This window comes from Corallococcus sp. AB032C, from assembly GCF_003668935.1.
GTDB lineage: Bacteria > Myxococcota > Myxococcia > Myxococcales > Myxococcaceae > Corallococcus > Corallococcus exiguus.
Genome location: NZ_RAWP01000064.1, coordinates 1 through 54,956 on the forward strand (window position 1 = coordinate 1; position 54,956 = coordinate 54,956).

Annotated in this window: 36 protein-coding genes and 2 pseudogenes; 10 read left to right on the forward strand and 28 right to left on the reverse strand. The window is 69.4% G+C overall.

All coding sequences use genetic code 11. The features are described from left to right. From D7X99_RS25525 to D7X99_RS25550, 6 genes are all read right to left on the reverse strand, one after another. On the reverse strand, positions 1-2,256 hold a 2,256-nt coding region (locus D7X99_RS25525), incomplete at its 3' end, for a hypothetical protein (RefSeq protein WP_121780051.1). A 3-nt stretch (positions 2,257-2,259) separates the two neighbouring features. Next, positions 2,260-6,975 carry an MG2 domain-containing protein gene (locus tag D7X99_RS25530; protein WP_121780052.1) on the reverse strand — a complete coding sequence of 1,572 codons (4,716 nt, stop codon included), beginning with the start codon at positions 6,973-6,975 and terminating at the stop codon, positions 2,260-2,262. Next, positions 6,972-8,570: a hypothetical protein gene (locus D7X99_RS25535; RefSeq protein WP_121780053.1), complete on the reverse strand. Its 1,599-nt coding sequence runs from the start codon at positions 8,568-8,570 to the stop codon at positions 6,972-6,974. Before D7X99_RS25535 ends, D7X99_RS25530 begins: the two co-directional genes overlap by 4 nt. After that, on the reverse strand, positions 8,567-9,199 hold the full coding sequence (locus D7X99_RS25540; RefSeq protein WP_121780054.1) for a DUF1175 family protein: 633 nt from the start codon (positions 9,197-9,199) through the stop codon (positions 8,567-8,569). Before D7X99_RS25540 ends, D7X99_RS25535 begins: the two co-directional genes overlap by 4 nt. A 30-nt stretch (positions 9,200-9,229) precedes the next feature. Continuing rightward, positions 9,230-10,138 carry a DUF2135 domain-containing protein gene (locus D7X99_RS25545; protein ID WP_121780055.1) on the reverse strand — a complete coding sequence of 303 codons (909 nt, stop codon included), beginning with the start codon at positions 10,136-10,138 and terminating at the stop codon, positions 9,230-9,232. 247 nt (positions 10,139-10,385) lie between these two features. Then, on the reverse strand, positions 10,386-10,793 hold the full coding sequence (locus D7X99_RS25550; protein ID WP_121780056.1) for a low molecular weight phosphatase family protein: 408 nt from the start codon (positions 10,791-10,793) through the stop codon (positions 10,386-10,388). 208 nt (positions 10,794-11,001) lie between these two features. Here D7X99_RS25550 and D7X99_RS25555 point away from each other — a divergent pair, with 208 nt between their 5' ends. Beyond that, on the forward strand, positions 11,002-11,925 hold the full coding sequence (locus D7X99_RS25555) for a TerC/Alx family metal homeostasis membrane protein (RefSeq protein ID WP_121780057.1): 924 nt from the start codon (positions 11,002-11,004) through the stop codon (positions 11,923-11,925). A gap of 3 nt (positions 11,926-11,928) precedes the next feature. Here D7X99_RS25555 and D7X99_RS25560 read toward each other — a convergent pair whose 3' ends face one another. Beyond that, a complete protein-coding gene (locus D7X99_RS25560; RefSeq protein WP_121780058.1) occupies positions 11,929-12,744 on the reverse strand; it encodes a hypothetical protein in 816 nt (271 codons plus the stop codon). 108 nt (positions 12,745-12,852) lie between these two features. Then, positions 12,853-15,117 carry a PAS domain-containing sensor histidine kinase gene (locus tag D7X99_RS25565; protein WP_121780083.1) on the reverse strand — a complete coding sequence of 755 codons (2,265 nt, stop codon included), beginning with the start codon at positions 15,115-15,117 and terminating at the stop codon, positions 12,853-12,855. A 396-nt stretch (positions 15,118-15,513) separates the two neighbouring features. Here D7X99_RS25565 and D7X99_RS43205 point away from each other — a divergent pair, with 396 nt between their 5' ends. Beyond that, complete coding sequence (locus D7X99_RS43205) at positions 15,514-16,221, forward strand: hypothetical protein (RefSeq protein ID WP_199756366.1); 708 nt, start codon at positions 15,514-15,516, stop codon at positions 16,219-16,221. 63 nt (positions 16,222-16,284) lie between these two features. On the opposite strand, the pseudogene D7X99_RS25570 reads toward D7X99_RS43205, so the two are convergent. The 3 genes and pseudogenes from D7X99_RS25570 to D7X99_RS25580 form a co-directional block, all read right to left on the reverse strand. Further along, a pseudogene (locus D7X99_RS25570) lies at positions 16,285-16,722 on the reverse strand (thermonuclease family protein); the annotation flags it as partial. Next, positions 16,719-18,413, reverse strand: coding sequence for a hypothetical protein (locus D7X99_RS25575; protein ID WP_368667797.1), 1,695 nt, complete (start codon positions 18,411-18,413; stop codon positions 16,719-16,721). The gene D7X99_RS25575 and the pseudogene D7X99_RS25570, both read right to left, overlap by 4 nt. A 12-nt stretch (positions 18,414-18,425) precedes the next feature. Continuing rightward, positions 18,426-20,450 carry a hypothetical protein gene (locus D7X99_RS25580; protein ID WP_171805323.1) on the reverse strand — a complete coding sequence of 675 codons (2,025 nt, stop codon included), beginning with the start codon at positions 20,448-20,450 and terminating at the stop codon, positions 18,426-18,428. 192 nt (positions 20,451-20,642) lie between these two features. Between D7X99_RS25580 and D7X99_RS25585 the strand changes: the two genes are divergently transcribed. Together D7X99_RS25585 and D7X99_RS25590 are read left to right on the forward strand one after the other, a co-directional pair. Beyond that, complete coding sequence (locus tag D7X99_RS25585; protein WP_121780061.1) at positions 20,643-21,416, forward strand: alpha/beta hydrolase; 774 nt, start codon at positions 20,643-20,645, stop codon at positions 21,414-21,416. 10 nt (positions 21,417-21,426) lie between these two features. Then, positions 21,427-22,005: a DUF2378 family protein gene (locus tag D7X99_RS25590; RefSeq protein WP_233613719.1), complete on the forward strand. Its 579-nt coding sequence runs from the start codon at positions 21,427-21,429 to the stop codon at positions 22,003-22,005. Positions 22,006-22,008: 3 nt separating this feature from the next. On the opposite strand, the gene D7X99_RS25595 is transcribed toward D7X99_RS25590, so the two are convergent. Beyond that, positions 22,009-23,169, reverse strand: a complete 1,161-nt coding sequence (locus tag D7X99_RS25595) for an acetyl-CoA carboxylase biotin carboxylase subunit family protein (RefSeq protein ID WP_121780063.1) — start codon at positions 23,167-23,169, stop codon at positions 22,009-22,011. Positions 23,170-23,298: 129 nt separating this feature from the next. Here D7X99_RS25595 and D7X99_RS42900 point away from each other — a divergent pair, with 129 nt between their 5' ends. Continuing rightward, positions 23,299-23,445: a hypothetical protein gene (locus D7X99_RS42900; protein WP_158616640.1), complete on the forward strand. Its 147-nt coding sequence runs from the start codon at positions 23,299-23,301 to the stop codon at positions 23,443-23,445. A 127-nt stretch (positions 23,446-23,572) separates the two neighbouring features. Here D7X99_RS42900 and D7X99_RS25600 read toward each other — a convergent pair whose 3' ends face one another. The 9 genes and pseudogenes from D7X99_RS25600 to ettA all read right to left on the reverse strand — a co-directional run bounded on the left by D7X99_RS25600 (position 23,573) and on the right by ettA (position 36,325). After that, positions 23,573-23,893 (reverse strand): hypothetical protein, encoded by a 321-nt coding sequence (locus D7X99_RS25600; protein ID WP_147476261.1) that lies wholly within the window; start codon positions 23,891-23,893, stop codon positions 23,573-23,575. 173 nt (positions 23,894-24,066) lie between these two features. Further along, positions 24,067-24,363, reverse strand: a complete 297-nt coding sequence (locus tag D7X99_RS25605) for a hypothetical protein (RefSeq protein ID WP_147476262.1) — start codon at positions 24,361-24,363, stop codon at positions 24,067-24,069. A 15-nt stretch (positions 24,364-24,378) separates the two neighbouring features. Next, complete coding sequence (locus D7X99_RS25610) at positions 24,379-31,164, reverse strand: RHS repeat-associated core domain-containing protein (protein WP_158627068.1); 6,786 nt, start codon at positions 31,162-31,164, stop codon at positions 24,379-24,381. Positions 31,165-31,353: 189 nt separating this feature from the next. After that, positions 31,354-32,133 carry a putative metal-binding motif-containing protein gene (locus D7X99_RS25615; RefSeq protein ID WP_233613721.1) on the reverse strand — a complete coding sequence of 260 codons (780 nt, stop codon included), beginning with the start codon at positions 32,131-32,133 and terminating at the stop codon, positions 31,354-31,356. Positions 32,134-32,223: 90 nt separating this feature from the next. Next, positions 32,224-32,460, reverse strand: a pseudogene (locus D7X99_RS44700) (hypothetical protein); the annotation flags it as partial. A 488-nt stretch (positions 32,461-32,948) separates the two neighbouring features. Then, positions 32,949-33,734, reverse strand: a complete 786-nt coding sequence (locus D7X99_RS25620; RefSeq protein WP_233613723.1) for a zinc metalloprotease — start codon at positions 33,732-33,734, stop codon at positions 32,949-32,951. Positions 33,735-33,910: 176 nt separating this feature from the next. Further along, entirely contained in the window at positions 33,911-34,207 is a 297-nt protein-coding gene (locus D7X99_RS42410) for a hypothetical protein (RefSeq protein ID WP_147476263.1), read from the reverse strand. Continuing rightward, complete coding sequence (locus D7X99_RS25625; RefSeq protein WP_121780069.1) at positions 34,198-34,518, reverse strand: hypothetical protein; 321 nt, start codon at positions 34,516-34,518, stop codon at positions 34,198-34,200. The genes D7X99_RS42410 and D7X99_RS25625 overlap by 10 nt, the downstream gene beginning before the upstream one ends. A 127-nt stretch (positions 34,519-34,645) precedes the next feature. Then, positions 34,646-36,325, reverse strand: a complete 1,680-nt coding sequence (ettA, locus tag D7X99_RS25630) for an energy-dependent translational throttle protein EttA (RefSeq protein ID WP_121780070.1) — start codon at positions 36,323-36,325, stop codon at positions 34,646-34,648. A gap of 187 nt (positions 36,326-36,512) precedes the next feature. On the opposite strand from ettA, the gene D7X99_RS25635 reads away from it, so the two are divergent. The 3 genes from D7X99_RS25635 (at position 36,513) to D7X99_RS25645 (ending at position 39,995) form a co-directional block, all read left to right on the forward strand. Further along, positions 36,513-37,454: an ABC transporter ATP-binding protein gene (locus D7X99_RS25635; protein WP_121780071.1), complete on the forward strand. Its 942-nt coding sequence runs from the start codon at positions 36,513-36,515 to the stop codon at positions 37,452-37,454. Between the two features lie 26 nt (positions 37,455-37,480). Continuing rightward, positions 37,481-38,242 (forward strand): ABC transporter permease, encoded by a 762-nt coding sequence (locus D7X99_RS25640; protein WP_121780072.1) that lies wholly within the window; start codon positions 37,481-37,483, stop codon positions 38,240-38,242. 130 nt (positions 38,243-38,372) lie between these two features. After that, positions 38,373-39,995 (forward strand): serine/threonine-protein kinase, encoded by a 1,623-nt coding sequence (locus D7X99_RS25645; protein WP_121780073.1) that lies wholly within the window; start codon positions 38,373-38,375, stop codon positions 39,993-39,995. Between the two features lie 54 nt (positions 39,996-40,049). Here the strand turns inward: D7X99_RS25645 and D7X99_RS25650 are convergent, their stop codons facing one another. The 4 genes from D7X99_RS25650 to treZ all read right to left on the reverse strand — a co-directional run bounded on the left by D7X99_RS25650 (position 40,050) and on the right by treZ (position 45,371). Next, positions 40,050-40,469, reverse strand: a complete 420-nt coding sequence (locus tag D7X99_RS25650) for a VOC family protein (protein ID WP_121780074.1) — start codon at positions 40,467-40,469, stop codon at positions 40,050-40,052. Between the two features lie 60 nt (positions 40,470-40,529). Continuing rightward, positions 40,530-41,960 (reverse strand): M20 family metallopeptidase, encoded by a 1,431-nt coding sequence (locus D7X99_RS25655; RefSeq protein WP_121780075.1) that lies wholly within the window; start codon positions 41,958-41,960, stop codon positions 40,530-40,532. Positions 41,961-42,113: 153 nt separating this feature from the next. Continuing rightward, positions 42,114-43,376 carry a discoidin domain-containing protein gene (locus D7X99_RS25660; protein ID WP_121780076.1) on the reverse strand — a complete coding sequence of 421 codons (1,263 nt, stop codon included), beginning with the start codon at positions 43,374-43,376 and terminating at the stop codon, positions 42,114-42,116. A 150-nt stretch (positions 43,377-43,526) separates the two neighbouring features. Then, positions 43,527-45,371 (reverse strand): malto-oligosyltrehalose trehalohydrolase, encoded by a 1,845-nt coding sequence (gene treZ / locus D7X99_RS25665; RefSeq protein ID WP_121780077.1) that lies wholly within the window; start codon positions 45,369-45,371, stop codon positions 43,527-43,529. Between the two features lie 214 nt (positions 45,372-45,585). On the opposite strand from treZ, the gene D7X99_RS25670 reads away from it, so the two are divergent. Next, positions 45,586-46,734 carry an AAA family ATPase gene (locus D7X99_RS25670; protein ID WP_121780078.1) on the forward strand — a complete coding sequence of 383 codons (1,149 nt, stop codon included), beginning with the start codon at positions 45,586-45,588 and terminating at the stop codon, positions 46,732-46,734. A 134-nt stretch (positions 46,735-46,868) separates the two neighbouring features. Next, positions 46,869-47,246 (forward strand): DUF5335 family protein, encoded by a 378-nt coding sequence (locus D7X99_RS25675; RefSeq protein WP_121780079.1) that lies wholly within the window; start codon positions 46,869-46,871, stop codon positions 47,244-47,246. 83 nt (positions 47,247-47,329) lie between these two features. On the opposite strand, the gene D7X99_RS25680 is transcribed toward D7X99_RS25675, so the two are convergent. From D7X99_RS25680 to D7X99_RS25690, 3 genes are all read right to left on the reverse strand, one after another. Then, positions 47,330-48,145 carry a matrixin family metalloprotease gene (locus D7X99_RS25680; protein ID WP_121780080.1) on the reverse strand — a complete coding sequence of 272 codons (816 nt, stop codon included), beginning with the start codon at positions 48,143-48,145 and terminating at the stop codon, positions 47,330-47,332. Between the two features lie 315 nt (positions 48,146-48,460). Next, positions 48,461-49,855 carry an MBL fold metallo-hydrolase gene (locus D7X99_RS25685; RefSeq protein ID WP_121780081.1) on the reverse strand — a complete coding sequence of 465 codons (1,395 nt, stop codon included), beginning with the start codon at positions 49,853-49,855 and terminating at the stop codon, positions 48,461-48,463. 292 nt (positions 49,856-50,147) lie between these two features. After that, positions 50,148-54,941: a DNA topoisomerase 3 gene (locus D7X99_RS25690; protein ID WP_169827402.1), complete on the reverse strand. Its 4,794-nt coding sequence runs from the start codon at positions 54,939-54,941 to the stop codon at positions 50,148-50,150. Positions 54,942-54,956 lie beyond the last annotated feature (15 nt).

Sequence of the window (54,956 nt, forward strand, 5' to 3'; positions counted from 1 at the left end):
GGGGGTGGGAGACCGGGTGTCCCAGGCTCCAAAGGCGCGCTCCAGGAGGGCGTCGCTGGAGAGGCCGGGACTGGCCTTGGCGGCTTCCACGTCCAGGCCCTCGCCGTGGCCTCGGCCCTGACCTTCGAAGAGGACCTGGGGTCCGTCGAAGGAGGCTCGCTGGGGGCAGGACGGGAGCTTCAAGCCGGCGCGCAGCGTGTCGCACGGGAGGGAGCGCGCGTCCTCGTAGGGCGCGGCGGGGGTGCCTTCGGTGCGCAGGTAGCGCACGCGGCCGGACTCGAAGCGCAGGGAGACGAGGTTCGTGCCCAGCAGGGCCTCCACCTCGGTCCGGGTGCGGGCTTCGCGCCACGGGGTGTCGCCGCCCTGCGAGAACGTGAGCCAGACGTCCCACTTCAAGGCTGGGAGCTGGAGGGCGCGGGTCTCTTCCGGGCGGATGCGCACGGTGCCTCGGAAGGCCTGGCAGTGGGTGGTGTCGCAGAGGGCGCGGCCGGGGTGGCGGGTGTCGGCGTGGCGCTCGTTGTGCGCGGCGACGCGGGCCAGCGCGACGCGGGCTTCGCCCTTGAGCGTGACGTCCTCGGCGGCGACGACTCCCGCGGTGTACTGCACGCGCGTGGTGCGGAAGACGAAGTCGGAGCCGCGCCGGGCCTTGAGGGCGCTGGGCGTGGTGGGCACGCCGGGTGGCGGGCGATACGGCGGAGGCGTGGACCAGGTGAAGACGCCCGCGTAGTCGCGGCCACCATCGGGGCCATCCGGGAAGCGTACGCGCCACGGACTGCCCAGGCAGACGGCGGGGCCCTTCGCGGTGAGCGCGTCCAGGCGCGAGAAGTCCGGTGGCGCGGCGCGTGGGGTGCCGTCATCGAGCGAGAAGCCGGCGCCCGAGCAGCGGGCCTCCACGGTCGCGGAGGGCAACAGGCCGAGCACCTGCACTCGCGCGGCCTCCAGTCCCGCCTGGCGGCGCACGCGGGTGAGGAGCGCGGGGAGCTCATCCACGAAGTGCCGGGGCATCTTGCCGGGCCGCACGATGACGGCGACGAGGTCCGCGTCCACGGCGGCGATCCATCCGAACTGCGGGCGGCTCGCGGCGTCGCGCACGGTGCCCGTCTTGGTGGCGACGCCCTTGAGGGCCTTCGACGTGGAGAGGCCGCTGAGCGTGCCTTCGTCCACGTTGCCGGTGAGGAGCGCGAGCACATCCGGCCGCGCCTCCGCGAGCAGCCGGTATGCCTGCGCCATGCCCCACGGAGACAGCCCATGCGCGGAGCGGAGCCCGATGGCCTCCGTCATGTCCGAGGGCAGACCGGTGAGCCCCACTGCGGACAGCACCGGGCCCCAGACACCAAAGGCCTTCGGCGCGAGGCCCGTGGCCTCCCAGTCCAGGAACCAGCCGTTGCACGAGCGCAGGAGCGCGAGCCGCGCATCCACCTTCGGAGGCAGGCCCGCGCCGCAAGCCCACTCCTGCACGCCCTGGCGCGGCGCGAGCAGTGGGGGCGCATCTTCGTTCGAGGCAAGAGCCGTCCCCGCCGCGTACAGGAACGGCTTGAGCGCGGAGCCATAGGGCACCGCGCGACGCACGTCGCCCTCCGAGAACAACACCTCTCCCGAGTGCCGGCTCACCACCACCGTGGCCGACTCGGGCGCGAGCAGCGCCACGTCGGCCAGCTCCTCCACCGTCAGGGGCGCTGCCCATCGCGCTCCGTCATGACACTGGCGCAGCCTGCGAGTCAGCGCGGCGGGAAACCCCGTGTGCTCACCCAGGATGCGCGCGAGTCCCTTCCTCGCCCGAGGCGTGTCCACCGCTGGCGCGCTCGCCACCTCCTTCGCCGCGCGCGACAGCGATTGATAGGGACCGTCACGCCACGCGGGCAGCTCACCGCTCACCGTCAGCGCGAAGGCTTCGTGGAAGAGCCGGTCCTCACTGGACGCGGGACAGGCCCACCACAGCAACTGGTGCGCCAGCTCATGCCGCAGCGCCGTGCGCGTCTTCGCGTCCAGCACGCCGGGCGTGTTCTGCCGCAGCTCCACCACGCCGGGCCGGCCCTGCGCGTTGCGCTCGGGAGTCAGCGACGTGCCCTTCTGAATCGTCACGGTGGCGGGGGCCCTCGTGGGAAGGCCACCCGCCTGCGCCGCGTACTGCGTCTCCAGCGACGTCCAGGCGGCCTGGGCCTCACGGCGCAGGTCCGCCTCTGGCGTCACATCCCCCCGCGTGACGAAGGTGGGCGAAGCCGACAACAGCACGGCGACGGCGACGGCCCACCCCATGGGCTACAGGTCACTCACGGACGTCTTCGAGGGCACCACCTTCAACACGTCCGACGCCGTGCGGCCCCGGATGCGCGCCGAGTACATGTCCTCGATGGTCGCGGGCGGCGCCGCGAACGTGCCCGCGAACTGCGCGCGCATCACGTAGCCCACCGTGCGCGGACTGTCGCTCCACCACGCCGGCTCCTCGAAGAAGAACGTCGCATGCGAGGGGTCCAACTGCCGGCGCTTGAGCGCCTCCGGAGCCAGCGGCAGCGAGTGCGGCGGACCGCGGAAGGACTTGTCCTCCTGGAGCGGAACGAAGCCCGCCGGCACCGCGTCCTCCACCACGTAGTACGCCGAGCGCGCCCGGTTCTCCCCGCGCGCGTCCAGCGTCAGCTCCACGTAGACCTCTTCGCCCTGCGTCACCTGCACGCCCGCGTCCAGCTTCACCTTCCCGCCCTCGCGCAGCACGTAGTACGCGCGCACCACGGACATCCCGTTCACGCGCGGCTGCACGTCCTTGAGCGGCGTCATCGCGGCGGCGCGCAGCGTGGCCACGCCGTCGAAGCCACCCACGTCCACCGTGCGAGTCCCCGCCGGCAGCGTGGCCACCAGGCCCATGCCGCGCGCCGAGAACTTCACCGGCGCCGAAGCGCCCTTCACCTCCGGCGGCGCCATGCCCTTGAACGCCTTCGCGTCGCGCTCCACCAGCCAGAGCGAGTGCAACAGCGCCGTGCTCCGGTCGAAGGTGGACAGGCCCGGCTCGCTCAGCATCTCCAGGATGCGCTTGCGCGCGCGCGTGACATCCAGCGACCCGAACGACGCCGCGTGCGCGGTGATGGCGGTGAGGCCCACGCGCCGCAGCGGGAAGCGGTAGAACGCCTCGGACATCTCCGCGTCGCTCCGGAGCCCCGCGAGCTTCGCGAAGCCCTCGCCGCTCTCCTTCACCAGCCCCTGGATGCGCCCCTGGAGGCCGGGCTCCTTCATCACGCCCGCCTTCTCCGCGGCCAGCACCGCGAGCGCCAACGGGTACAAATCCCCCGGCTTCGCGGCCTCCACCAGCGCGCGCACCCGAGCCGCCTGACGCGGACCCTGCAGGCGCGCGAGCACGTAGGCGCGCGTCGCGTCGTACTCCGTCGACAGGCCCTCCTGCGCCTCCAGCCACTTCGCGCTCTCCTGGATGCGCGCGTCGTCGCGGTCCACCAGCCCCGCTTCGGACGCGTACGCCAGGCCGTCCAGCGCGATGAGCGTGAGCGGCAGGCTGGGCTCGCTGTAGCCGCCGAACCAGGTGAAGCCACCGCCCTTCACCGCCAGCCCCAGGATGCGGGCCGTGCCCTGCACGGAGCGGCTGCGCGCCTCCGCCAGCAGCGCCTGCGAGTCCGTGTCGAGCTTGTCCAGCGCGCCCGCCTTCTGGAGCACCTGGTACACCGCCACGTTGGGCACCGTCGTGGAGACCAGCTGCTCCAGGCACCCGTACGGATACGTGAGCAGCTCGCGCACGTTGGAGAGCACCGCGTCCACCGTGGACGGCTGGAGCACCAGCTCCACGCGCGTCAACGCGGACGCCTCCGGGGCCTCCAGCGCCAGCGCGCCGCCGCCCCACGCGCTCACCTGCACCGCGTCCTCCACGGCGGCCGGGGCCACGTCGAAGCGCTTCAGGTCGCGCAGAGGATCCTTGCCGCCCACCACGTCCACGGAGAGCTCCGCGGGGCCCGTCTTCGACGCGTGCAGCGTCACCGGAACCACCTGCTCGCCGCCCTCGCCCAGCTCCACCTTGCGCTGGAGCGCGTCCGCCTGGAGCGCGCCGCCCGGCTGCAACCGCACGTCCAGCACCTGGCTGCCCTTGGACTTCGTCCCCGCGGCCAGCCGCACGGACGCGAGCGCCTCGTCGCCCTCGCGCAGGAACTGCGGCAGCGCCGCGTAGACGTTCAGCCCGCCGCGCGTGGCGAACTCCGCCGTGCCTTCACCGAAGCGGCCGGACGTGTCCGCCGCCACCGCCGTCACCACCCACAGCGTCTGGTTGGAGGGCAGCGTGAAGCGCACCGTCGCGCGCCCGTCCCGGTCCGTCACCACCGCGGGGTCCCAGTGCGCCGTGTCCTTCTCCAGGTCCTTCGCGCTGCGGGTGGGCGGCTTGATGGACGCGAACGCGTGGTCGGGCAGCCCCGCCATCTTGCGCGCCAGCTGCTCGCCGTAGCCGTAGCCCTGGAACTCCGCCGAGTAGAAGTTCGTCACGTTGTCGCGCGCCGGCGGATAGAAGAAGTCCAGCACGCCAGGGCGGAACTCGGACTGGATGGCGTAGACGGCCTTGTCCACCACGCCCACGGACAGCTGCGCGGACACGCCGTTGCCGTCGCTATCGGTGACGCGCACGTCGATGGCCTGCTCCGTGAGCGGCAGCGCCTCCGCGCGGCGAGGCTGCAGCGCCACCGTGAGCGTGCGCTCCTTGGGCACCACGCGGAACGCCACCGTGCGCTCCTCCCAGCGGCCCGTCGCCGTGGGGTACGCCACGGACGCGTACACCGCGCTGCCGAAGCGCTTCTCCACCGGGAAGGAGTGCACCAGCGTGCGGCCCTTCAACCGCACCACCGCGGTGCCGTACAGGTTCGCGCCCGTCAGCGTCACCCACACGGGCCCCACGTCCTTGCCGTCCTGGCCCCAGCCGTCCGGCATGAGCGCCACCAGCTTCGCGCTGTCCCCCGGCTCCAGCGTGCCGGACAGCGACGCGAGCGTGAGGTTGGGCACCTGCGCCACGGGCTCGTCCGCGCCGCCGATGACGAGCAGCGACTCCTCGCCCGTCCACTCCTCGCCCTTCTTGTCCTTCACCGTCACGCGAGCAAGCACCCGGCCCACGTCCGTGGTGGGCACCTTCTGGCGCGACGTGCCGTCCTGCTGCGTGGTGAAGGTCTGCGTGCCCAGCGTCTTCTCGCTGCCGTCCGCGCGGACCAGCACGAAGTCCACCTCGCCCGTGGTGACGCCGTAGCCCTTGCCGGACAGCGTGGTGGCGCGCACGGACAGCTGCGCGTCCGAGCCCTTCTGCACCACCGCGTCCGAGAACCGCGCCACGCCCAGCACCTCCACCTTCGACAGGAAGAAGGCGGCGGTGCCGGTGGCGAACGTCTCCTGATCATCCCGCGCGCGCACGGTGAGGCTGTAGCGGTACGGCAGCCGGTCCTCGCCCGCGCCGAGCGGGGGTACGGCGACCTCCACCTGGGCCTCGCCCTCCGCGTCGAACTCGCTCGCGGAGGACCACGGGTCGCCCGCGGCCTGGCGCTCCGCGATGGACGAGTACAGCCGCTCCGGCACGCTCAGCTTGCCCTCGCTGCTGGAGGCCGAGCCGTACGTCACCGCGCTGCCCTGGCCGCCGCGGCCGGAGTCGTCCACCCACGCGGGCGCGTCCAGCAGGCTGCGGTAGAGGAACACCTCGTACTTCGCGCCCTTGGGAACGCCGCCCGCGTAGCGGCGCGCGCGCACCGTCACGCTCACCGTCTGGCCGGGCACCACCGTCTCCGACGCGGGCTGCACCTCCAGGTAGAACGTGGGCTTCACGTAGTCCTGCACGCGCGCCTCGCCCTGGTGGGGGTGCTCGTCCAGGTCCGCCTCGATGCGCAGCACGCCCGTGCCCAGGTCGGCCGGCACCTTCAGCGTGCCGTTGAACGCGCCGAACTCATCCACCGCCGCGCGAGTGATGATTTCACGGCCCTCCTGCGACATCAGCTTCACGCGCACGTCGCGCTTCTTCGGCGTGAAGAGCCGCGCGAGGAACGTGTCCGGCTGACGGACGAGCCCGCGGAACTTCACCTCGTTGCCCGGCTTGTAGACGGGCCGGTCGCTGTAGATGAACACGTCCGGCGCCACCGCCAGCGTGGAGTAGAAGTCCGTGTCCACGATGGCCGTGTCCTTCCCGGACGTCACCGTCGCGATGATGCGCGGCTCCGTCACCGCCAGCGTCACCTCGCCCTTGTCGTCCGTGGTGCCCGCGGGGCCCTTGCCCGTGGGCAGGTACACCTGCACCTGCGCCTTCGCGCGCGGCTGCTGATCCCGTCCCGCCACACGCACCAGCACCTGGCCGTCGGTCTGCTTGAGCTGCACGGTGACGTCGCTGACGACGAGCACCACCTGCCCCTCCACCCGGCCCTGCACCAGCTGGAGCACATAGGTGCCCGCGGGCAGCGGCGCGAGCAGCACGCGGCGCTCCTGGAAGCCGCTGCTTCGGTCACCCGTGTCGAAGCCCGGCACGTTGAAGTCCCGGTTCTCGCCGCCCAGGTCCAGGTTGAGCCACTGGCTGCGCACCACGGAGAAGCCCGGCGGCGTGCCCACCAGCTTCTCCGGCCCCTCGGCCACCTTCGCCAGCGGCTCGCTGGACGAGGACTCTCCCGGCGGCGGCGGCAGCGACGTCCCCACCTCCTGGCGGAAGTCGGGCGACAGCGCCTCCATCAGCACGATGCCCGGCGAGCGCACCGCGTTGAGGCCGCGGCTCAGGCCACGGCCCGGGTTGAGCAACGTGGGCGGCGTCTCGTACGCGCGCCGCAGGTCGCCCTGCGCGCGGATGAACGCGTCCAGGTTCGCGGGCTGGAGCACGCGCAGCTCGACGGGGCCCTTGTCCTCGAAGGCGACGTCCACCGCCACCGGCTCACTGCTGCCGTAGGAGCGGGGGACGGTGATGTAGAGCGGCTTGGCCAGCGCCACGCCGGACAACAGGAGCGCGGCCAATGCCGCGAAACGCACGAAGGTCTTCATGTCCCGAACCCTTCCGACAGCATGACGTAGCCCTGCACGTTGCCGCGGAAGCCCAGGTACGGCAGGGCCTCCAGGTCGCGGCGGGCCGCTTCGATTTCAGGGGGCAGCGCCTTGGGCAGGGGCGACGAGCGGTCCACGCGCGCTTCGGACGTGTAGCCGTCCATGGCGAGCCCGCTGAACAGCCGTCCCATGTTGACGCCCAGCACCACCGTGGAGGGCGCGCGCAGCCCCGCCACCACGGGGCCCGCTGCGTTGAGCATGTTGGGCGCGCGGCCTTCGCACGCCTTCTGGAGCCGCTCCACCTCCTGCTGGCTCGTGGCCAGCACCACGTGCTTGCACAGCGTGGTGCTCACCATCGTCCGCGCGCCGCCGGAGAACAGCGCGCCGAGTCCCTCCTCGTCCTTCTCATCGCCCCACAGCAGGGCCAGTTCCGGCTCCATCGAGGAGCTGCCACGCGGCGTCCACGCCAGGGCCACCTGGCGCGTGCGCGTGCGGGGCTTGCCCTCGCCCTTCCAGAAGTCCTTGAGCTGCGCGGGCTCCAGCGACTCCGGCAGCGTGAGCTGGAACGCGAGCAGCACCGGCGTGTCCTCCGGCACCAGCTTGAGCAGGTCGTCGGAGAGGGGTTTGCCATCATAGGTGTGCCCGTCCGGGCTGAGCTTCCCGGCGATGCCCTTCGCCACCAGCCGGTCGCCGTCCACGCGCAGCTGCAGCCGCGTGTCCTCGCCCAGGCCCAGCACGTGGGTGAAGAGCTGCGCCTCGCGGCCGTAGGCGTCCGCATTGAAGCCCACCTCCACGTCCACGTCGCGCTCCGCCTCCAGCTCCGGCAGCGACAGGCAGAGCGCCTGGAGCACCACCACCGGGTGGCGCGACAGCACCAGCCGGTCCTTCGCGCGCGCGGCCCACACCGTCTGCTCGGCGACGAGCCAGCGCGACAGGTGGAAGCCGCCGTCGGGGGCCTTCTCCATGCCGAAGGGGCAGCGGTCCGCGACCATCTCCCCGCGCTTCGCCACGGAGTCCAGCGCGTCCCACGCCGCCTGCGACGTCTTGTTCGCCTTGGGGACGATGAGCGCGGGCGTGCCCACGCGCGCGTCGCCGGAGAACCACACCGTGCGGAACGGCGTGTCGAGCAGCTGCCCGACGACGACGTCCAGCACCGCGCCCTTGAAGGACGCATTGAGGTCGGTGCCGGTGGAGCCCAGGAACGCGGCCCAGCCGCTCGCGAAGCCCTGGCCCAGCGGCTTCTCCCACTGCGCCTTCAGCCACGCGTTGCGAGCCAGCGCGTCGCGCACCTTCGCGGGCGAGTGCACGTCCACCCAGATGGCGGGGAGCGCCGCGGCGCCGGGCACCTCCATCTTCGTGGAGGACGCCTCCGGCATGCCCTCCACGGTGGCGCCCGCGGACGGCGGACCCTTGGGCTCACCGGAGGAGAAGGCGGGGCCGGAGCCGCCGCCACCGCCGCTGCTCTTGCGGCCGATGACGAAGGCCCCCACGCCCACGCCCACGACAATGGCGCCGATGAGCGCGATGCGCACGGCGGACGAGGGGCCCTTGCCTCCGCCTCCAGCGGGGGGCGGCGGGCTCACGGGAGACGTCATGACATCCACTCCTTGAAGCGGAAGAAGCCGAGGAAGGAAGCGTTGGCCGGCACGGGGCGCCACTCCAGCGGCGCCTCGGTGGCGAGTGAGTCCAGGATGCCGGTGCGCACGCGCGCTCCAGCCTCACCGGGGTGGTAGACGACGCGCGCGGGTGCATGGGCCCGGTCCTCCGGGCGCACCACGAGCATCAGGTGGAAGACGGGGCCCGCGTCGTGCTCCTGGCGGAAGGCCACCACGTCCCCGGTGCGAAGCTGCTCGCGCGCGTCCACGCCCCGGCCCAGCGGAACGAAGCTGCGGCTGATCAGCGTCTCCGCGTCCGCGAAGTCGGAAGGTCCGCCGCGCGTGTCCTTCCACAGCGGAGAGGCGAGGCGCTCAGAAGCCACGCGCCGGTACGCCGTGCGGTACGCGTAGCGGATGAGGCCCGCGCAGTCGCGCTGCGCCGGCTGCCACGCGGCGTCCGGAGCCTTCACCTGCGCGAGCGCCACCTGCGCGACCTCCCGGCGGAGCAGCCGCGCGCGAGTCTCCTGAGCCACGGGCTCCGACGTGATGACCGCGCCTTCACTCGCGGGGGCCGTCCCGGAAGAAGCGGGAGCGGCGTTCAACAACAACGTGAGCATCAGGACGCGCATGGCGGGGCCGAGCCGGGAGCGCCGGTCGCTTCAGTAGCCTTCGTCCCCTTCGCCGCCACCGCCGTCACCACTCTTCTGGAGCTCCTTGACCGCCTCCTCCAGATTGGTGGGCCAGCCGTTCCCCTTGGGCTTCGGATCTGCGGACGGCACGTACACCTCCGCCTGCCCGTCCCCCAGGACGTTCACCCACGCGAGCACGCGCGTCGTGCCAGGCGTCGCCAGCGGGATGCGCACGCGGCGGCGGACCTCGCCCGGCGTGCCCTCGAAGAGCGCCAGGTTGAGCGTGGCCACCGTGTGCGCCTTGTCGCCGCTGGGCCAGTAGTTCGTCGCCACCAGGTACACGCCCGTCGGCGGCGCGCGGTGGATGTAGAGGTACGGGCCGTACGCCGGCTGGTCGAAGTCGCCGCCCTGCTCGTTGAGGAAGAACGTGCCGCCGGACGGGCTCTCCGTGTTCGCCCAGTACACGTGCGCCATGGACGTCACGTCCAGCGTGTCGCCCGCGCTGCTCGCGTCCGTGGGCTCGTAGATGTGCAGGTCCGTGTAGACGCCGTCCGTGTCGCTCGTGAGGATGGCCTTGAGCGGCACCGAGGGAACCTGCGCGTAGCTCGTCGCCTGCGCGCGCGCCGTGCCACCCTTGTTGGTGGCCATCACCGTCACCACGTTCTTGCCGCTGGCCGCGGGGAACTTGCGGCTGAAGCGCCCGCCTTGCGTGCGCATCAGGTAGCGGTCGCCGTTGATGGACACGACCACCGGATCCACCGAGGGGTCGCTCACCGTGCCTTCAATCTTCAGCATCCGGTCCACCGTCCACCCGCCGGACGGCGCGCTCAACACCACCTTGGGAACCGTGTCGCCCCGGCCAATGGGCACGCCCTGTTGGCGGGCGGAGACCGACGGCGCCGTCTGCGTGAGCAGCCCGGCGAGAAGGACGGAGAGCATGGTGGAGCCTGCGAACCTGAAGGTGAGCTGCGCGAACCGCGTGTCCGCGAAGGGACACAGCGTGCGGCAAGCCCCTACCCCTTTTCAAGCCACCCGGCCCCCACCGGCGCCAAGGCCCGGGAAGCCCCCCCGCCGCGACGCTGGACGTCGCGGCCTTCGCCTCCCTCCCTCGTGAGTCCGTCCGCCCGGCATTCGGGCCCGGACACCCACGGTCACGCGTCAGAAGGGCCCTGCCTGCCGCACCCGACTACGCCGGGCGCTCCCAGCCGTGGCGGTTCACGAAGTCCGACACCATGGCGGCCGTCGTGTCGCGGATCTTCTCCACGTCCGTCGCGGACTTGCCCACCGTGTCCTCCATGGGCCAGTCCTCGCGCTTCTGGTCCGTCACCGACGGCGCGTCCGGCAGCCCGCCCAGCGTCACCAGGATCTGCGCGCTGTTCGCCAGCTCCGGAGTCAGGCGCTGCGGCTTCGCGTCGCCCAGGTCCACGCCCATCTCCTTCATGGTCGCGAGCACCTCGGGATGCAGACGCTCGGCCGGCTGCGTTCCCGCTGAAATCGCGCGCGCCTTCGCCGGGTCCGCCAGCAGGTTGAAGAAGGCCGCCGCGATCTGCGAACGACCCGCGTTGTGCGTACAAGCGAAGATGACCGTGTTCATCGCACCGCCTTTGGAGTGTTGAGAATCATGATGTTCCTGGGCTTCCTGGGAAGTATCACATCCTGAGTGGGGAAGAGGACAACGCTCGCCCTCGCCCATCACGTCCCCCCGACAAGCGGTGTCATCACGACGGATATGGGTAGGATTTGACTCCGCGAGAACCCTTCTCTCGGTCGGAAGCCGGGGGGATGCCTAGGTTGGTGGGGTCATGCAAAGCACCCCTTCCTGGGCCTGGATCGTCTTCTGGGCGCTGCTCCTGGCGCTGCTGGTGGTGGACCTGCTGGCGCACCGGGGAGGGCGGGGCCAGTCGCGGCGCGCGGCGGTGCTGTGGAGCCTGGCGTGGGTGGGGCTGGGCCTGGGCTTCTGCGGCTTCGTGTGGGTGACGTTGGGCAGTGAGCGCGGCCACGAGTACCTGGCGGCGTGGCTCATCGAGAAGAGCCTGAGCCTGGACAACGTCTTCGTCTTCCTCGTCATCTTCCGCAGCCTGAGCGTGCCCCAGCGCTACCAGCACGAGGTGCTCTTCCTGGGCATCTTCGGCGCGCTGGTGTTCCGGGCCCTGTTCATCTTCGTGGGGGCGGCGGCGCTGCAGCGCTGGGGCTGGGTGTCGTACGTCTTCGGCGCCATCCTGCTCATCACCGCGTGGCGCGTCTTCCGCGAGGACCCGTCGAAGCAGGAGGACAACCGCGTCGTGGGCTGGCTGGCCAGGAAGCTGCCGGTGACGGACCAGGTGGAGGGGCCGCACTTCCTGGTGAAGCACCAGGGCCGCAGGCTGGCCACGCCGCTGCTGCTGGCGCTCGTGGGCCTGGAGGTGACGGACATCCTGTTCGCGGTGGACTCGGTGCCGGCGGCGTTCTCCGTCACCACCGACACGTTCATCCTCTACAGCTCCAACGCCTTCGCCATCCTGGGGCTGCGCGCGCTCTACCTCGTCATCGCCGGGGCCGTGGGGCAGCTGAAGTACCTGCACTACGGGCTGGCGGGGGTGCTGGCGTTCGCGGGCGTGAAGATGGTCGTGGAGACGTGGGTGCACATCCCGCCGCTCCTGTCGGTGGCCATCATCGTGACGGTGATTGGCGGGGCGGTGGGCGCGAGCCTGGCGCACCGCCGGTCCGTGCGCCAGGTGGAGGCCTGACGCTCAGGGCGTGGGCAGGCCCGCGGTGCCGCCGACCATCAGGGGCTTCGACAGGAGCTGGTCGAACGTGGGGTTCGCCGCCTTCGTGATGCGCGCCGCATGCTTCTTCAGGAGGGAGGCGTTGGCGTCCTTCACGTCCTTGCCCGAGGCGGCCTCCAACTGGGTGATGTACTTGCGCAGCCCGGCGCGGCGCTGCTCCAGTTGCAGCCGCTCCGCCTCGCTGAGCTTCGGGTCCTCCAGCTGCGGCGCAATCGCGGCGAGCTGCTCCTCCAGGAGCGCGATGTTCGCGGGGTCGGACGGCTGGGACACCGTCGACACGCCCGCGTCCGGCGCGGCCACGGGCTCCGGATACACGATGGCGGAGAGGCGGCCGAACTCCTGGGGCGACATGCCTCGCGCCTCCAGGTTCAGCAGGAAGGAGGCCTGGGCCTTGCCCAGCATGCGCATGGAGGCGCCCGCGGCCCGGAGCTTCGCGCTGCGGGTTCCGCCGGTGAGCTCCTTGCCGTACTTCTCGACGTACTCCAGGGACTCCTTCTGGAGCACGTCGTAGGCGGGCAGGGTCGCCTCCCGCACCGCGAGGTAGGACTCCAGCCGCGCCTCGTCCAGCTTCAGCACCTTGCCCGCGTCAGGCGGCTGGAAGGGGAAGCGAGCGTTGAGCTCCGCGGTCTTCAGGGCGCGCTCCTGGGACTTCATCAGCGTGGCCACGCCGGCGCCGTCCATCTGGCGGTCCGCCCAGTAGCCCGTCGCGACCAGGCCTCCACCCACGAGGAGCAACCCGCCGACACCCAACCCCAGCCCGAGGATCCACTTCTTGTTCATGGCGCCGCTCCGCTCTCCTTCCGGAAGGCGGGGCCCGCCCGCCGCCGGAGCCCCTTTGCTACCCGGGCCGTCCCTGGAGGGCAAGCGCGCCCGGGAAGAGCGGCCCTTTCAGTCCCGGGCGGGCGGCCGGCGAGGCAGCTGCACGAGGAAGGTGGTGCCGTCCCGGTCGGAGGAACGCACGCGCAGCCGGCCGCCATGCGCATCCACGATGTGCTTCACGATGAACAGCCCCAGCCCCAGCCCGTGGGAATTGCGGTGGCCGTCCTGGGCCTCCGCGCGCTTGAGGGGTTCGAACAGGTGCGGCATCAGGTGCTGGGGAATGGGGCGCCCCTGGTTCTTCACCGCGAGCGTCACCGCCCCCGGCTGGCCGCGCAGCCACACGCGCACCGGGCAGTGGGCATCTCCATAGGCGAGCGCGTTGTTCACCAGGTTGGTGATGACCTGCGCCAGCCGGTCCGGGTCGCACCACAGCCGGGCGCCTCCCCGCCCGGCCACCTCCAGGCGCCGGTCCGGGTGGGCCTGCTGCACCTCGTCCACCACCTGGCGCACCAGGTCCAGGAGGTCCACCTCGCGCGGGTCCATGGGGATGCCGCCGCCCAGCCGGGCCTGGGTGAAGTCCAGCACGTCGCGCAGCATGCGGTGCGCGCGATCGGCGCTGGAGAGGATGCGGGCCACGGCCTTCTGGTCGCGCGGGTCGGGGTCCTCGCGCCGGGCCAGCGTCGTGGCGGCCATGGTGATGGCGGAGATGGGGTTGCGCAGGTCGTGGCCGACGATGCCGATGAGCAGCTGTTCGAACTCCGCGCGGCGCTTCGCGTCGGCTTCCGCCTCATGCCTGCCGGTGACGTCCTGCATGGCGCCCACCATGCGCACCGGGCGGCCCTGGAGGTCCTTCACCACGCGGCCCCGGTCCTCGACGAAGGCCCACGTCCCATCGCCCCGGCGCATCCGGTACTCGGCCACCCAGTGGCCCTCGTGGCTGTCGAGCGCCGCCCGCAGCTCCCGCGTCACCCGCTCGCGCTCGTCGGGGTGCAGGCTGGCCGTCCACCACGCCGTGTCCATGACGGGCGGCCCCCGGGACGTGTCCAGCCGGAGGACGCGGGGCGCCGATTCGCTCCAGTGGATTTCATCCGTCACCAGGTCCCAGTCCCAGATGATGTCGCGGGTGGCCAGGGTGGCCAGCCGGTAGCGCGTCTCCGACGCACGCAGCTCCTGCTCCGCCCGGCGCCGCTCGGTGATGTCCAGCGACACGCCCGACACGCTCACCACGCGCCCGCCCACGTCGAACACCGGCAGGAGGCGGACCTCGAACCAGACGCCCATCAGGTACAGCTCCGTGGACAGCCGCTCCCCGGCCAGCGCGCGCAGGATGACCTCCAGCACATCCCGCCGGTCCCGGAACACGTCGAAGACGGAGCGCCCGTGCATCACCCGGGAGGGCACGGACGTGGACGTCACGCCCTCGCCCTCGAAGAGGGTGAACACGCCCTGCGCGTCGAAGGCCCACAACACGACGGGCAGCTGCGTGAGCACGCGGTGGAGCTGCTCGCGGGCCTCGTCGCGCTCCTGGCGCAGCGTGCGCGTGGAGGTGATGTCCGTGGACACGCCACACAGGGCCCACGACTCGCCCTGCACGACGCCGGGCAGGGGGAACTTCATCGTGTGGTAGAGGTGCGGCCCGTCGGGTTGGAGCACCTCCTCGTCGAAGACGAGTGGCGTCTTCGCCGCCAGCACCCGGCGGTCGTTGTAGCGGAAGCGCTCCGCCGTCTCCCGGGGGAAGAGGTCCAGGTCCGAGCGCCCCAGCACCGACTCGCGCTCGTGGCCAGAGATGGTCTCGAAGGGGCGGTTGATGAAGAGGTACCGCCCGCTGGCGTCCTTCGCGTAGATGGCGGCCGGGGCGTGGTCGAGGATCTCCTGCAGCCGCCGTTCGCGGGAGTTCAGCGCCTGTTCGTGCTCATGGACGTAGTGGGCCACGGCTTCCGTCAGGCTCCGGTCCAGCGCGCGCCACAGCGTGCGCAGCTCGTCCGTGCCGAGCGGCCGGTGGGACACATCCAGCACCTCGAGGATGGCCTCGCGCAAGAGGCCGTACTCCTCCACCAGCGTCTCCACGCGAGCGCCGGCCTGGAAACGCCGCAGCCCGAGTTCCCGGGCATGGGCCCAGACCGCCCCCGTGGACCACGTCTCCACGGCGCCCTCGCGGAGGACGAGCACCAGCGCGTCCACCAGCTTGATCATCCCCTCCAGCCGGTCCTGGAGCTCCGAGGGTCTGCCCGGGGGATGAGACCCCAGCCGTGCGCTCCAGCGCCGGAGGATGTCCTCGCGCCGCGCCTCCACCAGGTCCGCGAGCGAGTCCGTCGTGGAGGCAAAGGGGTTCATGGCGACGCCCCGGAGGCACCGGTCGGACAAGGCAGGCCGCCTGCTGTGGGAAGAGTGAATGTCACCGTACCCCTGCTCCCGGGACGTGGCTGGAGTGGAGGGAAGATAGACATCCCGCGTCACGAAATGGATGGGGCCCGCGGGACGGGGTGGGGTGGGTTGCCCACCTCTGGGATTGAACCCGGGGACATGGCGGGCGGCCATGGGAGGCCTCCGTGAACCGCTGGGCGCCGTCAGGGTCCTGGGGGAGACTGACTCCCAAGAACACGGGAGGCAGCAGGTCATGGCATTCGCGGAACGCAGGACCGGCGGGCAGGGTGCGCACACGCTGGCGACGGGGCGGTTGCCCCCGAGGACGTGGACCCGAGTACACGTCCAGAGGGGCGAGGGCCGGTCATGAGCACGACCCAGGCGGTGGATCCACTGGAGTCGCTGGCCCGGGGCCCCGTGCGCAGCGTCTGGGAGGTGCTGGAGGCGATGAGCATCCTCATGCGCCGCCGCAACGAGGGCTTGCCGCTGAACCTGCCGCTGGTGTCGCTGTTCCTGTGCAGCGGGCGTGAAATCACGGGGCTCGTCCGGGAGTACGGCGAGTTCCGCCAGGGCCGCGGCGTGCTGCTCATCACCTCCGGGGGCTACGGCTCGCGCGGGGAGAACCTGGACGTGACGTTCGTCCCGGACGGCGTCATCGAGGCGCTCACGCTGCACGACGCCACGGTGCTGGACACGCCCGCGAAGTCGATGCCCGAGTCCTCGCCCATGCACCTGCGCCGCCACCTGCCCGCGCTGGCCGACAAGCTGTCCACCGCCTGGGGCGCGAAGGTGACGGCGGAGTTCGGCACGGCCGCGGAGCTGGAGCAGGAGGCCCACATCCAGCCCCTGGCGTGGCTCGTCGAGCGCACCGGCGAAGTGCTGGCCAAGCTGGCCACGACACCCGACGTGGGCGACGTGCTCCGGGAGCGGGTGCGCAGGGTGCGGCTGTCCGTGGGGGACGACTTCGGGGCGAGGCTCTCGGATGGCACGCTGGCCCTCACCACGTCGCGCCGCCCGGCTGCCTGGCCGCTGGAGTCGGAGCTGGCCCGGGCGGTGATGGACACCTTGCCGTAGGGTGGACGCTGGCGGGCGCCGGCCCCGGGGACACGGCGCCGGGCAGCGGCCCCACAGGCCCCGGCGTGCGCGCCGGGCCTCCAGCTCCAGGGCTTCGAACTCGCCGCGCCGAGAGGTTCCGGCCGGCGGGATGAACAGCGTGCACGCATAGCCCCGTTGCACGAGCAGCGCGTTCACGTCCTGGCCGTCCACGGACACGTAGGCGAGCCGCCGCCCGTAGCGGTCCGTGCACGCCTCCGCGTCCCGCAGCCGCACCGTGCGGCCCTCCACGAGCGAGCGGTTGAACTCCGTGGCCTCCTCGCCGAAGCAGTCGTCGTGCCCCTTCGTCGTCTCCGGGGTGTCGGCCAGCAGGTAGCGGATCCGCTCGCCGTCCTGGAGCACCACCGTGTCCCCGTCGATGACCTTCGTCACCACGCCCGTGCTCGGACCGCACTCCCCTTCCCCGCCACCACAGGCGGACAGGACGGCGAGCAGCATCCACCCCACGACAAGCGTCCTCATCGCGCGCACGTGCGGTTCTCCCGCCCCGGGGTGCCCCGGTCGCCCGTGCCGTAGGTCACGCCGTCGGGCGTGGGACAGAAGGCCCCGGCCGCGTCGTTGCCGGCGGCGTCCCGCACACGAGCATCCAGCTGCGACGACACGCCGGGGCTCGCGGCGCTCGTGAAGGCCACCGAGTCCAGGACGGTGCCCTGCGCCGACAGCTTGAGGCCATGGGCCCCCGCGCTGTTGCCCAGGCCGAACGCGAACGTGCCGAGCACCGAGGGCAGCCCGCCATTGAGTGAGGCATCGTCGCTGCGCGCGAGGACCGCGAAGCCTCCTGCCTTCATCGACAGGCACAGTGGGGACTCCAGGACGGAGCTGCCCGACTCGTTGGCGAGCGTCACCCCGTTGAGGTCCACCTCGCGCAGCGCGAGCACCTCCACCCATTCCCCCTGCGCATCCGGGACGGCGGCGGGGTCGGCCATGAACTCGGTGAGCACCAGGGAGCCCACGGTGGGAGCTCGGAGCGCACGGGTCTGCCCCGTGGTCCGGTCGATACAGCCCGCCTGAGCCGTGCCCGCGTCCGTTGCTGTGCACACGCGATTGGTCCGTCCCGGCGTGCCCAGGTTGCCCTTGTCACCGTAGGCCTCCGTGGCCGCGCACCAGGACGCCGTGACGTCGTTGCCCTTCGCATCGGCGGTGAGCGGCGCGGACACCTGGGTGGCCACGCCGTCCTGGGCCGGGCCATACAGCGCGCTGTCGATGAGCACGCTCCCCGCGCGCACGGCGACCACGCCGCCCGCGTTGCGCAGGTCCACTGAGAACGTTGCCAGCGGCGCCGGCAGGCCGCCGTTCACCTCCGGCTCCCGCCTTCGCGCGAGCAGCGCGGACTCTCCGGCGGCGAGGGACAGACAGCGCTCCGACTCCAGTCGTGTACCGGACGTGTCCGTCCCCACCGTCAGTCCATTGAGGTCCACGGGCACGGTGGCGCGGACCTCCAGCCACTCGCCCACGGTGTCGTCGCCTCGCGGGTTGGCCATCACCTCGATGATGATCAGCTCTCCGGGTCGAGGGGACTGGACCTCCCGGGGAGAGACCGCGCCCGGTGGCAGGCACGTCGCTCCGGAGGTCACTCCGCCATCCGGCAGCGAGGGGCACGGCGCGTTCGCGACGCCTGGACTGCCCGGCGCATCGCACCAGCGCGACAGGCCGTCATGGGTCCGGGCCGAGCCCGACTTCGCGGGCGCTTCGAGCACCACCGAGTCGAGCACGCGCGTCCCGCACCGCAGGCCCAACAGGCCCGCGCTGTTCCCCAGCGCGCCGAGCGCATCCCCATAGGTCTGGTCCACATGCTCGGGCAGCGCTCCCTCGCGCACGTCGCCCAGCACGACGAAGGCCCCCGCGTCCACCGGCAGGCCCGTGGTGAACGTGTAGACCCGCTCCTGTGCCGCCTCGTCGCGCGCGGTGAAGAGCGTGACGCCCAGCAGGTCCACGGTCTCCCCGGTGGGGTTGTGGAGTTCCACGTACTCCTTCCCCGTGTCCGCGCCCACGGGGTCGTTGAGGTACTCCGTGATGACCAGGTCCCCCGGCAGCAATGCATCACAGGCCGCTGGCTCCTCCTCCCACATGGGCAGTCCGCACGCCCCCATCCACCCCAGCACCCATCCCAATCCCAACCGCACGCCCCATCCCCGCACTGCCCAAGCCGCCACACTCCGCTCCCTTCAGAACCGCGTCTCCACTTCCAGCGCGAACAGGTGCCGGGGCGCATCCGGCGGCGTCCGGGCCCCTCTCGCGTCCTTCAAGTCCACGACCCACGCGTACCGGGCCCGTGTCGTCACGGCGAACGCCGTCCAGCTCGCATCGAGCGTGGCGCGGAACGCCTGCTCCAGCCGGTTGCGCGTCGACAGGTCCTCGTCCTTCCACACGGCGCGGCCGCGCAGCCTCACGGCGTCGCAAGGCCGCACCTGCGCCTCCACCACCGCATGCGCGTCCTCACGCACGCCCTGGTTCACCGGATCATCCACGCGGGCATGCGCGTACTGCGCGGCCACGGACACGGCGTCGTGAAGCTCCGCCTTCACCCGGGCCGTGATGCGCAGGAGCGACCCTGAACAGGGGTCCTCGCCCGAACCGTCGAAGCAGTCGCCCGACACGCCCACGTCCTTGTCCCGGTACTCTGCCCACAGCGACGGTTGGAACAGCGCGTGCGCCCGCCAGTCCACCCGGGCCGAAGCCCGCAGGTTCACCGTGCCGGCACTGCCCACCGCCGCGCCGTCGGCGGGCAGCGTCCACGCATCCACCTCACCGCGCAGCCGCAGCGCGCCTTCCACGCGGTGCAGATAGCGCACGCGCGCGCCCACTTCATTTCGCGCCCGTGAGCCCTCCAGTTCGTCCGGGCCGGACATCGCGCCTGTATAGGGATTGGCGAAGCCGCGTCCGTAGGCACGCAGCGACAGCTCCAGTTCCTTCGACGTGTCCGCCACCACCGTGCGTTGAAGCGCGCCGTAGCCACCTCCTCCGCCCGGCGCCGAATCGAACGTACGCGCCGCTTCCACGAAGAGGTCGACAGGTCCCAGACCCCACGCGCCATCCACACCCACCGCGCCGAAAGCTCCGCCCGCCGGGTAGCCCGCAGTGGAACGGAAATCGAGCAGCGCGCCCTCCACGCTCCACACGGGCCGAGCGCCCCAGGCCGTCACTCCGACCTGTGCCCGCCGGGTCCACGCCATCGCCGCGTGGCCACCTCCCGCCCACTCGTGGAACACGCCGGGCAGCGCGCGCGACACCACGCGTCCCATGGGCGAGCCCGTCCCCGCGAGCCACACCGCTGGCGCCTTGCAGGCAGAGCCCGCGCAGGACGTCCGCTCCATCAGGGCATGCGAGAGCAGCGAGCGGGACTGGTACGAACCGAAGCCCGTCACGGACACGCCCGAGGAGGTCCGCACCGTGCCCACCACGCCCCGGAAGCCTTCGTCCCACTGGAAGTCCGGCGTCACGTCCGCGTCGCGCTCCTCGGGGGTGCAGGCGCCTTCTCCCAGGAAGCACCAGCGCTCCACGCCGCCCGGCACTCGCACGGCATCGTCGGGCAGGAAGCCGTCCGGCGTGGGCAGTCCGGTGGTGTCCAACGTGAGCCGCTGACCGAAGCCCAGCCGGTACGAACCCACCAGCACGGAAGCCCGCTCGCCCGTCCACTGACCGTGGAACTTGGGCACGACCACCGACACACCGGGAGCCTCCGCCACCAGCGCTCGCCGGTTCGCATCCCGGTGCACCGCGCCCAGCCGGCGCCGCGTGAGGGACGTGAGCAGTCCCACGCGCCATCCCTCCGGCCCAGCCACGCGCACCTGGAGCGCCAGGGGAGGAAGCACCGGATCCGACGCGGCGAACGCCGTCAGCAGCCGCGCATCGCCCGTCACCCGCTCCGGCGCGGAGGTCGTCAGGAAGGGCGCCAGCCGTCGCCGCTCCTCCTGCGTCAGCGTCCCTGAAGCCTCGAACCCATCCACGCGCGCGTACGTCAGTCCCGGCAACGCATAGAGCGAGGCGCGCGACGCATGCGCCGGATCCACTCCCGAGCGCCGCAGCACCATCAGCGCGGACAGCGTCTCCGCCGTGATGGCGCCGTCCTCCCTCAGCGCGAACAGCGCCTGCTCTCCCGTGTCCTCGGGGTCTACCTCATAGGTCGCGCCGAGCACCGTGAAGGGAAGACCCAGCAGGAACAGCCACACGCAGACGAGGACGGAACGCACGCGGCGGGCCCTCTGCACGAGCGGGACCACCCTTCCCTACAGCGAAGGCTCTACGCGCGGTCCATCCCTTCCTCGGACCCGCCGTCCAGGCCAGGGACGGCGGTCCACGCTTGCCGCGTCGCGTGGGGCGGTGCGGCTATGCTGCGGTGACATCCTCGCGAGGCCGGTCCCGTCCGGCCCCAGAAACAGCGCATGGGCTACGTCCACATCCTTCGCCACTTCCCCTCTCCCCAGGAGGGCTTCAACCGCACCGTCCGCATCTACACGCCGGACGCCTACGACTCCTGGCAGGACCACCGCTTCCCGGTGCTCTACATGCACGACGGGCAGAACGTCTTCGCGCATCCGGAGTCCGCCGTCTTCGACACGTGGTGCGCCAACCGCGTCGCGGAGGAGGGCGTCCAGGCGGGGCGGCTGGAGCCGTGGATCATCGTCGCGGTGGACTCGGGCCCCGGCCGCTTCCAGGAGTACTCGCCGTGGGACGAGCCGCGCAACGGCGTGTCCGCGCGAGGCGAGGCCTACGGGCGCTTCCTCGTGGAGGAGCTCAAGCCGTACGTCGACCGGACGTACCGCACGCGTCAGGGCAGCCAGTGGACCGGCGCGATGGGCTCGTCGCTGGGAGGGCTCATCTCCCTGTACCTGGGATGGAAGTTCCCGCAGGTGTTCGGGCGCATCGGCGCGCTGTCGCCCACGGTGATGTGGAGCCAGGGCCGCCTGTTCGACGCGTGGCGCGAGCACAGCCAGCGCTGGACGCGCATCTACCTGGACGCGGGCGCCACGGAGTCCATCCACGCGGGCGGCATCCCCCTGGACTACGGCCGGGGCACGCGCGACTTCTTCCACCACCTCAAGGGCCTGGGCTACGGAGACCACGAGGTGTCGCTCGTGCTGGAGCCCGGCGGCGAGCACCACGAGAAGGACTGGCAGCGCCGGCTGCCGGGCGCCATGCAGTGGCTGCTCGGGTGAGTCCGCTTCCGTGACACGCCGGCCCCGCTCGGTGCCGCCCGAACAGCGGCAGGTCTATGTGCAGGTCGTGGAGGGCCTGCTCCAGCACGGCCTGAGAGGCCAGGTGTCCCCCCGCCTGCGAGAACGGCTGCGCCAGGCGGGCGTGGACCTGGACCGGCCGCTGTTGCCGCTCTACCCCGTGCCCCTCTGGGGGCGGTGCCTGGAGATCGTCGTGGAAGAGGTGTACCCGGGCCTGCCCCCAGCGGAGGGCTTCGCCCGGCTCGCCCGGGCACACGTGGAGGGCTACGGGGCCACGCTGCTGGGGCGCGCGGTGATGAGCGTGATGCGCGTGCTGGGCCCCCGGCGCATGGTGCAGCGGCTGCCGGAGGTGCTGCGCGGCACGGACAACTACACGGAGGTGACGCTCGTGGAGCGCGGCCCCGCGCACTTCGAGCTGCACTTCAACTCAAGCCTCAAGGGGCCCGGCTACGTGGAGGCCCTCTTCGAGGCCCTGCTGACCGCGGGCGGAGCGAAGGCGCCTCGCGCGACGAAGCTGTACGACGACGGCGAGCGCACCGAGTACGCGCTCACCTGGACGCAGGAGCCCTGAAGCTCACGTCGCCTGGATGAAGCGCACCGCGTCCTGCATGGATTCCGTGTCCGTGTGGCGCGTGAGGTACATCTCTTCACCCAGCAGCGAGTGGTAGATGGGCGGCAGCTCGCGGTGCACGAGCAGCGACTTGCCCAGCCGTTCGACGATTTGCGAGTGGGAGTGCTTGTAGCGGCGGCCGTGACGGCGGGCGCTGTGGCAGACGTGGTGGCGCGGGATGGCCTGGAAGTCCGCCACCGGGTCGCCCGTCACGACGCGGGCATAGAGCCGGTACACGTCGATGTCGCACGTGTAGTTCATCATGTCCGTCATGAAGCCGCCGGGCGGGCGCAGGTTGGCCTCCAGCACGACGAAGCGGCCGTCTGGCAGGCGGAAGAACTCCAGGTGGAACCAGCGCTCGCGCAGGCCGAACGCGGCGACGACCTGGCGGCCCAGCACATCGAGCGCGGCGGGGATGTGCTGGAGGCTCCAGAAGGAGATGTCACGCCGTTCGGTGACGGTCTCCATGCCGCCGTCGCTGTATTCGTGGCTGAGGTTGAAGACGATGACGCCGTGGCGGTCCACGATGCCGTCGTAGGTGACGATGGTGCCGCGCACGAAGGGCTGCGCGACATAGGACGTGGGCAGCGGGTGGGCGAGAGCGGCGTCCACCTCCGCGTCGCTGGCGACCTTGAACGTGTGAGCAGCGCCCACGCCCACGTCAGGCTTGAGCACGAGCGGGTAGCCCACGCGGGCGGCGAAGGTCTTCACCTGGTCCGCGTCGCGCACGCGCAAGAGGTCCGGGTGGGGGACGCCGGAGGCGTGGAAGACCTCGGCCATGCCGGACTTGGAGCGCAGCTTGAGGATGTCCGAGGGCTGGAGGCCGGGGACATGGAAGTCCTCGCGCAGGCGGGCTTCGACTTCGAGCCAGGACTCGTTGAGGGACTCGATGCGGTCCATGCGGCCATGGCGCCAGGTGAGGTAGCCGGTGGCGCGCAGGAGTGCGTCGTAGTCGGTGAGGCTGGGGACGAAGAAGTATTCGCGAAGGGACTCGCGAAGCTCCTGGCGCAGGGACTCGTAGGGGGTGTCGCCAATGCCCAGCACGGTCACACCGCGCTCGCGCAGCGCGGCGGCGAAGTGGAAGTACTGGGAGGGGAAGTGGGGGGAGATGAAGACGAAGTTCATGGCTCCTGGCGGGCGAGTCCTCCGCTGGGGTGGACCATAGCGGCCCCGCCCGCGCCCTAGAAGCCCGCTGGGGAACAGTGTCCACCAGCGGCACTCGCACGGAGGGCCTGCACCGGGAACACTCGTGGCATGGCGGAGGATTCCAAGGCGTTCGCACAGGCGCGCGAGGCGATGGGAAGGCACACCATCCCGGAGCTCATCGACCTGCTGGAGAGCGAGGACGTCCGCACACGCTTCCTGGCGGAGATGTGCCTGAGGGACGCGACGTCCACCTGACTCCACTTCCAGCCCGCGGGTCCGCGGGCCGAAAGGGAGTCAGCGGTGAAGGAGTGGCGCGACTGGTGGGCCGCGCACCGGGACACGTTCAAGAAGCGCTGGGGTGAACGGAGCGGCGGCTGACGACCTACCCCGGGTCAGGCCGAAGGTCGCCGACCCTGCCCGCCTGAACGATTTCCTGGATGGCAGACACGATGCGATCCCTCGTGATGGAAGCGACGACCACGAGATTCCGCTCAAGAAACACCCTGCCGCCCTTCAGCGCATCCTCAACATCCTGGGTCAAGCGAGCCGGGTCGTACACGGTGAGCGTGTACCGACGCCCCTGAATCACCGCGACGACTCCGGAGAGCCAGCCTTTGGCTTCAACCTCCCAAGCGTAGTCCTCGAAACCGGGAGGGATCTCCAGAACGATGTTGCTAATCGCTTGCACCTGATGCCCTCGCACGCGGTTATGAACTGCTCCTGGGTGAGACTCACATCCTCCGCGGGCATGATTTCGTAGTGGGCCGGATCCGCGCCCCGCCCCCTGGGAACAGGGGGTGGGGCACGAGGAGTAATATGTACTCAACCTGGACATGCGAGGACCCGGGTTGCCAGCTCAGGCGCTGGTCAAGGAGCTCACGGAACGCCGAGGAGGCGCTCTACTTCGTTGGTCGCCAGCGCCTCGACCTTCGCCAGTTCGATCAAGCGCTTCGGCTCAACCCGCTCGCGCTGCCAGCTCATGAAAAGGGGCAGGTACCACAGCAGCGAGACCACACGCCGCTCGAGAGGACCGCTCCCACCCAGATCCATCCGCTTGAGCATCGTCAACAGGGCGTCAGCCTTCGCGGAGTCGAAGTTTCCCATCCGGAGCTGGACCAGAAAGCCATCCTCGTCGGACCACGCGGCTTCCAGCTCTTCTTGTGCTTGGCTCATATGCATGGGGAATGCCTATCTGATGATGGCTTCGGATGGAATGGCGTCTCGGACGAGCACTTCCTGCATCTTCCTTGCCCAGTTGGAGAGCATGCCGCGCTCCATCCCGGGGATGCCGCCACTGACATCAACGACCTCGCCGCTCACCTTCGACAGATCGATCTTGACATAACCGTGTTGACCGAAAGTGTCCCTGGCGATTGCTTCGCTCTTCGTGGTCGAGATCCACTGGGACGCCTTCTTGCCAGCCACATGCGAGGCCACGGAGTTCCCTGCCCCTGGAGCACGCGCTACGAGACCAGCGGCGGCATCCTCGCCCGCAGCCAAGCCTCTGTAGACGATTTTATCGGCCCCATTTGCGGCTCCCTTCGAAACCAGCGATGCGCCTCGCGAAACAACGCTCGCGAAACCGGTCGCCATTCCATAGATTGCCGCACCCGTCAGCAATGAATTACCAAGAGCCTTAGCGACTCCCGAGCTGCACTGCCCCAAACCGCCAGCAGTGCACGCAGGCTTCACCTTATTGACGCTTTCCCCTGCGGTCACGAAGGGGATGAAGTGATTGATGGTCAGGCTGGTCGCGGCGAACGTACTGACGGGAGCGTAGTGATCGTATGTCTGGGATGCCTCAAGCAGGTTGCCGAGGTGCATTTTCGCACTCGCCCTGAGGAGGTGACAGTCTACAGAGATGCCGCAGGACAACTTCTCCGAGTCCAGCGCTCCCGAGACAGTGTTCAGCACGGACGTCGCACTGGAACGGTAGGGCGCCGAGCTCTGGCCCACGTCATTCGTGTAGTGCCCCGCCGGCGCCACCTTCGCGTCGTCCAGGGCCGCCACACTGGGCACCCGCAAGTCCACGCTGGGCAGGAAGAGCGTGGCCCCCGGAGCGAGCATGTAGCGCTCCACCAGGCTCATCGCCAGGCTCTGCATCGACGTGGAACCGCCCGAAGCCCCGTCCCAATGGCTCACCAGCGTTCCCCCGTAGGGGACGAAGCCACTGGGGTCGGTGTAGCGGGTCGGGTTGTTCAGGACGTAGGAGTACGCGTTGTACGCCTGGACCGAGCCGGGATTCGCGACGACCGGATCCACGCTGAGGAACTTCATCAGTCGCGGGTCGTAGATGCGCCCGCGCATGTTGATGAGCCCCAGCTCGTCGTCGTGCTCATGACCCGTGTAACCCTTCCGTGCGCCCGGATGGAAGGCGTTGGAAGCCTGCGCCAGGTTGCCAGCGTTGCGACGCGCGCCGAAGGGGTCGTACTTGATGCGCTCCACCACCGCGCCTGATGCGTCGGTGACCGTGTCCGGGCTGCCCTGACGGTCGTTGAGGAAGTAGCGCACGTTCTCCGTGCTCGCCCCCTCATCCCAGGACAGCTCTCCAATGATCCCCTCGGGGCTGGGGATGCTGAGGACGTGCGTCGTCGTCAGCCCCTGCGTGCGGCGCTGGTAGAGGCCCCCCACATAGAGCACGTCCTCCTGAGCGCTCTTCTTCCGAACACGAGCTCCCGACGCGTCGTAGCCGAAGGCCACCGTGTCGCCCGCAGTGGTGATGCTCTTCGGCAAGTCAAACGAGGTGTAGTCGACCGACCGGACGAGAGCACCCGTCGCATCCCGCGACGCGAGCTGGTTTCCCCGATGGTCGTACTCATAGGTGAACGAGTCGCTCCCGAGCTGCGCCTGCTTGACGGCGTGGGGCCCGCCGCTCGTTCCGCCGCTGTAGTTCAGCAGCGCGGACGGCTCCCAACCGGTGATCGGCGAACGGCTGAGCAGGTTGCCAAGGCCGTCGTACTGGAACTGGGTCTCCAAACGCTGGCAGTCCTGCAGCACCCGCCACCACTCCAGCCGGTCGAGCACGTCGTAGGAGAACTTCTCAGTCACTCCCACCATCAGGTCATGTCGCGCGGCCAGGTTGTCATTGGCCGTGTACTCGTAGGCGAGCCGCTGGACATTGACGCCATTGCGCTTCGCCTCCAGGAAACGTAGACGCCCCCGGCTGTCGTAGCGAGACTCCCGTTCGACACCGTTGCCGTACCGCGTCTTCTTCAGACGGCCGACGCTGTCCCGCTCAAGCGCTGACCAGTAGGTCGTGAAGGCGCCCGTCCGATAGATGCTCGAGAGCGCGCCGCGCGCGTTGTAGGCGTAGCTGGTGGACACCGGCTGCCCGTTGAGCATGACGGGATAGGTGAGCCGGCTCAGCCGGCCGAAGTCATCGAACTGTCGGCTCACCACCAGCGAGTTGCCCGCTACGTCTTGCAGGGTGTCCGTCTCGCGACCGAACTCGTCGTAGATGTGATGCGTGGTGACGACCTCGAGCGGCCCACCCAGAACCGTGCGGGTCGCCTTCGTCAGGCGCCGTATCGCGCCCATCCCCTGGTCGTACTCGTACGCCAGTTCCTCCTGGTTGTTCTTCGCGCTCAGGACACGCCCCAACCGGTCCCGCTCGTACGTGGTGGCAAGCAGCCCCGCCATTCCGTCCAGGCCGTCCGCGTCACGCTTCACCTCGCCGAAGGCGTTGTACCGGTAGGTGCGCGTTCCAGATCCCGGATCCACCGACCGATCGAGCCGTCCCTGGGCGTCGTAGACGTTCAGGCTGCGATTGCCTTGAGGGTCGTCCGTGGTCTCCAACCGGCCAAAGGGGCCATAGCCGTACGCCATGGTCGCTTCCTTGGCCGTCCCCACGGCCTCGGTCGCCGTCACCATCAGGCCCCGGAAGTCGAAGACACTCTTCTTCTCCAACCCCAGCGCATCCGTCACGGACGTCTGGGTGGAGTAGGCGGTCGGAACCGTATAGGCGAGGCGCTCGACGAGCGTCCCCGTCGGGGAGGAGATGCCGTCCCCCATGCGACGCACGGTGAGACGATTCAGGGCGTCGTACTCGTAGGACTCCCAGGTCGGGCTCTCGGTGCTGGTCCGCGGAGCCTCCAGCTTCCCAACGCGTCCGTGCGCATCGTATTTGACGCTGGAGACCACCGTCTCACCGTCAAACCGTGGCCCCTGACTCGAAACCGGCCGGCCCATCGCGTCGAACCGGGTGATGGTTTCAGTCAGGGTCCCCACACCCGTGGCCACCTGCGTGCGCTGCTGCAACAGGGCCCCGTTGCGCTCGTAGAACGTCCGGACGACGGACTGGTCACCTGGCGCGACAGAAGGCCCACGGTAGAGCGAAGTGACCACGCGCGGACGGCCGAAGCCGTCGTACTGGAAGCGCGTGTGCACACCGTTGGGATCCGCAGCCTGCGCGAGCACGCCCAGCCCCAGATGGTACAAGTACTTCCAGGTCGCCCCTTCCGCATCAGTGGAGGAGATCACCTGCGTCTGGTCGACGTCGTCATACGTGACCGACTCGGAGCGTTTGACGCCGCCCCCCTCACGGTCGACGCTGCGGACCAGTCCGCGCGAATCCCGCAGGAAGGTCGTCTTGAGATAGGATTCGGAGGTCTCCGGCGGCAGGCTGCCCTCGCCGCTGCGCGAAGGCTCCAGTTCCACGATCTCAACCTGCCCACGGCCGTCGAACGTGAACGTCTGCGTCCGCACGTTGGCCGCATCCGCTCCGCCCACGCAGCCGACCGCTGGCGACCTGGAGCAAGACGTCCAGGAGCTGGCCACGGACCAGGTGCCCTGGGGCCTCCACATCTCCGGGTCGAAACCGAGGGCGCCCACGGTGGTGACCTGCTCCACCTGCTCGGTCTTGTTGGCGCCATGGACAAGCTGGGTGCTCTTGACGGGCGTGCCGTACGCATCAAGCTCCGTGAGGGTCTCCGTTTCAGAAACCACCGTGACGGTGCCGCCCTTGATCTCCTTCACCGTCTCCACGAGCCGGCTGGCGTACTGCCGGTAGGTCGGTGCATACGTCGCCGGACTCCGGCTGTAGGTCCACGTCCGCTGCGTCTGCTGCTTCGCGCCCCCATTCAGGGGCACCTCGACGGTCTCCTCGCGCGGAAGATGCGCCAGGGGAGCCGCCGCCCTCCTGGGGTAGACAATGTTCGAGTTGTACTGGTGGCCGACCGGCTCTCCCTCCAAGGAAGTGTTCTCATAGACCGTCGTCGTCCGAGCCCCGGTCAGCTCATCCACGACGACCCGCGAGCCAAAGCCAAGCCACCCCAGCCCCTGTGTATCGGAGCGCCCGTCCCGATAGAGATAGCGCCAGCTCCGCTGCTGCTGTTCATTGGAATTGAGCGACATCCGCGAAACCACGCGCATCGACTCGGGCGCCAATCGCAGCCAGGGCCTGAAGGGGGCATTCAGCACCTCCGTCGTGTAGAACGGCTCGCTGGGCGTGACGTTGCCGTGGGGATTCGATTGAGAGAGCGGAGCGTACTCGAACGAATAGTTCAGGCCCGAATAAAACTGATAATTCATGACCTGGGTGTTGCCGTGCACCCGCTTGAGTACATCAATGGCCTTGGTGCGCCGCGCGACCTTCAGCGAGTTCCCCTGGCGCCAGGTGAAATCGAGCAACCCATCGTTGTTGACGTCAATGACCTGGGCCCATTCCGCATTGTCGCCACTGGGGACCACCGCCGGAGACACCAGGGTGCCGAAGTTTCCTTGAGTCCCTGCGAGCAGGAACTGAACCAACTCCCCATTCTTGAAGATGGCGAAGTCTACCCGTCCATCGCCGTCGAAGTCCCCGTGCTCCGTCTTGGCCCCAATCAGGCGGCTGGCAATGTCCCCAGGCAGGGCAAGCTCACGGGACTCGGTGAACCCCGCCCCGGTGTTGAGCTGCACCGTGAGCCGAGGAGCCGTATCGGAAGAACTCCTCAAGCCCAGCATCACCGCATCCGAGAGCCCATCGCCATTGACATCCACGAAGTCGAAGGTCGAGGCATAGACGTCGGGCACCAGCAGGGGAAGCGCCGGAGGCTTTCGGATGGTGGTCCGAAACGCGTCCATCGTTGGAGACACACTGGTCCCGCGATCGTGATAGGCGAGCCCCTCCAGAAAGGTGTTTCCATCAGGGCCCGTCCCCAACATGATCATCTTCCCGCTCCCATCCAGGTCCACTGCCCGCAGGCCGAACCGAGACGGCTGGAAATAGCCGACAGGGGATTCGTTGGGCGCTTTGCCAGACGCCGGCATGGCAACCACGCGGCGCTTGGCAGGAACCATCGAATCGGCATCCCCCGTCAGATCGATTTCGTGCTGACCCGTCCACACGAGATCGTTGCGGCCGTCACCATCGACATCAAGCCAGTACTGGAAGTTCGGCTCGGAGCCAACGGCCAGGAATTCATCCGATCCCATGCGGCTGTGGCCATACATAGGTGCAAAAAAGAGAGAACTCTTTGGCACGCCCCACTTACACGACAGCGACGTGACCGTGGAACGGCCCGTGCCATCCCAATCCGCCACCAATGGAAAGAGATTGCGCTGAGCACGGTTTCCGCAGTAGTCCCCAGGGTCATTGTCTCCGAAAATGGCATCCCAGATGTCGTCGGCCCAGTTCGTCGCCGCGATGTTGAAATAGGGGTACCAGAGAGCTCTGCCCGTGACGTTGGAGACCGTCAGCGTGGGTGATGCGGCGTCCGGGAACTGCAGCAGGCGCATCGTGTCCTCCCAGATCTGCGCCGTGAAGCCCGTCGTCGTGCCGACCCTGTCGGTCATCTCAAGGTCTTCCTCAGACATCTTCTGGGACTTCACAAAGTACGCGAGACCCTGGCGGCCCGCGCCCAGCCCGAAAGCATGCACGCCCACACCCTGGGCCGCGTCGCTGACGTTCTGAGCCGGCGGGTACTCAAATTCCCAAGAGCCCTGCTCCCAGTCGAAGCGCACTGGCGCCTTGCACACGTTCTTCCCGTCGCACTCTCGAAGCTCCGTCAGCAGGCTCCGGTTGCTCGTCTCGCTCGGGTGGTAGGTCAGACTGTAGGAGCGCAGCACCACGGTGGGCGGAGAACCCGAACCGGTGGCGATTCCGGGCCCCTTCATGTCGATGCCCGTGAGACGGAAATCTCGGCCGACCTTCACGCCCGCCAGGTATCCATTGAAGACATCCGTCCTCGGCCCATAGTGGAACTTGACCTCGCGCGTTCCGGGCTCGAGCGTTCCGGAGTCATTGTGAAGCTGCGTGTAGACAATCCGGTCAGGCCGATGCCAGGCCCCAGGCTCGGCGCCCACAGGCGCTTGGTCGTAGAACACATCCATCCGGTTTCCGGGATGGTCTTCCACGGCCGCGAGCGCCCATGCGAGCTTGACCGTCTTGCTCTCCGTCACCTGGATGCCGCCGTCCGGTCCCTCGCCCAGTTTCTCGTAGAGGCCCTGGATGAGGGCGTCTTCACGCGACAGCGTCTTCCCGTAGGTCCGGATGAGGCCGTCACGTCCCCGGACCTCGAAGGTCGTCGGATCCTGGGGATCCGATTCAGCGGGGATGCGAATGGAGGCGTAGCTGTCATGCTCGGTCTTGAAGGAGCGCGGATCGTTCTCGGACGGAACGAGCCGGACGCCGTCCAGGCAATACGTCCGGGTGTAGCGGTCCCTCACGGGCAACGCCATGTCCGGAGAGAAGTCGATGGCGATGGTCTTCTCGTCTCGCGCGAAGGAGTTGGGGCACAGGCTGATCTGCGACAGCCCGGACAGGTTGAAGCCAGGGCCCAGGAGCCCGTCGCTTCCCTGGCTGTCATAGACGATGGAAAGCGAAGGCTGGATGCCCGCGCGTCCCGCCGGAACCCAGAGGGGCACCGTCACGGAAGCGGAGCCATTCTGCGTCACATCCGCCACGAAGGGGGTGATGCCCGGCACGTCCCCTCCGGAGGTTCCTGTGTCGAGGATGGTGTCCGGCCCCAGCTCGAAGGGGATGCTCGCCGACACGACTCGCGAGCGTGCCCTGGACAGGCCGTCAGTGCCATCCGAGGAGGTTGGCTCGGGAAGGCAGCCCCCGAGGAGCTGTGCACCGTAAAAGAACAACGTGAGTCTGGCCGCGAACCGCTTGCGGCGCTCTGGAGGTCGTGAGGAGTGGCTCATAGGGAAATACCGGTGCTGGAATGGAATGAGGGATTGCTATTGGCAGACGGACTGTTCGCAGACGCTGGACTCGTCCACATCACCGGAGCAGTTGTTGTCGATGCCGTCACAGAGTTCAGCGGCCCCTGGTTTCATGTCGCTCCGCGTGTCGTCACAATCCCCTGAGACCCTTGAGGTGTTCGGAGGCTGTCGACACGCCAGTTCTGCCCCCCAGCTGGCGCCGACGCCGTCATGGTCCCGGTCGGGATAGAAGGTGATCCAATCCGCTTCGTCACTCGCGTCGTCCGCGGAGCCGTTGCAGTCATCGTCCACGCCATTGGCGCATAGCTCCTTGGACGGAGTGCCCGGGGTGCACCGACCGTAGTTGCCCCACTCACAGACCACCTTGGGCGGCTTGCCGTCCTGGCCCTCCACGGTCTCGCACAGTTCGCCGCAGGCCGGCGCCGAGCGCATGCAGACCCCCTGGCCACAGGTGATGGGCGGGACGTCATCCACCTTCCCATTGCAATCGTTGTCCTCGCGATCGCATACCTCTGGGCTGGGGGTGCCCGGGGTGCAGGTCCGCTCCACGCCGTTGACGCACGCCTGGACGGATGCAGCGCAAGCGCCCACGCCGCACTGCTTGATGGCGCCCGGCTTGACGGCCGCATTGCTGTCATTGCAGTCGGTTGCGTTCGTCACGTAACCGGCGGGACGCCCACAACTGTCGATCCAGTTGTTCGGCGCCCCATAGCCGTCCCCGTCCGCGTCCCGGTAGAACCTGGAGACCTGCCAGACGGACGCATTGGAGTCGTTGCAGTCGAGGTTGTTGGTCACCCAGCCGAGGCCGAGGGGGCACCCCTGAATGCTAGCGCCCGCGCCATAGCCATCCCCATCCGCGTCCCGGTAGAGAGTGCGCAGCAACCCCTCGTCGATCTTTCCATCGCAGTCATTGTCGACACCGTCACAAACCTCCGGCTCACACTCCGGCGGCGGAGGACAGTCCGGGCAACCGCTGACCTCCTCTGGAGGTGGTTCCGAGGGATTGGCGGCAAAGCCAATCGAGGAGACGAGGGTCACTGTCAGGAACAGGAGGGTGGACAGCAAAGCCTCATATCGGCCAAGGCTCCGCCCACTCACGCGAATGCATGATTTTCGTGTCATTGATTTCTTTCGCTCTTGAGCTGAACGGAGGCCGCGCGGTGTGCGCCTGGGTCAGGCTGGGCTCAACCGGTTCGCAATGGGGACTGCTACAAGGAGCCTCTCCGGCGCCTCTAGGAACACGGAAGGTTGTTAGCAAAACATGGGCCAATACCGCAGCCCGTCTTGTTCCAAGCGCTGAGCGGCTCCCACCGTCGCGATTCGGGTTGCCCCATCCCGCTTCATGGACGCCCCCGGTCCAGACTCCCAAGGTCGAGCTACGAGACGGAGCCCTTCACCGTTCTGCTTGCAGCCAGGGGCGCAACGGCCCCACAGGGGCATGCCGCCTGCGGGCACGGTGAAGTCGAGCATGGAGCCCAGGGATGCGAGCGGTGCGTCCACAAGCGCATCGCGGGCGCGACTGGTGGGCCGCGCACCGGGACACGTTCAAGAAGCGCTGGGGCGTTCGGAGCAGCTGACGGCGGCATGCCACCGTCAGCCTCCTGAGTTCGCTACTGCGCCAGGTCCGGGCGGTAGGTGGCCAGGGTGCAGCGCATGCGCTGGACCTGCTCCGCGCTGAAGCCGGTCATGCAGGCGTCGTCCGTCAGCTCCATGTAGTTCTGGATGGGGACCGGCACGCCGCCGCAGCTGGTGATTCCCGCGGTGCACCCCTTGTGAGAGGTGGCGTTGGGCAGGGTGTCGCAGATGCGGTCTCCGGTGGTGTAGCAGTCCGGCGCGGTGGCCGTGCCGCATCCCGAGTAGTACGTGTGGAACAGGCCCAGGTAGTGGCCCACCTCGTGCGTGACGGTCCGCCCGTTGTGGTACGGCACGACGGGCCCCACCCGTCCGAATGCCAGCCAGTTGATGACCACCCGGTCTTGCGGCTGACCCACGGCGCCCGTGGGCTCCGCGGGGAGGAAGGGCACGTAGCCTCGCGAACCGCCGGCGCTGTTGGTGTAGATGTTCACGTAGCGCGTTGGATCCCACGCGGTGCTGAGCCAGTAGCTGCCCGTGTCCTGGTACCAGGTCGTGTTGCAATAGCGCTGGATGCCCGTGGTCGGATTGCCCAAGGGGTCCACGGTGGCAAGGAAGAACTCAATCTTGCTATCCACCCCACTGCCCCCCGGAGTGCCAGTCAGCGCGCGGAAGTCCTCATTGAGGACCGCAATCTGACTGTGGACCAGCGCGTCCGACACGTTGCCAGTCGTGCACGCGGTGTCCGCGACGACATGGACAACGACCGGGATGCGCCGCACCGCCACGGGCAACCACTGAGGGCCGGGGACGGTCGAGTCCATGGAGCAATCGGAGGCGGAGGGAGAAAACTTCGCCACAAAGGAAGGCGCAGGCTCCGGGGCGGCACAGCTGTTGGGGGCGGCGCCGGACAGGAGCGCCAGAGCATGACCAACCATCATGGAAAGAATTGTCATTTGAACCCAGGATACCTTGGGCTCACGCGACTGGCGCCACCACTTCAGACGAGATGTCCGCCATTGCAAGCGGCAACGCCTCGTCCCACCCAAGGCTTCAAGTGTTCATTGAATTCTTGGTCGCTCATGCCGCCCTTGCCGACCCTCCACCACAGCCCCGACTCCAGCAAGGCCCTCAGAGGAATGGATGGAAATGCCCGCTTGAAATAGAAAACAATCACAGAATGTGAAATCCCATTTTCAAGCATGCCGCCAAGCAACTCCGCGAGTTCCACTGGGGTCAGCAGCTTCTCTTTCGCACGAAGCACGTTCAAGACATCCTCATCGCGCATCAAGCCCATACAATCTCCAAGACGCGAGCAGAACCGATGACTCGAGCCCCCGCATGCATCGGAATCTCCATCCCCTGAGCCACGTGCAGCCAAGGCTCGGACAGAAGCGGCTCGATGACGGCCTCCTTCTCCTGTCCCGGAACAAGCGGTCCGGCGTCATCCAATGTGACGAAGCCGCCGTCCAATGCCATCTGGCCATCATCGGCTCTGCTTCCAATGTTCCAATTGGGCCTGAACTCTTTCCCCATGGGGCCCTGGGAGCCGCCCTCTTCAGGCATCAAGAGTCTGACCACTGCACGGATGAGCAAACGCTGTCGCATGGCACTCTCCTGTTCGTCACATTTCAGGTGAGCACAAGACTCTCGTAACTGCGAAGCCAAAGCCATCCACGCCGCGCGTCCTCCGCCCCGGAATCACTCACAGGGCGGAGCACAGCACCGACAAATCTCAGCCCTTCGTCAGCGGGCGGTACCGGATCCGGTGCGGCTCCAGCGCGTCCGGGCCCAGGCGCTTCTTCTTGTCCGCTTCGTAGTCCTCGAAGTTGCCCTCGAAGAAGAAGGCCTTGCTGTCGCCTTCGAACGCCAGGATGTGCGTGACGATGCGGTCCAGGAACCAGCGGTCGTGGCTGATGACCACCGCGCAGCCCGCGAAGCTCAAGAGCGCGTCCTCCAGGCTTCGCAGCGTCTCCACGTCCAGGTCGTTCGTGGGCTCGTCCAACAGCAGCAGGTTGCCGCCGGCTTTGAGCATCTTCGCCAGGTGCAGCCGGTTGCGCTCGCCGCCGGACAGGTCCTTCACCCGCTTCTGCTGATCCGTGCCCTTGAACGCGAAGCCCGACAGGTACGCGCGGCTGGGCACCGTGCCCGCCTTGCCCAGGTCGATGAGGTCCAACCCCCCGCTCACCTCCTGGAACACCGACTGCTCACCGTTCAGCGAGTCGCGGCTCTGGTCCACGTAGGCCATCACCACCGACTCGCCAATCCGCAGCTCGCCCGCGTCCGGCTTCTCCGTGCCCGTCATCATCCGGAACAGCGTCGTCTTGCCCGCGCCGTTCGGACCAATCACGCCCACGATGCCGCCCGGCGGCAGCTTGAAGTTCAACTCGTCGATGAGCAGCCGGTCGCCGTACGCCTTGCGCAGCCCCTTCGCCTCCACCACCAACCCACCCAGCGGCGGACCTGGCGGAATCATCACCTCGCCCGTCACGTCCCGCTTCTGCTGCGACTGGTTGAACAGCTCCTCGTACGCGGCGATGCGCGCCTTGCTCTTCGCCTGACGCGCCTTCGGAGACGCCCGCACCCACTCCAGCTCGCGCTTGAGCGTCTTCTGACGGTGGCTCTCCGACTTCTCCTCCAACTCCAACCGCTTCTGCTTCTGGTCCAGCCAGCTGGAGTAGTTCCCCTTCCAGGGCACCCCCTCGCCGCGGTCCAGCTCCAGGATCCACTCCGCCACGTTGTCCAGGAAGTACCGGTCGTGCGTGATGCACACGATGGTCCCCGTGTATGCCTTCAGCGCCTGCTCCAGCCACGCCACGCTCTCCGCGTCCAGGTGGTTGGTGGGCTCGTCCAACAGCAGCAGGTCCGGCTTCTCCAGCAGGATGCGGCAGAGCGCCACGCGGCGCTTCTCACCGCCGGACAGCTTCGTCACGTCCGCGTCGCCCGGAGGCAGCCGCAGGGCGTCCATCGCCATCTCCAGCGTGCGGTCCAGCTCCCAGCCGTTCGTCGCGTCGATGAGGTCCTGCAGCTTCGCCTGCTCGGCGAGCAGCTTCTCCATCTGCGCGTCGTCCATGGGCTCCGCGAACTTCGCGCTGACCTCATTGAAGCGATCCAACGCCTGGCGGATCTCCTTCAGACCCAGCTCCACGTTCCCCTTCACGTCCAGCTTCGGGTCGAGCTGCGGCTCCTGCGCCAGGTAGCCCACCTTCACCGTGGGGTCCGGCTTCGCGATGCCGAAGAACTCCGTGTCCACCCCCGCCATGATGCGCAGGAGCGTGGACTTGCCGGAGCCGTTGGGGCCAATCACGCCAATCTTCGCGCCCGGGAAGAAGGACAGGTAGATGCCCTTGAGGATGTCCTTGCCGTTCTTGACCTTGCGCAGGTCTTGCATCGTGAAGATGAAATTCTGGGCCATGGCGGAAGGCCTCCTGGGATTCGCCGAAACGTGAGCGGGGCCAGCGGATAGCAGGGAGCCCCATCCGGCTCAAGGCGCCTGCGTCAGCGCCGTGTCCGGTTGGACGGGGCGCGTCACGCGTCCAGGAGCGAAAACGCCTGCTCGCTGACCAGCGAACCCAATTCGAAGGTGTTAGAGGAAGCGCCCCATGTCCGAGCCCACGACCCCCGCCCTGGAGCTGAAGGGCCTCTCCAAGGCCTACGGAAAGTTCACTGCCCTTCACGCCGTGGACCTCACCATCCGCCCCGGTGAAATCTTCGCCCTCCTGGGCCCCAACGGCGCCGGAAAGACGACCCTCATCGGCAGTGTGTGCGGCCTGGTGAGGAAGTCCGCTGGCACCATGAAGGTCTTCGGCAAGGACCTGGACGTGGACCCCACCGGGCCCCGCTACCAGGTCGGCCTGGTGCCGCAGGAGATCAACTTCGACCCGTTCTTCTCCGTCGCGGAGTCCCTGCGCATCCAGCAGGGCTACTACGGCCAGCCCCGCGACGACGCGCGCATCGACGAAGTCCTCACCGCCTTGAACCTCCAGGCCAAGAAGGACTCCCTCACGCGCGCCCTGTCCGGCGGCATGAAGCGCCGGCTGCTCATCGCCAAGGCCCTGGTCCACAAGCCCAAGCTCGTGTTCCTGGACGAGCCCACCGCGGGCGTGGACGTGGAGCTGCGCCGCGACCTGTGGACGTACGTGAAGAAGATCGCCAGCGAAGGCACCACCATCGTCCTCACCACGCACTACCTGGAAGAGGCCGAGGAGCTGGCGGACCGCGTGGGCATCATCAACGAGGGCCGCCTGCTCATGACCGAGGACAAGGCCTCGCTCCTGCGCCGGTTCGGCGAGAAGCGCCTGGTCGTCACCTTCGCCGAACCGCAGGCCGCCATGCCCGCCGCGGGCGCGCGCTTCGCCGCGAGCCTGTCCACCGACGGCCGCACGCTCACCTACGTGGAGCGCGACAACTGCGCGCCCTCCGGTGAGCTGCTCCGCTCGCTCTACGCGGACGGGCTGCCCATCTCGGAAGTGGAGACGCGGCGGTCGCGCCTGGAAGACGTGCTCATCGAAATCCTCCGTGGCCGCCCCTCGCAGGCCGCCTGAACCCCCGCTCCTTCGAAAAACACCCCATGAACGTCCTCGGGATGCAGACGCTGTTCGCGAAGGAGGTCCGGCGCTTCATGCGCGTGCCGGGCCAGACCATCCTGTCGCCCCTCATCAGCACCACGCTGTACTTCATCGTCTTCGGCTATTCGATTTCCGGCCGCATCCACGAGGTGGAGGGCCAGCCGTACCTGCACTTCATCGTGCCGGGCCTCGTGTTCCTGGGCATCGCGAACAACGCGTTCCTCAACAGCTCCTCGTCGCTGTTCATCACCAAGATTCAGGGCACGGTGGTGGACCTGCTGGTGGCACCGCTGGGGCCCGGTGAGCTGATGGTGGGCTTCATCGGCGGCGCCATGGTGCGCGGCCTGGTGGTGGGCCTGCTGACGTGGATTGTCGCGGCGGTGTTCTCCGGCTTCAGCCTGGAGCACCCGCTGGCGACGCTCTACTTCCTCATGCTGTCCAGCTACGTGTTCAGCGTGCTGGGCATGCTGGCCGCCGTGTGGGCGGAGAAGTTCGAGCAGATCAACTTCTTCCCGACCTTCGTCATGCTGCCGCTCACGTTCCTGGGCGGCGTCTTCTACTCGGTGCGCGAGCTGCCCTCGCCGTGGAACCACGTCAGCCTCTTCAACCCCATGGTCTACATGGTGGAGGGGCTGCGCTACGGCATGCTCGGCAGCAGCCTGTTCTCGCCGCTCGTGGGCGGGGCCATCCTCGCCCTCACCGCGGCGGTCGCGACGGGCGTCACGTACGCGGTGCTGCGCTCCGGCTACAAGATGAAGGCCTAGGCGTCAGTAGCCCGCCTGCCTCCTCAACGGGTAGGGAGGCGGGCCCCTCCCTGCTGGACAGAACCCCGGTCATTTTGGAAGTCGGCTGTTTCCCGCCCGGTGAGAAAGCGCGGTATCCTCCCGGACACCCATGGCGGTCGGTTTCGGGAAATACGAGCTGCTTCGAAAAATCGCGTCGGGCGGGATGGGACAGGTGTTCCTCGCCCGCGAGCACGGGACGGGCTTCGAGCGCCTGGTCGTCCTCAAGCTCATCTTGCCGCACCTCGCCGAGGACGAAGAGTTCCTCGAAATGTTCCTGGACGAGGCGCGGCTGGTGGCGCGGCTGTCCCACCCGAACCTCATCACCATCCTCGACCTCTCGGAGATTGAGGGCCGGCACTGCCTGGCCATGGAGTACGTGCAGGGCGAGGACGTGCGCCGGCTGGACCGCTTCGCGCGCAAGCAGGAGCGCCCGCTGCCGGTGGGCCTGGTGGTGCGCATCATCGCGGACGCGGCGGCGGGGCTGTCCTACGCGCACGGTGCGCGGGACGGGCACGGCCAGCCGCTGATGCTGGTGCACCGCGACGTGTCGCCGCAGAACGTGCTCGTCGGGTTCGACGGGGGCGTGAAGGTCATCGACTTCGGCGTGGCGAAGGCAGCCACCAGCGGTCAGCAGACGGCGACGGGCGTGCTCAAGGGCAAGTACCCGTACATGTCGCCGGAGCAGGCCAACGGGATGGCGGTGGACGGCCGGAGCGACCTGTTCGCGCTCGGGGTCGTGATGTGGGAGCTGCTCACCGGCAAGCGCCTCTTCAAGGGCGACACGGACCTGATGACGCTGCGGCTGGTGCGCGACTGCCAGGTGCCTCCGCCGTCGCAGCTCAACCCCAAGCTGCCGCCGGGCCTGGACGAGATCGTCCTCAAGGCCCTGGCGCCCACGCCGGAGGGCCGCTACGCGGACTGCGCCGCGTTCCGGTTGGCGTTGGAGGACTGGACGCTCAACCTGCGGCTGCCGTCCAGCAGCGCGCACCTGGCCGCGTACCTGCGGGAGCTGTACGCGGACCGCATCGCCACGGAAGCGGACCCGACGAAGTTGGATCAGCTGGCCGAGGACGTGGACCTGGACGCGCAGTCCAACTCCTCGAAGGACGGGATGCCCACGTCGGGTGCGCGAGGGCAGGCCGCGTCGCGCGCGTCGAAGCTGGTGGGGCCGCCGTCCCGTCCGCCCACGCGCGTGGAGCCGGAGAAGACACGGAACACCGCGGCCCTGATGCCGCCGGAGCCTCCGAAGCGGCGTGCATGGCTGCCCCTCGTGGTGGGCGGTGTGGCGCTGGTGGTGGGTGGCGCGGCGGTGGTGCTGATGCGCGGCTCCGAGACGGCGACGCCGCCCCCGGTCGTGGCCACGCGGCCCCCGGATGATGTGCAGGGCCGCACGCCGGAGACGCCCGCGCGGCCCACCACGCCGGAGGCGCCGCCGGAGAACACCGCGCCCCAGCCGGTGCGCCTGATGGTGACGAGCGAGCCGCCCGGCGCCACGGTGCAGGTCGCGGGCGAGGAGCGCGGCATCACGCCGGTGGCGCTGCCGCTGGTGCCCGGGGAGCCGTCGGTGGCGGTGACGCTCGCGCTCAACGGCTACGAGCCGGTGACGCGGCAGATGTCCGCGGCGGACGCGCCCGGGGTGGCGGTGGCGCTCCAGAAGCGGGCGGCCCGCCCGGCGACCCCGCCGAGGAAGCCGCCGTCAGGGTCGTCGCTGGGCATCAAGACGGGGCGCTGAGGCGCCTCTTCGTGCCGCCGGTCCGGCGGACAAGCATTGCCCGGGTGAAGCGCGTCAGGAGCGCTTCGCTCGCGACTCCGCGGCCACGACGACGACGTAGCCGTCCGGGTCCTTGGCCCAGAACTCCCAGCGGCGCGAGTTCGGGTTCACGTGCGGCGCCTCCACCCACTCCACCTTCAGCGCCTGCGCCGCCTCCACGCACGCGTCGAAGTCCGTGGTCTCGAACCAGAGCAGCACGCCGTGACCTCGCGGCGCCGAGTCCGGCCCCATCAGGTTCGCGTGCTCATCCACGTCCCACGCGTGGAGCTGGAGCACGAGCTCGCCGTTGTTCAGCAGCATCTCGTACTCGGGCCCGCCGTGCCCGCTCTCACAGCCGAGCACCGCCTGGTACCACCGGCTGCTCGCCTCCACGTCGCGCACCGCGATGAGGGGCTGCGAACGGACGTGGCCGGTGCGGCGGGGCTTGCTCGGCATGAGGGGCTCCGACTCGGAAGAAGGACGAGGCGCGTGCGGCCCCGTCCTTCAGGTGAGGCACTACCGCTTGAAGTGGTCCGCGACGACGCTCGCCACGGCGGCGGTCAGCTTCTTGCCCGTGGGGATGTGCAGGAACTCATTGGGCCCGTGCGCGTTGCTGCCCGGCCCCAGGAGCCCCGTGATGAGGAACTGCGCCTCCGGGAAGCGCTCGCCCAGCATGCCCATGAACGGGATGGTGCCACCCTCGCCCATCGCCATCGCGGGCTTGCCGAAGCACGTCTTGGACGCGTTCTCCACCGCGTTCGACAGCCAGCTGGCCAGCGGCGGCGCGTCCCAGCCCACCGACGCCTTGTCCCCGTCGAACGACACCTTCGCGCCGTACGGCGGATCCTTCTCCAGCGTCTCCTTCAGCGCCTTCGCGGCCGCCTTGGGGTCCACGCGCGGCGGGATGCGCATGGACAGCTTCCACGTCGTGAAGGGGCGCAGCACGTTGCCCGCGCTCGCCAGGCCCGGCACGCCCTCCACGCCCGTCAGCGCCAGCGCCGGACGCCAGGTGCGGTTGAGCACCAGCTCCTCGCCGTCCGTCGTCACCGGGTTCGCGCCCTCCACCCAGGGGAACTTCGAGAACAGCTCGTCGCCCATCGTCTGGGCCGCGGCCTTCGCCTGCTGGCGCCGGCCCTCCGGAATCTCCGTGTGCAGGGCCTGCACCTTGATGTGGCCCGTGGCCTCGTCCTCCACGCGCGACAGCAGCATCCGCATGATGCGCATGGAAGACGCCACCACGCCCGTCGCGTCACCGGAGTGCACGCCCTCCGTGAGGATGTCCACGCGCAGGTTGCCGGCGATCATTCCGCGCAGGCTGGTGGTCATCCACAGCTGCTCATAGTTCGCGCAGCCCGAGTCCAGGCACACCACCAGCGACGGCTTGCCGATGCGCGGCGCCAGCGCCTCGATGTACGCGGGCAGGTCGTAGCTGCCGCTCTCCTCGCACGCCTCGATGACGATGGCGCAGCGCGCGTGCGGCACGCCCTGCTCCTTGAGCAGCCGCAGCGCGGACAGCGACGCGAACGCGGAGTAGCCGTCATCCGCGCCGCCGCGTCCGTAGAGCTTGTCGCCCTCGCGCACGGGGGTCCACGGCGTCAGGCCTTCACGCCAGCCGGTCATCTCCGGCTGCTTGTCCAGGTGTCCGTACAGCAGCACGGTGTCGTCACCGCGCGTGCCCGGCACCTCCATGTAGATGACCGGCGTGCGGTCCTTGCCGTCCGCCGTCTTCAGCCGCACCACCTCCACCGTCAGGCCCGGCAGGTGCGTGGCCTGCGCGCGGCACCAGTCCGCGATGAGCTGGACGGCCTGCTCCATGTGGCCGGACTTCACCCAGTCCGGGTCGAAGGCGGGCGACTTGTTGGGGATGCGGATGTAGCGCTCCAGCGCCGGGACGATTTCCTGCTCCCAGATGCGCTCGGACGAGGCGAGGGCTTGGTCGACGTTCATGGCGGCGCCATGCTGCCCACCCCGGCGCCCCCTGTCGATGGAAAGCCCCGCCTCCCGAGTGGCGGAGGCCCCCGTCCTGAACCTCCCCGCCCGCCCGGCACGCGGCCTGCCGTCCTGCGTCAGGCCGCGTGCGGGTCCGGTTTCACGCGGGGTTCAGGGCTGGATTTCGCGGACGCTCAGCCACTTGAAGTCCACGTCCGTGGCGTTGTCCCAGCGGAACACCGCGATGGGGCCACCCCAGGTAATGGGGGCGGCGGGCACGGCGCCGCCGCAGTGCTGGGCGTCGCCGCCCCACCTGCCGGCGTCCGTGGTGTCGTAGGCCTTCTTCCACGTCACCTTGTCCGCGTTCTCGTTGACGTACAGCTCCAGCTTCACCGCCGTCTGGCCGCTGACGGTGACGTTGCGCATGACGGCCTTGAAGCCCACCCAGCGGCCCTTGAGAGCGGAGGTGGCGGTGACGTAGGGCGTCTGCTCGTAGGAGACGTGCCAGGTCTCCTTCTCCCAGCGAGCGCGGCCGTCATAGTGCAGGCCGGCCTTGTAGCTGCTGCCCTCGCAGCCGGAGTGGTCGTCGTTGTGCTTCCCGCCGCGCGCGTACCACGCGAAGTTGTCCTTCACGTCGGCCACCGCGTTGACCTTCACGAAGCCGGTCATCTCGATGTTCTTCCAGTCGTTCGGCGCCTGCATGTAGCCGCGGCTCGCCAGCACGTCCCGGTCGTAGGTGGGAATCTTCCGGTCGTCGTAGCCCGTGGACGTGAAGACGCTCATCCGCACCTGCTTGTCCTTCATCTTCCAGGAGCCGTCGCTGTTGCGGGTGATGGTGTCCTGCGGGTCGAAGCGCGCGTCCGCCAGCGCGTTGTCCGCCAGCGTCCACGCCTCGCCCCCGGACTTCGAGGGGTAGAGCATGGTGACGCCGAAGCGGTCCTGGCCCGCCGTGGGCGTGGCGGTGCCGGTGATGGCGGCCCACTCCGCGATGCTGGCCCAGGTGTTGACGGAGTTGCCGTTGACGGTGACGCGCACGTAGCGGGCGTTGCGCGCGGTGAAGCTGTAGCGCTCGAAGTTCGCGGTGGCGCCGGACGACGTCGTGGACACGGCCGTGGACCAGGTGGTGCCGTCCGTGGACGTGGCGAGGACGAACGTGTTGGTCCGCTCGTTGCCCCGGTGCCAGGCGATGTCCACCGCGGACAGCGACTTCACGCTGCCCAGGTCGCCCCGGAGCCACTGCCCCACGCCGTCGCTGGACCAGCGCGTGGTGAGGTTGCCGTCGACGGTGGCGGACGGCGGGTTGCCGTCATTCCCACTGGCGGTGACGGCGGTGAAGCCCGACGCGGCGAGCGCCGGTGCGGCGGACCCGAGCAGCAGGAGCGCGCTCGTGGTGGTGACGTGCCGCTTCCACGGTGATGGATGAGATTGAGACAAGGTGCTTCCTCCTGGCGGCCGAGTACCGGCCCGCCTCCGAGGGCATTCCCTGTCGTTGCATGTTTCACTGTCCGGAAAACTCGCGGCCCGCCTCCCCTGCTTCCAGGGTGGCGGGCCGCGCGTGAAACATTGTCTGCCTTTGCGTGCGGGCTACTCGCGCAGCTTCACCACCGCCGCGGAGGGTCCCTCCAGGCGCATGACGTTGCCGGTGAGCGGAGACGCCTCCACGGTGCCGCCGTAGCGCGGGTTCTCGCTCCACGCGACGATGCCCGCGCTCGCGTGCGTGGGCAGCGTGTGCACCAGCGAGCCCCGCAGGTTCACGAAGATGAGGAACGTGTCCCCTTCCGCGCGGCGCTCCAGCACGAACGCGTCCGGCCCCAGCGCTCGGGCGTCGTGCGTGCCCTCACGGCTGGTGAGCACGGGCTCCGTGGCGCGCAGACGCAAGAGCTCCTTGTAGAGCGTGTGGACGCCCTTGGCCTCCGCGCCGTCCAGTTCGCCCCAGTCCAGCGTGGAGCGGGTGAAGGTGTCGCGGGCCTGCGGGTCCGGCACCTCCTCGCCCTTGAAGCGAGAGAAGCCGGCGAACTCCTTGCGGCGCCCCTCCGTGACGAGCTTGCCCAGCTCCGCGTTGTGGTCCGTGAAGTAGAGGAACGGCGTGCGCGCGTTCCACTCCTGGCCCATGAAGAGCAGCGGCGTGAAGGGCGACATCAAGAGCAGCGTGCTCATGGCGCGGTAGGCGGCCGGCGACACGTCCTCCGACAGGCGATTGCCGAAGGGCCGGTTGCCCACCTGATCATGGTTCTGGATGCAGTGGACGAAGTGCCACGGCCCCAGCCCCTTCGGGTCCGTGCCGCGCGCATGGCCCAGGTTCTTCGACTTCTGGCCCGTGTAGAACCAGCCCTGCCGCAGCGTCGCGGCCAGGTCCTCCGCGCTGCCCGTGTAGTCCTGGTAGTAGCCCTCGTGGTCGCCCGCGAAGGCGCGCCGCAGCTGATGGTGCAGGTCATCCGCCCAGACGCCATCCAGGCCGTAGCCGCCCTCCGCCGCGGGCGTGACGAGCTTGCGCTCGTTGCGCTCATCCTCGGCGATGACGACCACGCGGCGGCCGGAGGCGGAGGCGTGGGCGCGCTCGGTGATTTCGGTGAGCAGGTGCGGCTGGCCTTCATCCACCAGGGCGTGCGCCGCGTCCAGGCGCAGGCCGTCCGCGTGGTAGTCGCGGATCCACATCTCCACGTTGGAGAGCACCAGCGAGCGCACGAAGCGGCTGCCCTCGCTGTCGTAGTTCACCGCGTCGCCCCAGGGCGTGTGGTGCTTGCCGGTGAAGTAGTGCGGCGAGTACGCGCGCAGGTAGTTCCCGTCCGGTCCGAAGTGGTTGTAGACGGCGTCGATGAGCACCGCGAGCCCGTGCGCGTGCGCCGCGTCGATGAGCTTGCGCAGCCCCTTCGGCCCGCCGTACGTGGCCTGCGGCGCGAAGAGGTCCACGCCGTCGTAGCCCCAGTTGCGCGCGCCCGGGAAGCTGGCCACCGGCAACAGCTCCAGCGTGTTGACGCCCAATTCGCGCAGGTGGGTGAGCTTCGGGATGAACGCCTCGAACGTGCCCTCCGGCGTGGCGGTGCCCACGTGCACTTCGTAGATGACCAGGGCCCGCGGATCCGGCCCCTTCCAGTGCGAGTCCGTCCAGCCGTGGTCCGAGCCCACCACCTCCGACGGACCGTGCACGCCCTTCGGCTGCGAGCGGGACCACGGGTCGGGGAAGGCATCCCCGCCGTCCACGCTGAGCTTGTAGCGCGCGCCCTCGGCCAGGTCCGGCAGCGCGCCGCCAAAGCAGCCGTCCGCCTCGTCGGTGAGCGGCACCTTGCGCAGGACGCGGTCCTCCGCGTCGTAAAGGACGGCGTCCACGCCCTGGTGGCCGGGCGCCCAGACGCGCCAGCGCACCGACGTACCCTCCACCCACGCACCCAGCCGGGGCGCCTGCGACCGTGCTTCAATCGATTGAGCCATGTCGTGTCCCTGTTAACGCGCGAACGCGAGCACGGGGAGCACCCCTCGCCCTCAAGGCCCACCGCTGTTCACGGGCCGACCTCTCGGGGCCCACGAGTGCGGACCGGCGGACGGAGGAGCGCACGCCCTCCGCACAGGGAGGATGGCTTGTGGCGCCCGGGCACGTCCCGGATGATGGGCGCCGCCGAGCCCGCCACTCCTGGAGTCCACCGCGATGTCTCCCCGTTCCGGCGTCGAACCCTCCGCCTTCCCCGAAGGCCCGCCCATCCAGGAGCGCGTGGCCGCGCTGGAGGTGCTGTCGCCCCAGGAGATCGACGCGCGCCTGGGCGACCTGGGCTACCGGGGCCAACCCGAGGCCCGCCGCGCGGCCTCCGTGCTCGCCTACCGCCACCTGCGCCGCATCCGCCGGCTGTACCTGGAGGGACTGGAGCCCGAGCCCGGCACCCGCGAGAACGTCCTCTTCCTGGGCCCCACCGGCTCCGGCAAGACGTTCCTCGTGGAGCTGATGTTCCGGGAGATCCTGGGCGTGCCCACCGTGCTCGCGGACGCCACCCAGTTCTCCGAAACGGGCTACGTGGGTGACGACGTCAGCACCCTGCTGTCCCGCCTCTACGAAGCCGCGGAGCGCGACGCGGCGTGGGCCGCCTGCGGCGTCATCTGCATGGACGAGTTCGACAAGCTCGCCACCAGCCGCTCCGACAGCCGCTTCTCCGGCCAGCAGACCACCAAGGACGTGAGCGGCTTTGGCGTGCAGCGCAGCCTGCTGCACCTGCTCTCCGCGGCGCAGGCCACCTTCCCGCCGGACTTCGGCTTCACCAGCCGGATCCGCTCCGAATCCCTGGACATGGGCTGCATCACCTTCATCGCCTGCGGTGCCTTCAGCGGCTTCCGGGGCACGGCGGCGACCATGGCCCACGTGGAGCGCGTGGGCTTCGGCCGCGAGCCCGGCAAGGGCGGCCAGAAGGACCTGGAGTCCATCGCCACGCGCATCACGGAAGAGCACCTGGAGAACACCACCGCGTTCTCCCGCTACGGCTTCATCCCGGAGCTGATTGGCCGCTTCAACCGGCTGGTGTCCTTCAACCCGCTGGACGCGGCCACGCTGGGGGACATCCTTCAGAACAACGTCCTGCGCACCTGGGAGCGCGAGTTCGCCCACGAGGGCCTGGAGCTCACCGTGGACCCCGCCGTGCGCGAGTGGATTGTCGCCCGCGCCCTCAAGCGTGAAACAGGCGCTCGCGGTCTGCGCACCACCCTGGCCCCCGTGCTGGAGCAGGCCGCCTACGAGCACTTCGGCCATGGCAAGGCCGCCACCGTGCGCCTGGTGTTGAAGGACGACGCCGTGCACGCCGTGCGCGGCTGAGATGGGAGCAGCCGACGTGCCGGGGCCCGGTCCGCGGGGTCCCCGAAGCGTCGTTCAGCCGGGCCCGTCCTTCACCCGCGAGTCAGACGCCTTACGGTTGAGGCACACGACAGCCGCGCGGAGGCGGACGACCCATGGCACACATCAACCAGGAAATCCCCCGGGAGCAGTGGGAGAGCTACCTCGCCGGCATCAGCAAGCAGGACGCCACCCAGTGGGTGCGCGTGGAGTCCATCGACGCGGAGACGGGCGACCAGCCCCTCGCCGACCGCCTGCCCCTGGTGGACATCTCCCTGGAGCGGAAGGGAAGCGACGCGGGCGCGGTGCAGATCATCGTGGGCCGCGAGGACGGGCGCATCACCCACCGCATCCTCGAACCGGACCACCTCTACGCGGAGCTGGACGGAGAGTCGGGCGCGCTGGAGTGCCTGGAGATTGGCGAGCGCGGCGGCAAGACGCTCGTCTTCTTCGAGCGCGCCACCGAGGCCGATGAGGTCTCCGCCCGCTTCTAGCGCCCGAAACGGCACGAGGCCGACGGGCGCGTCGCGAAGACGCTCCCACCGGCCCCTGCCCCCTCACGAGCGTGACGCTTGAATCACGGGTACAGCGCGCGGGCGCCCTGCTTGTCCAGGGTGGTCAGCACGAGGTCGCCCGTCTGGGTGCCGTTGCACTGCGGGTAGTGCATGACGGAGGAGCGGTCGTAGGTGGTGGTCAGCGCGCGCCACTGGCTGTCCTCGTAGCAGCCGCTCGCCGTGGAGCGGGTGTGCTCGTGGCGGAAGCCCAGCGTGTGGCCCAGCTCGTGGCGCAGGATGCCCGTCAGCGTCCAGGGCGCCAGGTTGCCGAAGGCGCTGCTGTCCACCAGCACGTTGCGGCCGGAGCGGGCGGAGTTCGGGAAGAACGCGCGCGCCACGTAGGACTGGCCCGACACCGGACGGATGTCGAACAGCACGCCCGTCTGGGACGCGGTGCAGGACGCGTCGTACTGGGAGTTGTAGATGAACTTCACGCTCGCGGTGGCCTCCCAGGCCGCCGTCGCGCTCGCCATCGCGCTCACCATCTTCGCCTTGTTCGTGCCGAAGCTGTTGCTGATGCAGTAGGTGAGGTTCGTCTTCTGGGTGGCGCTCCACTTGATGTCGCCGCCGATGTAGTACACGGCCAGGCCGTCCTGCGACTTGCCCAGCTGCGACTCGACGACGTTGTGGAAGTAGGCCTGCAGCTCCTCCTCGGACTCCAGCGCCTCGTCACCGTTGACGATGAACTTCCCGCCCTCCCACGGCTCACGGTACGCCTGGGCCTTGAACTCGTCCCACGTGGGCTTGACCTCGGACTCCTGCGCTGACTCGGGACCACCGCACGCACCGAGCATCAGCGAGACGCCGGCCAGCATCGCAACAGAGCGGAACTTGAGCATGGGAACTCTTCCTGTGTGCTTCGAGGGATGCGCGGCCACCACCTGGCCTTCCCGCCAGGCGCGGTCCGCCGCGCGCCGGGCCATTGAGCAACTGTCGGGCCAACGGCGCTCCCCAGGAGAAAAACAGGAAACGCGGGGATAGCTGGAGCGCCCCCGCTCCAGCTATCCCCACGTCAACCGTCACTTCACGTGACGTTTACAAAGCCAAGCTCCCTGAAAGACTAAGCTTTTCCGGGGAACCTCTTACTGTCTGAGAAAGAGACAGCAAGGTGTCCTGATTCCGGTCAGGCCTGCGAGCAGCTTTCCGGGGAATCCCTAGAGGATGGCGCGGCGCATCTTCCAGTAGGTCTCCTTGGCCATGCGGAAGGTGTTGGAGCCTGGTGGCAGCAGGGCGCGCAGGAGCTCCGCGGACTGAATCTGGAGGGGGCGCACGCAGTGGGCATCCAGCTGGTGGCGCAGGTAGCCCACCATGTCGCGGCTCCGGTACTCGTTGAAGTAGTTGCGCAGCTCCGCCTCCGTGCGGGCCTTGCCGTTGTCCGCGTACTTGGCCACGAAGGGGCTGAAGTCCGGGTAGAGGCTGCCCTTGCCGAAGCCGCCGTGCACGGTGGTCTTCATGAAGTTGCCGATGAGCAGGTCGTCGAACACCTGGTACTTCACGGCGGTCATCAGCGAGCCGCGGGGCGCCTCGAAGGTGATGCCCTTGTGGAAGCGGCGCTTGTTGAACTCGATGACGTGCTCCTGGCCGCCCACGCGGAAGCGCAGGAAGTCCATCACCGTGCCCAGGTGCTCGACGGCGCGGAAGTACTGCTCCAGCTGCTTCACCTCGTCCGCGTCCAGGCGCTCGCTCCAGTCGTCCCCGAACTCCCTGGAGTCCACCGGCTTGAGGGTGCGCTCCTTCGGGTTGATGGAGACGGAGGAGTCGTTGGTGAAGTCGTGTCGCAGGAAGGCCGGGAGCATCTCGCAGGAGTTGGAGGCGAAGCCCCGCGCGTAGTCCGGCAGCGTGGTGGTGTACTCGGAGCACCAGACGCTGTCGGAGCGCTGGTACTTGTGCATGGAGCTGAAGGGGACGAAGTAGCGGACGCCGTACGTCTCCGCCATGCGCGCAATCGTTTGTCCCACGGGCGTCTTCGCCGCCGCGTACGGGAGGATGCGCCGCCCGTCCTCGGTGAAGAAGTTCATCATGTCCGCGTCGCCGTAGCCGGACAGGGCCAGCAGGTACGTCTCGCTGTACTCCTTGATGGCCCGGCGCACGAAGCGGCCCTGGCCGCGGTCACTGGAGTCGTTGAGGTTGACGATGAGCCGGCCGCCCACCTCCACCAGCAGCACCGCGTCCTGGTTCACGTCCGGGATGCACAGCACGCGGATGCGCGGGGACAGGCGGGTCCACTCGCGGTCCTGGAGCACCTGGACCTTGAAGCCCGCCTCGCGCAGGTCGTCGCGGATGCGGCCGCCCACGTGGTTGGGGAGGAGCAGCGTGCGCTCGCGCAGCTTCTCCAGCGAGGCCATGCTCAGGTGGTCCGGGTGGCCGTGCGACAGCCACACGTAGGGGCAGTCCAGGATGGACTGGCGCTGCTCTTCCGGAATCTCGTGGGACAGCGTCCAGCTGCCGAAGTACGCGTCTCCGTCCGTCCACGGGTCCGTCACCAGCACCGGCCCGTTGTCGTGACAGATGAGTGTGGCGTTGCCAATCGTCTCGAAACCCAGCTCCATTGCGCGCCCCCTTGAACCCCTCACGCCGCTCCCAATGCGCGTGTGGACGAGAAGGTGGCACCCGGACTTTTGCCTACAAGCTTGGGAAACAAGCTTCACGCCTGGCTGGTAGCCCTCCGCGCCTGCGGCCCAGGAAAGGGCTTTCCCTTGTCAGGCGGTTCGCGGCGGACGGCACGGCCCGCGGCGGATCCACGCTGGCCTCCGGCCTCCCATCCCGGGGCACGCCGCTGCCCTGGAGGTACGGATCCACGCGCCCCTGTCCACCGGCGGACACGCGGATCCGCGCCTGCCGTCAGCGTCGGCGGGATACGAGCGAGAGGAGCTGCGGGCCGTAGCGCTCCGCGAGGGTGGGGCCCACGCCGTGGATGGACATCAGCTCCGCGCCGCTGGAGGGCCGGGCGCTGGCGATGGCGTCCAGCACGCGGTCGGTGAGGATGCGGAAGGCGGGCACCTTGCGCTTGCGGGCCTCGGTGAGGCGCCACTCCTTGAGGGTCGCCACCAGGGCGGGGGACGCCGGGGGCACTTCGAAGGCTGGCGGCGCGTTGCGGGACGCGTTCCAGGAGGCCCGGGGTCCCAGGCTCGGTGCCGACTCTGGCGTCGAGCGCGCCTTCCAGCCGCTCCGGGCCGGGGCCTCGGCGGGGAAGGACTCCTGGCTGAAGTCCGCGTCATTGGAGGCACCGCGCGGGGCCCAGGCCTCCGAGGCGCTCCGGCGGCTCTTGCCGCGTCCCCGGGGCGAGGCCGCCGCGCTGGAGGCGGCGAGCTTGCGGGACGCGCGCTTCGTGCCGCCAGCGGCCGTGCGGCCCTTGCGCTTCTTGGAAGGCACCTCGCGCGCCTGGGGGAGCACCACCTGTCCGGGGGCGATGACGCGGGCGCGGCGGCCGGTGTCCGTGAGGGACAGCCGCTGGAAGAGGATGACCTGGCCGTCCTTGTCGAACGAATCCGAGTCCAGGCGCACCAGCCCCGAGCGCACCAGTCCGCCCACCAGTCGTTCGAAGTCGCGCCGGTGGAGTTGCTCCCCGAAGAGCTCCCGGTGGAGCCGTCCGGTGGCCTGGCCGTCGCGGGCGTGGAGGGCCTCCAGGATGCGGCCCAGCGCGTGGGCCTCCAGGGCGGAGGGCTCCTCGAAGCGGACCACCTCGCAGGACTCGGGGGCGCAGACGTCGCACAGGCCGCAGGCGGCGCCGGAGTCCTGCACGTCGCCGAAGTGCGCGACCAGGTGGCGCATGCGGCAGTCATGCGCCTCCGCGTACCGGCCCATCTGTTCCAGGTGGAGCTGCTTGCGCTCGCGCTGCGCGATGTACGCCACGGCCCAGCCCGCGCGGCCGCGCCGCACGTCCTCGTCCGGGGTCATCTCCACGCCGCCGTGGATCCACAGCTGTTCCAGGGCCTTGTCGAAGATCTCCGGGTCGCCGCGCACGCGGGCCTGGATGGAGGCCTTGGGCTCGAACTCGTTGGAGGTGGCCTGGTAGATGCGTTCCAGGACGGAGGGGTCCGGGTAATCACGGCGGTGGAAGAACTCGTGGGTGCGCCGGTCCACGAAGGCGTGGAGCAGCACCGCGCGCGAGTCCTTGCCGTCACGGCCCGCGCGTCCCAGCTCCTGGTAGTAGCCCTCCAGGCTGGCCGGCAGCGCCGCGTGGATGACGGTGCGCACGTCCGCCTTGTCGATGCCCATGCCGAACGCCGTCGTGGCGACGATGACCTCCAGGTGCCCCTTGAGGAACGCGGCCTGGATGCGGTCGCGCTCGGACGGCTGGAGGCCCGCGTGGTACGGCGCGGAGTGGAAGTCATGCGCGAGCAGGTCCGCGTACTGCTCCGCGTGCTTGCGCGTGGACGCGTAGACGATGGCGGGCCGGTGCTCCGGGTTCTTGAGCAGGGACAGGATGGCGTCGCCGCGGGCGCCCGGGTTCAGCTCGCGCACCTCGATGGCGATGTTGGTGCGGCGGAAGCCGTGGATGAAGGTGTGCGCGGCGCCGCCCCGTGAGCCGCGCAGGCCCAGCTGCTGGACGATGTCCTTCTGCACGTCCGGCGTGGCGGTGGCGGTGAGCGCCACCACGGGAGCGGGACGCAGGAGCGGCAGGCGAGAGCCCAGCAGCCGGTAGTCCGGACGGAAGTCATGGCCCCACTGCGAGATGCAGTGCGCCTCGTCGATGGCGATGAGCGAGGGCGGGCGGCGGGCCAGCAGCTCCACGAAGCCGGGGACGCCCAGGCGCTCCGGGGCGATGAAGAGGAAGTCCAGGCGACCTTCGAGGTACTCGGCGCAGACCTGCCGGGAGGTGGCCCGGTCGCGGCCGGAGTGGATGCGGTCCGCGGCGAAGCCCAGCGACTGGAGCCGCAGCACCTGGTCCTCCATCAGCGCGATGAGCGGGCTGACGACCAGGGTGGTGCCCGCGCGAGCCAGGCCCGGCAGCTGGTAGCAGAGCGACTTGCCCGCTCCCGTGGGCATCACCAGCAGCAGGTCCTCGCCGGACGTGGCCGCGCGGCAGACCTCTTCCTGGTACGGGCGGAAGTCGTTGAAGCCGAAGGCCTCCTTGAGGAGTCCACGCAGCTTGTCCGGAGGCGTGGGAGCGCGGTGCACGCGCTCCGGCCGGGTGCTGCCCATGTTCACGGCTTGAGGCTGACGTTTGGCCCGGGCGAAGCCCTCGGAGGAGGCCTGCACGAAGGCGGTGCGCACCTCCGCGGAGGGAATCGTGGGAGGGCGCTCCTGCACGCGCGGAAACGCGGCCGGAGGGGTGCTCCCGGTGGCTCCCGCGTGGACGTCGGATCCGCCGTGGAAACCGTGAGCCGGAGCGCCCGCCGCGAAACGCGGTGAACCATGGACGTCGGCTCCACCGGAGGCACCGTGGGTGGATGCCCCCGCCTGACGTGCATCACCGACCTCATTGCGCGCGGTGTTGGCGCGGGCCGCGGTCCGGACGGTGGCGGTCGCGGCCTCGCGGGTGCGGAAGAGCTCCTCGGCAGGCACCTGCGCGGGATGCGGCCTTGAGGCTTCGAAGCGCCCGCTCGCGGCCGAGGCTTCGTTCCGGGGCCCCGGGCCGGCCACCGGCGTGGGCGGCAGCGACGTGGGCGCCTGGCCCACGACCTCCCGCACATACGCCTCGATGCCGCTCATGAACGAATCCAGCGCGCCCTGCCCGCGCTCGATGCGCTGGAGCCACGCTTCCCACTGCCCCGTCATCACGGGGGACTTCACGTCCGGGTGCACCACGCCAATGAGCTGGATGCCCTTCTCCGTGGCCACCAGGCGCTTGCCCTCGCGGGTCAGGTACTCGCGCTCGAGCAGCAGCTCGATGGTCGCGGCGCGCGTGGCGGGCGTGCCCAGCCCCGTGTCGCGCATCGCGTCCACCAGCTCCTTCTCATCCAGCGTGCGCCCCGCGGACTCCATCGCCGTCAGCAGCGTCGCCTCCGTGAAGCGCGGCGGCGGACGCGTGCGCTTCTTCACCGCCTCCACGTCCTCCACCGTCTGCGACTGTCCGCGAGCGAGCCCCGGAGGCAGGTCCTGCGGCTCGTCGTCCGGCTCCTCCTCCTTGTCCTTGTCCGCGCCCTTCTTGCCCTCCGACTTGAGGCGCGGCGCCTTCTGCCCGCCCCCCACGTCCAGGACCTTCCAGCCCACCTTCTCCACCTGCGTGCCCGCGCTGTGGAAGCGGTCCACCGCCGGCCCCGCTTCCCCCTTCGACGTCACCGCGGTGATGACCGTGGTCACCTTCCAGACGTGGTCCTCGTGCCACGCCTGGAGCAGCCGCCGGCACACCAGGTCATAGAGGCGCTGCTCGTCCGGAGACAGCCGCACGCCGGACGCAGGCATGGGCGTGGGGATGATGGCGTGGTGGTCCGTCACCTTCGAGTCATCCACGTAGCGCTTGCCCAGCGGACGCTCGCCCGTGCCCGGCGCCAGGTCCTCCTGGTAGGGCGCGGCGATGGCGCGCACCACCTCCGGCAGCGTGTCCGCCACCGTCTCCGACAGGTGCCGGCTCCCGGTGCGCGGGTAGCTCAGGAGCTTGTGCTTCTCATAGAGCGCCTGCGCGACCTCCAACGTGCGCTGCGCGCTGAAGCCGTAGAGCCGGTTCGCGTGGCGCTGCAGCTCCGTGAGGTCGTAGAGCAGCGGCGGAGGCATCCGCTTCGTCTCCGCGTCCAGCGACTCCACCACCGCGTTGCCGCTGCGCACGCGGTCGATGACCCGGCCCGCCTCCACGCCGTCCGCGTCCAGCCGGCGCGCCTCGCGCACGGAGTCGTAGCCCGGCGGAATCACCGGCTTGCCGTCCGGCCCCGAGCGGAACCACGTGCCCTGGTAGCGGGCCCCCACGGGCGCGCCCTTGCCGCGAGGCGAGAAGGTGGCCACGACCTCCAGGTAGTCCCGGGGCACGAAGTCGCGGATGGCCAGCTCACGCTCCACCACCATGGCCAGGGTGGGCGTCTGCACGCGGCCCACGGACAGCATGTTGCCGTAGGTGCCGCTCGCCAGCGTGTAGAGGCGCGACAGGTTCATGCCCACGAGCCAGTCCGCGCGGCTGCGCCCCATGGCGGCGGCGGCCAGCGGCGCGTAGGCCTTGCCGTCCTTGAGGTGCTGGAAGCCATCGAGGATGGCGCGCTCGGTGAGCGACGACACCCACAGCCGCCGCACCGGCTTGCGGCACGCGGCGGCCTCGTAGATGTACCGGAAGATGAGCTCGCCCTCGCGCCCGGCGTCCGTGGCGCACACCACGGCGGACACTTCCGGCGCGTTCATCACCCGGCGGACGACCTCGAACTGGTCCTTCGTGGTGGATGACACCACCAGCGGCCAGTCCCCCGGCAGCATGGGCAGCTGCGAGCGGTGCCACTTCTTCCACTCGGGGCGAATCTCATGGGGCTGGGCCAGGCCGACCAGGTGGCCAATGGCCCACGTCACGACGTAGCCGTTGCCGCGCAGGAAGCCCTCGCCGCGCTCGGTGGCGCCGAGCACCCGGGCGATGTCGCGCGCCACGGAGGGCTTCTCCGCCACCACCGCGAGGACGGAGCCCCGCCCACCGCGAGCCGTCCCACCGTCCACGCTCGCGTCCCGCGCCACCGACCTGTCCCATCCGGGCGACTCGCCCATCTCATCCCACCTCATGACCTGTCCCCTCCC

What these genes read in the sequence shown, in the direction of transcription:
- D7X99_RS25530 (WP_121780052.1), bottom strand. Translation starts at nt 6,975, where the DNA reads ATGAAGACCTTCGTGCGTTTCGCGGCATTGGCCGCGCTCCTGTTGTCC.
- D7X99_RS25535 (WP_121780053.1), bottom strand. Translation starts at nt 8,570, where the DNA reads ATGACGTCTCCCGTGAGCCCGCCGCCCCCCGCTGGAGGCGGAGGCAAG.
- D7X99_RS25540 (WP_121780054.1), bottom strand. Translation starts at nt 9,199, where the DNA reads ATGCGCGTCCTGATGCTCACGTTGTTGTTGAACGCCGCTCCCGCTTCT.
- D7X99_RS25545 (WP_121780055.1), bottom strand. Translation starts at nt 10,138, where the DNA reads ATGCTCTCCGTCCTTCTCGCCGGGCTGCTCACGCAGACGGCGCCGTCG.
- D7X99_RS25550 (WP_121780056.1), bottom strand. Translation starts at nt 10,793, where the DNA reads ATGAACACGGTCATCTTCGCTTGTACGCACAACGCGGGTCGTTCGCAG.
- D7X99_RS25555 (WP_121780057.1), top strand. Translation starts at nt 11,002, where the DNA reads ATGCAAAGCACCCCTTCCTGGGCCTGGATCGTCTTCTGGGCGCTGCTC.
- D7X99_RS25560 (WP_121780058.1), bottom strand. Translation starts at nt 12,744, where the DNA reads ATGAACAAGAAGTGGATCCTCGGGCTGGGGTTGGGTGTCGGCGGGTTG.
- D7X99_RS25565 (WP_121780083.1), bottom strand. Translation starts at nt 15,117, where the DNA reads ATGAACCCCTTTGCCTCCACGACGGACTCGCTCGCGGACCTGGTGGAG.
- D7X99_RS43205 (WP_199756366.1), top strand. Translation starts at nt 15,514, where the DNA reads ATGAGCACGACCCAGGCGGTGGATCCACTGGAGTCGCTGGCCCGGGGC.
- D7X99_RS25585 (WP_121780061.1), top strand. Translation starts at nt 20,643, where the DNA reads ATGGGCTACGTCCACATCCTTCGCCACTTCCCCTCTCCCCAGGAGGGC.
- D7X99_RS25595 (WP_121780063.1), bottom strand. Translation starts at nt 23,169, where the DNA reads ATGAACTTCGTCTTCATCTCCCCCCACTTCCCCTCCCAGTACTTCCAC.
- D7X99_RS42900 (WP_158616640.1), top strand. Translation starts at nt 23,299, where the DNA reads ATGGCGGAGGATTCCAAGGCGTTCGCACAGGCGCGCGAGGCGATGGGA.
- D7X99_RS25605 (WP_147476262.1), bottom strand. Translation starts at nt 24,363, where the DNA reads ATGAGCCAAGCACAAGAAGAGCTGGAAGCCGCGTGGTCCGACGAGGAT.
- D7X99_RS25620 (WP_233613723.1), bottom strand. Translation starts at nt 33,734, where the DNA reads ATGGACTCGACCGTCCCCGGCCCTCAGTGGTTGCCCGTGGCGGTGCGG.
- D7X99_RS42410 (WP_147476263.1), bottom strand. Translation starts at nt 34,207, where the DNA reads ATGGGCTTGATGCGCGATGAGGATGTCTTGAACGTGCTTCGTGCGAAA.
- D7X99_RS25625 (WP_121780069.1), bottom strand. Translation starts at nt 34,518, where the DNA reads ATGCGACAGCGTTTGCTCATCCGTGCAGTGGTCAGACTCTTGATGCCT.
- ettA (WP_121780070.1), bottom strand. Translation starts at nt 36,325, where the DNA reads ATGGCCCAGAATTTCATCTTCACGATGCAAGACCTGCGCAAGGTCAAG.
- D7X99_RS25635 (WP_121780071.1), top strand. Translation starts at nt 36,513, where the DNA reads ATGTCCGAGCCCACGACCCCCGCCCTGGAGCTGAAGGGCCTCTCCAAG.
- D7X99_RS25640 (WP_121780072.1), top strand. Translation starts at nt 37,481, where the DNA reads ATGAACGTCCTCGGGATGCAGACGCTGTTCGCGAAGGAGGTCCGGCGC.
- D7X99_RS25645 (WP_121780073.1), top strand. Translation starts at nt 38,373, where the DNA reads ATGGCGGTCGGTTTCGGGAAATACGAGCTGCTTCGAAAAATCGCGTCG.
- D7X99_RS25650 (WP_121780074.1), bottom strand. Translation starts at nt 40,469, where the DNA reads ATGCCGAGCAAGCCCCGCCGCACCGGCCACGTCCGTTCGCAGCCCCTC.
- D7X99_RS25655 (WP_121780075.1), bottom strand. Translation starts at nt 41,960, where the DNA reads ATGAACGTCGACCAAGCCCTCGCCTCGTCCGAGCGCATCTGGGAGCAG.
- treZ (WP_121780077.1), bottom strand. Translation starts at nt 45,371, where the DNA reads ATGGCTCAATCGATTGAAGCACGGTCGCAGGCGCCCCGGCTGGGTGCG.
- D7X99_RS25670 (WP_121780078.1), top strand. Translation starts at nt 45,586, where the DNA reads ATGTCTCCCCGTTCCGGCGTCGAACCCTCCGCCTTCCCCGAAGGCCCG.
- D7X99_RS25675 (WP_121780079.1), top strand. Translation starts at nt 46,869, where the DNA reads ATGGCACACATCAACCAGGAAATCCCCCGGGAGCAGTGGGAGAGCTAC.
- D7X99_RS25680 (WP_121780080.1), bottom strand. Translation starts at nt 48,145, where the DNA reads ATGCTCAAGTTCCGCTCTGTTGCGATGCTGGCCGGCGTCTCGCTGATG.
- D7X99_RS25685 (WP_121780081.1), bottom strand. Translation starts at nt 49,855, where the DNA reads ATGGAGCTGGGTTTCGAGACGATTGGCAACGCCACACTCATCTGTCAC.
- D7X99_RS25690 (WP_169827402.1), bottom strand. Translation starts at nt 54,941, where the DNA reads ATGAGGTGGGATGAGATGGGCGAGTCGCCCGGATGGGACAGGTCGGTG.